This is a genomic window from Pseudomonas sp. SC3(2021) (genome assembly GCF_019856535.1).
Lineage (GTDB): Bacteria > Pseudomonadota > Gammaproteobacteria > Pseudomonadales > Pseudomonadaceae > Aquipseudomonas > Aquipseudomonas monsensis.
Window position 1 is genome coordinate 3,007,844 of record NZ_CP082236.1, and the last position, 56,112, is coordinate 3,063,955.

Annotated in this window: 57 protein-coding genes (2 of these 57 only partly in view); 14 read left to right on the forward strand and 43 right to left on the reverse strand. The window is 60.4% G+C overall.

The window, feature by feature from the left end; all coding sequences use genetic code 11:
• Both metR and K5Y35_RS13420 read right to left on the reverse strand, forming a co-directional pair.
• Positions 1–532, reverse strand: the 5' portion of a protein-coding gene (gene metR / locus K5Y35_RS13415) for a transcriptional regulator MetR (RefSeq protein WP_128615900.1). Its footprint begins 386 nt before the window's first position; 532 of the gene's 918 nt are visible here — the first part of the coding sequence; the start codon lies at positions 530–532; its stop codon lies beyond the left edge, outside the window.
• A gap of 136 nt (positions 533–668) precedes the next feature.
• Positions 669–827 (reverse strand): hypothetical protein, encoded by a 159-nt coding sequence (locus tag K5Y35_RS13420; RefSeq protein ID WP_222834382.1) that lies wholly within the window; start codon positions 825–827, stop codon positions 669–671.
• Positions 828–957: 130 nt separating this feature from the next.
• On the opposite strand from K5Y35_RS13420, the gene K5Y35_RS13425 reads away from it, so the two are divergent.
• Both K5Y35_RS13425 and K5Y35_RS13430 read left to right on the forward strand, forming a co-directional pair.
• A complete protein-coding gene (locus tag K5Y35_RS13425) occupies positions 958–1,992 on the forward strand; it encodes an alpha/beta fold hydrolase (protein ID WP_123466166.1) in 1,035 nt (344 codons plus the stop codon).
• A gap of 155 nt (positions 1,993–2,147) precedes the next feature.
• Entirely contained in the window at positions 2,148–2,813 is a 666-nt protein-coding gene (locus tag K5Y35_RS13430) for a DsbA family oxidoreductase (RefSeq protein WP_128615901.1), read from the forward strand.
• 11 nt (positions 2,814–2,824) lie between these two features.
• On the opposite strand, the gene K5Y35_RS13435 is transcribed toward K5Y35_RS13430, so the two are convergent.
• Genes K5Y35_RS13435 through K5Y35_RS13460 form a run of 6 tightly spaced genes read right to left on the reverse strand, consistent with a single transcriptional unit; the run spans position 2,825 to position 10,125 of the window.
• The gene (locus K5Y35_RS13435) at positions 2,825–4,216 is read right to left on the reverse strand and encodes a sigma-54-dependent transcriptional regulator (RefSeq protein ID WP_123466170.1); all 1,392 of its coding nucleotides are present in this window, start codon (positions 4,214–4,216) and stop codon (positions 2,825–2,827) included.
• On the reverse strand, positions 4,206–5,978 hold the full coding sequence (locus tag K5Y35_RS13440; protein ID WP_123466172.1) for a sensor histidine kinase: 1,773 nt from the start codon (positions 5,976–5,978) through the stop codon (positions 4,206–4,208). The genes K5Y35_RS13435 and K5Y35_RS13440 overlap by 11 nt, the downstream gene beginning before the upstream one ends.
• Positions 5,975–7,102 carry a GNAT family N-acetyltransferase gene (locus K5Y35_RS13445; protein WP_222834383.1) on the reverse strand — a complete coding sequence of 376 codons (1,128 nt, stop codon included), beginning with the start codon at positions 7,100–7,102 and terminating at the stop codon, positions 5,975–5,977. The genes K5Y35_RS13440 and K5Y35_RS13445 overlap by 4 nt, the downstream gene beginning before the upstream one ends.
• 50 nt (positions 7,103–7,152) lie before the next feature.
• On the reverse strand, positions 7,153–8,031 hold the full coding sequence (locus K5Y35_RS13450; RefSeq protein ID WP_123466176.1) for an alpha/beta hydrolase: 879 nt from the start codon (positions 8,029–8,031) through the stop codon (positions 7,153–7,155).
• Complete coding sequence (locus K5Y35_RS13455; protein ID WP_186748552.1) at positions 8,028–9,422, reverse strand: aspartate aminotransferase family protein; 1,395 nt, start codon at positions 9,420–9,422, stop codon at positions 8,028–8,030. Before K5Y35_RS13455 ends, K5Y35_RS13450 begins: the two co-directional genes overlap by 4 nt.
• Complete coding sequence (locus tag K5Y35_RS13460) at positions 9,415–10,125, reverse strand: HAD-IB family phosphatase (protein ID WP_222834384.1); 711 nt, start codon at positions 10,123–10,125, stop codon at positions 9,415–9,417. Before K5Y35_RS13460 ends, K5Y35_RS13455 begins: the two co-directional genes overlap by 8 nt.
• A gap of 230 nt (positions 10,126–10,355) precedes the next feature.
• On the opposite strand from K5Y35_RS13460, the gene K5Y35_RS13465 reads away from it, so the two are divergent.
• Positions 10,356–11,117, forward strand: coding sequence for a MipA/OmpV family protein (locus tag K5Y35_RS13465; RefSeq protein ID WP_222834385.1), 762 nt, complete (start codon positions 10,356–10,358; stop codon positions 11,115–11,117).
• A 72-nt stretch (positions 11,118–11,189) separates the two neighbouring features.
• Positions 11,190–12,062, forward strand: a complete 873-nt coding sequence (locus tag K5Y35_RS13470; protein WP_222834386.1) for a fatty acid desaturase family protein — start codon at positions 11,190–11,192, stop codon at positions 12,060–12,062.
• 64 nt (positions 12,063–12,126) lie between these two features.
• On the opposite strand, the gene K5Y35_RS13475 is transcribed toward K5Y35_RS13470, so the two are convergent.
• The 18 genes from K5Y35_RS13475 to K5Y35_RS13560 all read right to left on the reverse strand — a co-directional run bounded on the left by K5Y35_RS13475 (position 12,127) and on the right by K5Y35_RS13560 (position 30,234).
• Positions 12,127–12,510 (reverse strand): EamA family transporter, encoded by a 384-nt coding sequence (locus K5Y35_RS13475; RefSeq protein WP_222834387.1) that lies wholly within the window; start codon positions 12,508–12,510, stop codon positions 12,127–12,129.
• Between the two features lie 31 nt (positions 12,511–12,541).
• Entirely contained in the window at positions 12,542–12,916 is a 375-nt protein-coding gene (locus K5Y35_RS13480) for a transporter (RefSeq protein ID WP_123466188.1), read from the reverse strand.
• On the reverse strand, positions 12,913–13,833 hold the full coding sequence (locus K5Y35_RS13485) for an arginase (protein ID WP_222834388.1): 921 nt from the start codon (positions 13,831–13,833) through the stop codon (positions 12,913–12,915). The genes K5Y35_RS13480 and K5Y35_RS13485 overlap by 4 nt, the downstream gene beginning before the upstream one ends.
• Positions 13,834–13,942: 109 nt before the next feature.
• Positions 13,943–14,272, reverse strand: coding sequence for a GlpM family protein (locus K5Y35_RS13490; RefSeq protein WP_185015804.1), 330 nt, complete (start codon positions 14,270–14,272; stop codon positions 13,943–13,945).
• An 8-nt stretch (positions 14,273–14,280) separates the two neighbouring features.
• On the reverse strand, positions 14,281–15,561 hold the full coding sequence (locus K5Y35_RS13495) for a sigma-54-dependent transcriptional regulator (protein ID WP_261991841.1): 1,281 nt from the start codon (positions 15,559–15,561) through the stop codon (positions 14,281–14,283).
• Positions 15,562–15,605: 44 nt separating this feature from the next.
• Positions 15,606–17,507, reverse strand: a complete 1,902-nt coding sequence (locus K5Y35_RS13500) for a sensor histidine kinase (protein ID WP_123466196.1) — start codon at positions 17,505–17,507, stop codon at positions 15,606–15,608.
• 216 nt (positions 17,508–17,723) lie between these two features.
• The gene (locus tag K5Y35_RS13505; protein WP_042560754.1) at positions 17,724–18,458 is read right to left on the reverse strand and encodes an amino acid ABC transporter ATP-binding protein; all 735 of its coding nucleotides are present in this window, start codon (positions 18,456–18,458) and stop codon (positions 17,724–17,726) included.
• A complete protein-coding gene (locus K5Y35_RS13510; RefSeq protein WP_003227756.1) occupies positions 18,455–19,126 on the reverse strand; it encodes an amino acid ABC transporter permease in 672 nt (223 codons plus the stop codon). The genes K5Y35_RS13505 and K5Y35_RS13510 overlap by 4 nt, the downstream gene beginning before the upstream one ends.
• Positions 19,126–19,872 (reverse strand): amino acid ABC transporter permease, encoded by a 747-nt coding sequence (locus K5Y35_RS13515; protein WP_016986630.1) that lies wholly within the window; start codon positions 19,870–19,872, stop codon positions 19,126–19,128. Before K5Y35_RS13515 ends, K5Y35_RS13510 begins: the two co-directional genes overlap by 1 nt.
• Before the next feature lie 193 nt (positions 19,873–20,065).
• A complete protein-coding gene (locus tag K5Y35_RS13520) occupies positions 20,066–20,992 on the reverse strand; it encodes a glutamate/aspartate ABC transporter substrate-binding protein (protein ID WP_122606850.1) in 927 nt (308 codons plus the stop codon).
• Between the two features lie 261 nt (positions 20,993–21,253).
• Positions 21,254–22,513, reverse strand: coding sequence for a tryptophan permease (gene mtr, locus K5Y35_RS13525; RefSeq protein WP_123466200.1), 1,260 nt, complete (start codon positions 22,511–22,513; stop codon positions 21,254–21,256).
• Positions 22,514–22,675: 162 nt separating this feature from the next.
• On the reverse strand, positions 22,676–24,004 hold the full coding sequence (locus K5Y35_RS13530; RefSeq protein WP_222834390.1) for an amidase family protein: 1,329 nt from the start codon (positions 24,002–24,004) through the stop codon (positions 22,676–22,678).
• Between the two features lie 29 nt (positions 24,005–24,033).
• The gene (locus K5Y35_RS13535; RefSeq protein WP_222834391.1) at positions 24,034–25,743 is read right to left on the reverse strand and encodes an NAD(P)/FAD-dependent oxidoreductase; all 1,710 of its coding nucleotides are present in this window, start codon (positions 25,741–25,743) and stop codon (positions 24,034–24,036) included.
• A 19-nt stretch (positions 25,744–25,762) separates the two neighbouring features.
• The gene (locus K5Y35_RS13540) at positions 25,763–26,248 is read right to left on the reverse strand and encodes an aromatic-ring-hydroxylating dioxygenase subunit beta (protein WP_123466355.1); all 486 of its coding nucleotides are present in this window, start codon (positions 26,246–26,248) and stop codon (positions 25,763–25,765) included.
• Positions 26,229–27,500 carry a Rieske 2Fe-2S domain-containing protein gene (locus tag K5Y35_RS13545; RefSeq protein WP_261991741.1) on the reverse strand — a complete coding sequence of 424 codons (1,272 nt, stop codon included), beginning with the start codon at positions 27,498–27,500 and terminating at the stop codon, positions 26,229–26,231. Before K5Y35_RS13545 ends, K5Y35_RS13540 begins: the two co-directional genes overlap by 20 nt.
• Before the next feature lie 40 nt (positions 27,501–27,540).
• Positions 27,541–28,473, reverse strand: coding sequence for a flavin reductase family protein (locus tag K5Y35_RS13550; RefSeq protein ID WP_123466208.1), 933 nt, complete (start codon positions 28,471–28,473; stop codon positions 27,541–27,543).
• Positions 28,470–28,886 (reverse strand): DUF4440 domain-containing protein, encoded by a 417-nt coding sequence (locus K5Y35_RS13555; protein WP_123466210.1) that lies wholly within the window; start codon positions 28,884–28,886, stop codon positions 28,470–28,472. Before K5Y35_RS13555 ends, K5Y35_RS13550 begins: the two co-directional genes overlap by 4 nt.
• Complete coding sequence (locus K5Y35_RS13560; protein ID WP_222834393.1) at positions 28,867–30,234, reverse strand: MFS transporter; 1,368 nt, start codon at positions 30,232–30,234, stop codon at positions 28,867–28,869. Before K5Y35_RS13560 ends, K5Y35_RS13555 begins: the two co-directional genes overlap by 20 nt.
• Positions 30,235–30,339: 105 nt before the next feature.
• Between K5Y35_RS13560 and K5Y35_RS13565 the strand changes: the two genes are divergently transcribed.
• Positions 30,340–31,227, forward strand: coding sequence for a LysR family transcriptional regulator (locus K5Y35_RS13565; RefSeq protein WP_123466214.1), 888 nt, complete (start codon positions 30,340–30,342; stop codon positions 31,225–31,227).
• A gap of 114 nt (positions 31,228–31,341) precedes the next feature.
• Here K5Y35_RS13565 and glpD read toward each other — a convergent pair whose 3' ends face one another.
• The 4 genes from glpD to K5Y35_RS13585 form a co-directional block, all read right to left on the reverse strand.
• Entirely contained in the window at positions 31,342–32,877 is a 1,536-nt protein-coding gene (gene glpD / locus K5Y35_RS13570) for a glycerol-3-phosphate dehydrogenase (RefSeq protein ID WP_222834394.1), read from the reverse strand.
• 313 nt (positions 32,878–33,190) lie between these two features.
• Positions 33,191–33,946, reverse strand: coding sequence for a DeoR/GlpR family transcriptional regulator (locus K5Y35_RS13575; protein WP_222834395.1), 756 nt, complete (start codon positions 33,944–33,946; stop codon positions 33,191–33,193).
• 95 nt (positions 33,947–34,041) lie between these two features.
• Positions 34,042–35,544 (reverse strand): glycerol kinase GlpK, encoded by a 1,503-nt coding sequence (gene glpK / locus K5Y35_RS13580; protein WP_128616319.1) that lies wholly within the window; start codon positions 35,542–35,544, stop codon positions 34,042–34,044.
• A 78-nt stretch (positions 35,545–35,622) separates the two neighbouring features.
• On the reverse strand, positions 35,623–36,474 hold the full coding sequence (locus K5Y35_RS13585; RefSeq protein ID WP_222834396.1) for an MIP/aquaporin family protein: 852 nt from the start codon (positions 36,472–36,474) through the stop codon (positions 35,623–35,625).
• A 361-nt stretch (positions 36,475–36,835) separates the two neighbouring features.
• On the opposite strand from K5Y35_RS13585, the gene ybaK reads away from it, so the two are divergent.
• On the forward strand, positions 36,836–37,306 hold the full coding sequence (ybaK, locus tag K5Y35_RS13590) for a Cys-tRNA(Pro) deacylase (protein WP_186746726.1): 471 nt from the start codon (positions 36,836–36,838) through the stop codon (positions 37,304–37,306).
• 96 nt (positions 37,307–37,402) lie between these two features.
• Positions 37,403–38,185: a PhzF family phenazine biosynthesis protein gene (locus tag K5Y35_RS13595; RefSeq protein ID WP_123466224.1), complete on the forward strand. Its 783-nt coding sequence runs from the start codon at positions 37,403–37,405 to the stop codon at positions 38,183–38,185.
• Between the two features lie 85 nt (positions 38,186–38,270).
• Here K5Y35_RS13595 and K5Y35_RS13600 read toward each other — a convergent pair whose 3' ends face one another.
• Both K5Y35_RS13600 and argF read right to left on the reverse strand, forming a co-directional pair.
• The gene (locus tag K5Y35_RS13600) at positions 38,271–39,380 is read right to left on the reverse strand and encodes an ABC transporter ATP-binding protein (protein WP_222834397.1); all 1,110 of its coding nucleotides are present in this window, start codon (positions 39,378–39,380) and stop codon (positions 38,271–38,273) included.
• Positions 39,377–40,297, reverse strand: coding sequence for an ornithine carbamoyltransferase (gene argF, locus K5Y35_RS13605; protein ID WP_042704963.1), 921 nt, complete (start codon positions 40,295–40,297; stop codon positions 39,377–39,379). Before argF ends, K5Y35_RS13600 begins: the two co-directional genes overlap by 4 nt.
• A 404-nt stretch (positions 40,298–40,701) precedes the next feature.
• Here argF and K5Y35_RS13610 point away from each other — a divergent pair, with 404 nt between their 5' ends.
• From K5Y35_RS13610 to grxD, 3 genes are all read left to right on the forward strand, one after another.
• Positions 40,702–40,992, forward strand: a complete 291-nt coding sequence (locus tag K5Y35_RS13610) for a hypothetical protein (RefSeq protein ID WP_042607370.1) — start codon at positions 40,702–40,704, stop codon at positions 40,990–40,992.
• Between the two features lie 132 nt (positions 40,993–41,124).
• On the forward strand, positions 41,125–43,230 hold the full coding sequence (locus K5Y35_RS13615) for a molybdopterin oxidoreductase family protein (protein ID WP_222834398.1): 2,106 nt from the start codon (positions 41,125–41,127) through the stop codon (positions 43,228–43,230).
• Between the two features lie 97 nt (positions 43,231–43,327).
• Positions 43,328–43,669 carry a Grx4 family monothiol glutaredoxin gene (grxD, locus tag K5Y35_RS13620; RefSeq protein ID WP_016773402.1) on the forward strand — a complete coding sequence of 114 codons (342 nt, stop codon included), beginning with the start codon at positions 43,328–43,330 and terminating at the stop codon, positions 43,667–43,669.
• Between the two features lie 200 nt (positions 43,670–43,869).
• Here the strand turns inward: grxD and bfr are convergent, their stop codons facing one another.
• Both bfr and K5Y35_RS13630 read right to left on the reverse strand, forming a co-directional pair.
• Positions 43,870–44,343 carry a bacterioferritin gene (gene bfr, locus K5Y35_RS13625; protein ID WP_123466230.1) on the reverse strand — a complete coding sequence of 158 codons (474 nt, stop codon included), beginning with the start codon at positions 44,341–44,343 and terminating at the stop codon, positions 43,870–43,872.
• Positions 44,344–44,545: 202 nt separating this feature from the next.
• Positions 44,546–44,764, reverse strand: a complete 219-nt coding sequence (locus K5Y35_RS13630) for a bacterioferritin-associated ferredoxin (RefSeq protein WP_093430580.1) — start codon at positions 44,762–44,764, stop codon at positions 44,546–44,548.
• Between the two features lie 313 nt (positions 44,765–45,077).
• Here K5Y35_RS13630 and K5Y35_RS13635 point away from each other — a divergent pair, with 313 nt between their 5' ends.
• On the forward strand, positions 45,078–45,680 hold the full coding sequence (locus K5Y35_RS13635; protein ID WP_007953195.1) for a peroxiredoxin: 603 nt from the start codon (positions 45,078–45,080) through the stop codon (positions 45,678–45,680).
• Positions 45,681–45,754: 74 nt separating this feature from the next.
• Here the strand turns inward: K5Y35_RS13635 and rnt are convergent, their stop codons facing one another.
• Together rnt and pyrC are read right to left on the reverse strand one after the other, a co-directional pair.
• Positions 45,755–46,429, reverse strand: a complete 675-nt coding sequence (gene rnt / locus K5Y35_RS13640; RefSeq protein WP_095136951.1) for a ribonuclease T — start codon at positions 46,427–46,429, stop codon at positions 45,755–45,757.
• Positions 46,426–47,472 carry a dihydroorotase gene (gene pyrC / locus K5Y35_RS13645; protein ID WP_123466234.1) on the reverse strand — a complete coding sequence of 349 codons (1,047 nt, stop codon included), beginning with the start codon at positions 47,470–47,472 and terminating at the stop codon, positions 46,426–46,428. The genes rnt and pyrC overlap by 4 nt, the downstream gene beginning before the upstream one ends.
• A 160-nt stretch (positions 47,473–47,632) precedes the next feature.
• Between pyrC and K5Y35_RS13650 the strand changes: the two genes are divergently transcribed.
• Both K5Y35_RS13650 and K5Y35_RS13655 read left to right on the forward strand, forming a co-directional pair.
• Entirely contained in the window at positions 47,633–48,541 is a 909-nt protein-coding gene (locus K5Y35_RS13650) for a flagellar protein MotY (protein WP_123466236.1), read from the forward strand.
• A gap of 129 nt (positions 48,542–48,670) precedes the next feature.
• Positions 48,671–49,888 (forward strand): argininosuccinate synthase, encoded by a 1,218-nt coding sequence (locus K5Y35_RS13655; protein ID WP_027612065.1) that lies wholly within the window; start codon positions 48,671–48,673, stop codon positions 49,886–49,888.
• A gap of 131 nt (positions 49,889–50,019) precedes the next feature.
• On the opposite strand, the gene K5Y35_RS13660 is transcribed toward K5Y35_RS13655, so the two are convergent.
• Positions 50,020–50,736 carry a hypothetical protein gene (locus tag K5Y35_RS13660; protein ID WP_186746733.1) on the reverse strand — a complete coding sequence of 239 codons (717 nt, stop codon included), beginning with the start codon at positions 50,734–50,736 and terminating at the stop codon, positions 50,020–50,022.
• Between the two features lie 469 nt (positions 50,737–51,205).
• Here K5Y35_RS13660 and K5Y35_RS13665 point away from each other — a divergent pair, with 469 nt between their 5' ends.
• A complete protein-coding gene (locus tag K5Y35_RS13665) occupies positions 51,206–51,832 on the forward strand; it encodes a response regulator transcription factor (RefSeq protein ID WP_123466240.1) in 627 nt (208 codons plus the stop codon).
• Between the two features lie 86 nt (positions 51,833–51,918).
• Here K5Y35_RS13665 and K5Y35_RS13670 read toward each other — a convergent pair whose 3' ends face one another.
• The 6 genes from K5Y35_RS13670 to rsxB form a co-directional block, all read right to left on the reverse strand.
• On the reverse strand, positions 51,919–52,098 hold the full coding sequence (locus K5Y35_RS13670) for a PA3496 family putative envelope integrity protein (RefSeq protein ID WP_123466242.1): 180 nt from the start codon (positions 52,096–52,098) through the stop codon (positions 51,919–51,921).
• Positions 52,099–52,205: 107 nt separating this feature from the next.
• Positions 52,206–52,844 (reverse strand): endonuclease III, encoded by a 639-nt coding sequence (gene nth, locus K5Y35_RS13675; protein WP_123466244.1) that lies wholly within the window; start codon positions 52,842–52,844, stop codon positions 52,206–52,208.
• The gene (locus K5Y35_RS13680; RefSeq protein WP_222834399.1) at positions 52,841–53,422 is read right to left on the reverse strand and encodes an Rnf-Nqr domain containing protein; all 582 of its coding nucleotides are present in this window, start codon (positions 53,420–53,422) and stop codon (positions 52,841–52,843) included. The genes nth and K5Y35_RS13680 overlap by 4 nt, the downstream gene beginning before the upstream one ends.
• A complete protein-coding gene (locus K5Y35_RS13685; protein WP_222834400.1) occupies positions 53,419–54,024 on the reverse strand; it encodes an RnfABCDGE type electron transport complex subunit G in 606 nt (201 codons plus the stop codon). The genes K5Y35_RS13680 and K5Y35_RS13685 overlap by 4 nt, the downstream gene beginning before the upstream one ends.
• A complete protein-coding gene (locus K5Y35_RS13690) occupies positions 54,024–55,004 on the reverse strand; it encodes an RnfABCDGE type electron transport complex subunit D (RefSeq protein ID WP_123466250.1) in 981 nt (326 codons plus the stop codon). Before K5Y35_RS13690 ends, K5Y35_RS13685 begins: the two co-directional genes overlap by 1 nt.
• Positions 54,991–56,112, reverse strand: partial view of an electron transport complex subunit RsxB gene (gene rsxB, locus K5Y35_RS13695; RefSeq protein WP_222834401.1) — the 3' portion only. It continues 93 nt past the right edge of the window; the window shows 1,122 of its 1,215 coding nt (coding positions 94–1,215); the start codon falls outside the window, past its right edge — the gene reads right to left on this strand; it ends in the stop codon at positions 54,991–54,993. Before rsxB ends, K5Y35_RS13690 begins: the two co-directional genes overlap by 14 nt.

Consider the following 56,112-nt stretch of genomic DNA (forward strand, 5'->3'; position numbering starts at 1 on the left):
TCGCCAGTGGATGCTGGTTGGCAACCGCGAGCATGGCTTCGTACGTGAACAGCGGCACGTACGTGATGCCGGCAATGTCCAGCGGGTCGGAAGTCACCACCAGATCCAGATCACCACGGGCCAGCGCCGGCAGGGGGGCGAACGAGAAACCCGAGGCCAGGTCGAGTTCGACCTCCGGCCACGCATCGCGGAACTGGTCGATGGTCGGCATCAGCCACTGGAAGCAGCTGTGGCATTCGATGGCCATGTGCAGGCGTCCGGCGGTGCCGCCGGCGAGGCGGCCGATGTCACGCTCGGCGGCACGCAGCAGCGGCAGTGTGGCGTCGGCCAGTTGCAACAGGCGCAGACCGGCGCTGGTGAACCGCACCGGTTTGGTCTTGCGCACGAACAGCGCCATGCCCATGCGCTCTTCCAGTTCCTTGAACTGGTGAGACAACGCCGATTGGGTCAGGTGCAGGCGATCGGCGGCATCCACCAGGCTGTCGGCTTCGCGCAGGGCGTGCAGGGTTTTCAGGTGGCGAATTTCAAGCACCGGCTGGCTCCATGAGGAAAACTTGTGACAATTGCGAAAGCGTTGAGTTTGTCTCATGTTGGCCGAGCTGTCGATATTCGTAGCGTTTTTTACCCAGGCCCGCGTCGATGAAGACGCGGGCTTTTGCGGATTCAGCTCACCTGCTCGAAATGCACCAGCACGACCGACCGCCCGCCAATGTTCGCGTACGCAGATCGGCGTAGTCGGCGAGGGTGAGGAAACGCTGCTCGGGCAGTTTCAGATAGGTTTTCTCGAAGGCGCGGAACGCCGGCTGCGCCAGCTCGTGGCGGTACACAGTTATCGCCGCAGGCGCGGCGCCGACCGCTCGGCACTCTTCATCAAACTGTCATCGAACTGTGGCAGCGCGCTTGAACAAACTTCATCAGACTCGCGCTCTACTGGGGTTCTGCGTTTCGGTGTTTTTCATGTTCAAGGGATTTTTATCAATCGCGGCCGTATTGGCTGCGCTGTTGTTCGGCCTGCCGGCTGCGGCGGCCTCGCGATGCGACGTCAACGTGCCCACCGAACGGGTCGATCTGCCACAGGTCAGCCTTGCTTACCAAAGCATCGGCCGTGCTCAGGATCCGGCCCTGTTGCTGGTCATGGGCCTGGGCGGGCAGTTGATCCACTGGCCCGACGAAGTGGTGGTGGCGCTGTGTCAGCAAGGCTTTCGGGTGATTCGCTATGACAACCGCGATGTCGGCCTGTCGACCTGGCGCCAGGCACCGGCCGAGGCCAACCTGACGTTCGAGGTGTTGCGCTACAAGCTCGGCTTGCCCGTGTCGGCGCCTTACTCGCTGACCGACATGGCCGACGATGCACTGGGCCTGATGGACGCGCTGCACATTGACCAGTTTCACGTACTGGGCGCGAGCATGGGCGGGATGATCGCCCAGCATCTGGCGGCAATGGCGCCGCAACGGGTGGAAAGCCTGACCTTGATCATGACCAGTTCCGGTGCCGAGGGCTTGCCGGCGCCGAGCGCGGCACTGGTGCAATTGCTGGCACGTCGCGGCGCGCCGAATCGCGAGGTAGCACTGGAGCAGCAGGCCGATTTACTGGCGGCGCTGGGCAGTCCGTCGGTCACGGATGATCGGCAGATGTTGCTGCATCAAGCCGCGGTGGCTTATGACCGGGCATTCAATCCGGAAGGCGTGAAACGCCAGATCATGGCCATTCTTGCGGAGCCGAGCCGGGTGGCATTGCTCAATCAATTGCGCGTGCCAACGCTGGTGGTGCACGGCACGGCCGATCCGTTGCTGCCGGTGATGCACGGCGTGCATCTGGCGGCGCATATTCGCGGCAGTCAGTTGAAGCTGATTCCAGGGCTGGCCCATCGTTTCCAGGAGGCGTTCAAGGCGCCGTTGCTGGCGGCGGTGTTGCCCTATTTGCAGCAGCATCGAGAAGATACCTCGCATTGGGCGCAGATCGAGCCGGTGGCGGCGGGGAATCTGCTTTGACTCAAGGGCCCCATCGCGGCAAGCCCGCGCCCACACCTATTGCGTGAATCCTGTGGCAGCCGGCTTGCCGGCGAGGGGGCCATCACTGTCACCGCAGCGCCGGGCAGGTGTATCGTGCAAACTTTTCCGCACGATTTCCGCCTGCGAGGTGTGTGATGAGTTCCGCTTTGAAAATCGATTTTGTCAGCGACGTCTCCTGCCCGTGGTGCGTTGTCGGCCTTTACGGCTTGCTGCAGGCGCTGCAAATCCTGCGCGACGAAGTGCAGGCCGAGATTCATTTTCAGCCGTTCGAACTGAACCCGAAGATGGGCCCCGAGGGGCAGAACATCACCGAGCACATCGGTGAAAAATACGGCTCGACCCCGGAGCAGTCGCAGAAGAACCGCGAAGCGATTCGGGCCCGTGGTGCCGACGTCGGATTCGCCTTTCGCACCGATGGCAACAGCCGCATCTATAACACCTTCGATGCCCACCGGTTGCTGCACTGGGCGGGACTGGAGGGTAAGCAATTGTCGCTGAAGGAGGCGTTGTTCAAGGCGTACTTCACCGATGGCGGCAACCCGTCCGATCACGCGCAATTGACGCACATTGCCGAAGACGCGGGGCTCGACCGGCGGCGGGCAGCGGCGATTCTGGCGTCCGACGAATTTGCCGACGAGGTGCGCGCAGAAGAGCAACTCTGGCTGCAACGCGGCGTGAACTCAGTACCGACCGTGGTCTTCAACGGTCAGTACGCCGTCACGGGCGGGCAGCCGGTGGACACCTTCGTCGGGGCTATCCGGCAGATCATGAGTGAAGCTCGGGGCGGCACGGTCAACTGAGCGCGGCGGGGTCACCGCACGATCTTGTCGACGTGGATCCCGAGTTTCTTCAGGCGATACCAGAAGCTGCGTTCGGAGATGCCGATCAACTGCGCAGCCGCAGCCTGTACCCCGTTGCTCTGGTGCAGGGCGGCGAGGATGCAGGTTTTCTCGACCTCGGCCAGCGCCGCGTCGAGATCCGCCGGCACACCGTTGATTTCGTTCAGCGGGCCGCTGCTGTCCGAGGCTTGCGCGGCGAACAGATACGCCGGCAGATCCTGTTCCTCGATGATGTTGGCCGATGCGACGATGGTCGCGCGCTCGACGCAGTTCTGCAGTTCGCGAATGTTGCCTGGCCACGAGTAGCGCGTCATCGCCTGCAAGGCCGGCGCGCTGAAGCCGCTGATGCGTTTACCGGCCTCGGCGCCCAGCGTATGGGCGAAATGTCGGGCGAGCGGAGCGATGTCTTCGACCCGTTCACGCAAGGCCGGCAGTGGAATCGGGAATACGTTGAGGCGGTAGTAAAGATCCTCGCGAAACTCTTTGTTGGCCACCGCTGCGAGCAGGTCCTTGTTGGTGGCGGCGATCACCCGCACATCGACTTTGCGCTCCTTGGTATCGCCCACCGGTTCGATCACCCGTTCTTGCAGGGCGCGGAGGATTTTTGCCTGCAACGCCAGCGGCATTTCGCCGATTTCATCAAGAAACAACGTGCCTTTGTCGGCTTGCTGAAAGCGCCCGATGCGGTCGGCCACGGCGCCCGTGAACGCGCCTTTGCGATGGCCGAACATTTCACTTTCCAGCAGTCCTTCGGGGATCGCCGCGCAGTTCACCGCGACAAACGGTTTGTCGGCGCGATTGCCATGCTTGTGGATGGCCCGGGCGACCATCTCCTTGCCGGTACCACTTTCACCGCTGAGCAGCACGGTCGCCGCGCTTTCGCGCAGCGACTCCACGGCTTGCAACACGCGGCGAAAACTCGGGCTGTCGCCGATCAGGCTGTCGATCTGCTGATGCTCGTCGAGTTCGGCACGCATGCGCTGGTTGTCTTTGAGGATGTCGCGAAATTGCAGGGCCTTGCTGACGGTGATGTCCAGTTCGTCGATGTCGAACGGCTTGGCGATGTAATCGAACGCGCCGTTGCGCATCGACTCCACGGCATTTTTCACCGTGCTGTAGGCGGTCATGACAATCACCGGCAGCTGTGGAAAGCGGCTTTTCACTTCCGCCAGCAACTGCGCGCCGCCCATGCCGGGCATGCGCCAGTCGCTGATCAGCAGGTCGATGTCTTCGTTCTCCAGCACCTTGAGCGCGTGCAAGCCATTGCCGGCGGTGAACACCGTGACGCCGTTCTGACCGAGGGCCGAGGCCAGCAGGTCACAGAGTTTCGGTTCGTCGTCCACCACCAGAATGTTATGCGTCATCGTCTGTCTCGTCGAAGTCGTCGCCATTGGCCGGAATGTACAGGCTGAACGTGGCGCCGGCATCTTTTTCGCTGACGCACTCCACGCGCCCGTTGTGGTTCTCCATCACCGAAAACACTTTCGCCAGGCCCAGGCCGGTGCCGGAAGCCTTGGTGGTCACGAACGGGGTGAAGATACGTTCCAGCATGTCGGCCTCAATCCCTTGCCCGGTGTCCGCCACGCTGATCACGGTGCAGGTGCCGGCACTGGCGATGCCCAGGGTCAGGCGGCCGCCGTCGGGCATGGCGTCGATGGCATTGACGATCAGGTTCAGGCCGGCCTGTTTGAGTTGCTTGATATCGGCATAGATCGTTGCGCCCGGCGCCTGATCGTGGATGTGCAGGTCGATCTTGTGGCTGGCCAGTTCCGGCTCGCAGAACCCGGCCAGTTCATCCACCAGTGCGCGGGCGGACTGGGTGGCGCGGATTGGCGCGCTGGGTTTGGCGAAGTCGAGAAACTCGGTGATCAGGTCATTGATCCGGCTGACTTCCTTGACCACGTATTCCAGGTGACGCTTGTCGGTTTCCGGCAGGTCGGCGCGCCGATGCAGCAGTTGCGTGGCGGTCTTGATGATGCCCAGCGGATTACGGATCTCATGGGCCAGGCCCATGGCGACTTCGCCCAGTGCGTGCAGGCGATCACGGCGGCGCAGTTGCGATTCCAGATGCTGTAATTCCTCCAGACGCTCGCTCATGTGGTTGAACGTGCTGCTCAGTTCTGCCAGTTCATCACCGCCATTCACGTTCAGGCGTTGATGGTAATCACCGGCGATCACCGCTTGTACGCCTCGGGCCAACCCGCGCAACGGCTTGGTCAGGCGTTGCGAGACCAGCCAGCCGACTGCCAGCGACGCCGCCGAACTGAGCAGGAAAATCAAGATGAACAGGTTGCTCTGATTGACCAGGCCGACGAGGCTGGTGTGGCGCAACAGACCACTGAATATGACGCCCTGCAACTGGCCGTTCTCGTTGAAGATCGGGCGATAGATGCCGCTGTAGCGATTGGTGAACTGTTCGAACGGGCCTTTGGTTTCGCGCAGGATCTGCTCGATTTTTTCCGGCACTTGCGCGGGATGATCCTGGAAACGCTGGGTGGAGAAAATCTCCGAAAAGTCATCGCCCTTGGCCAGGTACAGGCGCAAGTCCAGCGAATGCACGTCGGCAACACTGGTCAGGAAGCTGTTGTCCAGGTAAGTGCCGACGATCATTTTGTAGTCGACGCCGTCCTGATCGGTTTCGAAAGTCGAAATCACCGTGCCGGTGGCGACGCCGGCGACTTGCAGGGTTTGCAGCACCGCTTTGGGGGCCGTGCTGATCTGGCTGACGATGTTGTCGTCGGCGGTACTGAATACCACTTTGTGATCGCTGTTGCGGATCAGCGCCACGACATCAATGCCCATCGAGTCGGCGATATCGGCGATCAGTTTGTCGTGTCTGGCGGAATGGCGGTCGACCGGCGGGCGAGTGTGGCGCATGAACAGCTGCGCAGCCCGGGCGTTGTCACGGAGGATTTCGGTGATTTCGTCCTCGACGATCTTCGAGGATTCCTGCAGCCAGATGCGCACGTTGCTGTCGAAAATCTGCGACAGCGTGGTGGCCGCCAGTTCGGCCGCGATCATGGTCGGGATCACGCTCACCAGCCAGATCGCCAGCACCAGTTTGCGTTGCAGGCTCCAGCCGGAAAGGGCGAAAGGTCGGGCGACAGTGCGTCGGTCTTTGTTCATTCTATTTCGCTTAATGCAGCAGCCATGGCAGGGTCGGAGCGATCCGGTCGGACAAACATTTTTACCAGTCCCAGCAGTCGGTTGAGTAATGGATTGCGATGACGGAAAAACACCGTATGCCCGACAAACGAGCACCCCAGGCGCAGCTTGGTGGCATAGCCGGCTTGCCCGCAAGCATAGGTCGCCAGTTTGTGCTCAATACAATAGTCGACATTGACCAGCCAGCTTTGGGTGTAAAGATTGTACTGGCGGGTGCGGGCCAGATCGTGGGCGAAAAACTTGTCGATCATGCGGCGCCCGTCGAGCAGCACCAGATTGAACGCCACCAGTTCGTCGCCAACCCAATAGAGCACGCAGGCCGCGCGTTCGTCGAGGTGGGCGAGCACTTCGCAAAAGTACGCCGCCGGCAGGCATTCGAAGGCCAGATCACTGCGGGCGAGGGTGGCTTCGTAGAGCGCCATCATGCGCGGCAGCAAGTCGTGCACCGAACGTCGCCATTCGGTGCGCGGGCCGTGGTTGCGCAAGGTGCGGCGCAGGTCCTTGCGCGTGGATTTGCCGAGGCTGCCCAGGTAGGCATCCACCGAGGCGAAACGGATCGGCAATTCGGCGCCGGGCAGGCCGGGCATGCTTTGCATTCCGGCCTGGCGGCAGACGTCCAGCCATTGCGGGTCGCGATGCGAAGCGTCCTTGACCGCCAGCAGGCCAATCCCGAGCTGGTCGGCGTCCTGTTTTGCCAGGTGCAGCAATTGCGCGAGCAGTGCCGGGCGCTGCGCAGGGGCAATGTGCGAAGCCGTGCCGACATGGCACTGCTCCGCCACCGGTGAACCGAGGGCGTACAGACGGATGACGAACAGCCCGGGCAGGCGCCGGCGCAGCCATTGGCTGACACGCTTGCCCGCGCCCTGCAGAGTGGTGTCCAGCGAATAGGCGGTGCTGAACGCCACCGCGCCTGCGATCAGACGGCCGTCTTCATGCAGGGTCAGATAGCGCCAGTGAAAACCGTCAATTCCCGCCCGTTCCACCGCGCGGTAGTAATCCCAGTCTTCCAGTTCATCGGCAAAGCAGTCATTCCAGGCACAGCGATCAATCGCCTCGATGGTTGAAAAGGCTTGCGCGGTGATCACGTCGGTTCCTTATGTCGGCGAGTCGCATGGAGGCGGACGGCGGCCACTGCTCAAGCCAGTTGCCGGGTGTCCAGTGGCGCTGTCCCGGGGTGAATGATCGCTGGCATGATGCCGCGCTGGATGAAGTCGGCGCTCAATTCCACGACACGCCGGTACTGCAAGTCCACGGTGATCATGTGATAGCAGTCGTCGAGTAGCACCTTGGTCACCGGTCCGCCGAGTTTGCGTTCCACATAATCGGCGTTCCAGCGGCTGGTGATGTCGTCCTCGATGGAGTGCAGCACCAGTGCCGGCGTGGTGATCGACGGCATGCTTTTCTTCACCACGGCATTGAGCCGGTGCAGTTCCCGCACGGTGATGCCTTCCATGGTCAGCAACCCGGCCTGACTGCTCTGGCCCTCTTTCATCTGCCGTTCGACGATCGCCCGCAGGCGCTCGTTCTTGATGCCGTAGGGCGGCTTTTCTTCGAAACTGCACAGGTGCACGCCGAACGGGATTTTCATCAGCAGCGGGGTGAGGAACGCCAGTTTGTTGATGCTCCAGCCGTCGTAGCGCAGCGTGGTCGAATACAGCAGCAAACCTTCGATCTGTCCCGGGTGTTCGGCAGCCAGGTACATCGACAGCACCGCGCCCATGGACAAGCCACCGACGTACACCTTGCGGTGCTTGCGGCGCACGCCGACGAAGGTGTTGCGCGCGCTTTCGTACCAGTCGCGCCAGCCGGTGGCCTGCAGGTCGGCATTACCGCCGCAGTGCCCGGCCAGGGTCGGCACATAGACCGTGTGCCCGGCTTTCGCCAGGCCCACGGCCACCCGACGCAGTTCCGTCGGGGTGCCGGTGAGGCCGTGGATCAACACCACCGCGACCTCGCCGTTGCCGAGAACGAAACCGGCGTTGCCTTCGCCCATGTCGATCTCTGGTTCGATCATCGTTTCATTGCCCGATGCAGGAGGCGGTCGAGCAGGGCCAGGCCCAGATCGATTTCCGCATAGCTGATTTCCAGCGACGGTGCCAGGGTGATGACGTTCTTGTAGTAGCCGCCCACGTCAAGGATCAGGCCCAGACGACGGCCGTCGATTTCAATGTCGCCCTTCATGCCTTCTTCGACCATGAAGTCGAGGGTGGCCTTGTCCGGGGTGAAACCGTCAGCGGTACAGATCTCGCAGCGCAGCGCCAGACCGAGGCCGTCGACATCGCCGATGATCGGGTAGCGCTTTTGCAGATCCTGCAGGCCTTCGAGGAAGTATTTGCCCTTGGCCATGACCCTTGCGCCGTAATCGACTTCGCTGGTCATCTTGAACATTTCCAGACCTACCGCAGTACCCAGCGGGTTGGAGGCGAAGGTCGAGTGGGTCGAGCCTGGCGGGAAGACTTTCGGGTTGATCAGTTCTTCACGGGCCCAGATGCCGCCCAGCGGGTTGAGGCCATTGGTCAGTGCCTTGCCGAAGACGATCACGTCAGGTTTGACGTCAAAGTGTTCGATCGACCACAGCTTGCCGGTGCGGTAGAAACCCATCTGGATTTCGTCGACCACCATCAGGATGCCGTGCTGATCCAGCACGTGCTTGAGTTCGCTGTAGAAGTTCATCGGCGGGATCACGTAACCGCCAGTGCCCTGGATCGGCTCGACGTAGAACGCGGCGTATTCGCTCTGGCCGACTTTCGGGTCCCAGACGCCGTTGTATTCAGTCTCGAACAACCGCGCGAATTGCTGCACGCAGTGGCTGCCGTACTCTTCCTTGGTCATGCCTTTCGGGCCACGGAAGTGGTACGGGAACGGGATGAACTGCGCACGCTCACCGAAGTGCCCGTAGCGGCGGCGATAACGGTAGCTGGAGGTGATCGACGATGCACCGAGGGTGCGGCCGTGATAACCGCCCTCGAAGGCGAACATCAGGCTCTTGCCGTTGGTGGCGTTGCGCACCACTTTCAGCGAGTCCTCGATCGACTGCGAACCGCCGACGTTGAAGTGCACCCGGCCGTCGAGGCCGAATTTTTTCTTGGCGTCGACCGCGATCATTTCCGACAGCTCGATCTTGCCCTTGTGCAGGTACTGGCTGGCGATTTGCGGCAGGGTGTCGATCTGTTGTTTCAGTGCATTGTTCAGGCGCGGGTTGGCGTAACCGAAGTTGACCGCCGAGTACCACATCTGCAGGTCGAGATAGGCCTGATCTTCGGTGTCCCAGACGTAGGAGCCTTCGCAGCGGCTGAAGATGCGCGGCGGTTCGATGTAGTGAACGGTGTCGCCGTAGGAGCAGTATTTGGCTTCTTTTTCCAGAAGGACCTGGTCTTCGGCTGTCGCGATGCGGATATCAGACATGGTGTAGGGTTTCCTGTGCTTCAGAAGGGGTTTCGGTGCTGAAAGTGACGGCGTTGGCGGACGGGGCCAGAGGCAGGCGGGCCAGCAGGTGTGGCAGTTCGGCGAAGCTGTCGAAGCGCGCGTAGGCGATGCCGTTGCGCTCGCAGTGCTCGGCCAGGCGATCCCTGGCGAAAACGAAGTCGGCGGTGGACGCCACGCACATGTCGGACTGGCCGTCGCCGATCACCAGCACGCGTTTGCTGTTCGGCGTGGACTTGCATTTGCAGTTGCCGGACGCGGCGCGGCAGGCGTCGCTGGCGTAGGGGAAATCAATGCGCCACTTGTCGTGGTCGATCTGGCGCAGGCGATTGGCGAGGATCGGCAGGAGCGTCACGTAGTTGCGCGCAAGAATTCGCGCGATGCCTTGTTCGATACCGTCGCTGACCACTTCCAGCGAAGCGCCGAGGCCGATCACGTGGTCGACGAAGTCGGGGAAGTCGGGATCAATGTCGATGCTGTCGAAGAACTCGAGCAGTTGCGCAGGCGTGGCCTTGATCAGCGCCAGCTGACGGCTGAGGCATTCGCGGGAACCGATCTTGCCCTCCAGCCATTCGTTTTCGATGGCTTCCCAGCTCGGGTCGGCGAAGCGTTCAAGGATGCTGTCGATCACGTCGGTACGGGTGATGGTCCCGTCGAAATCACACACGATGTGCCAGTCAATCATCTGCAGTACCTGTTGGGTCGAGGCAGTTGTCAGGGTGCGCGGTCTGCGCCTGGCAAGGGAGAGAGCAGGGACTGTGCCAAATGGCCCAGGCCCCGTAGTGGCGGGGGTGATACGGTTTTGTCGCCATGCGCGGCTACAATTTTTGTAGCTTGCTACAAACAACATGAGTGCTTGCGCCAGGGACGGTATCCGGGGATTGATGCGCGCAAGTTCAGAAAAGGAATGACCTCATGCAGAGGAAGACACTGGCGTTATTGGCCGCACTGGCCAGCTTTTCCGGGGCCGCGCTGGCGGATGGCATTACAGGCGAAGCAGGACTCGGGGTGGGGTATCAACCGCATGATCCGACCGGCAGCCGTTACGAAACCCGACCGATCCCGTATCTGGATCTGGACTGGGGCGATGTCAGCCTCGGTACCGACGACGGTTTGACCTGGAGCGCCTTGAAAACCAACGGTTTCAGCGCCGGGCCGTACATCAACTACCTCTCCGGGCGCACCGCCAACGGCGAGTTGCGTGGCCTGCGTGATGTGCCCGACATGGCCGAGGCTGGCGGCTTCGTGCAGTACGCTCCGGCCGATTTCTGGCGCGTGTTCGCCTTCGTTGGCCAGGCCGCCGGCGGTGGCAGCGGGCAGGGCGGCGTGTTTGGCAAAGTGGGCGGTGAAATCGGCTATCCACTGGGCGGCGGGGTGATTGGCAGCAGCAACCTGACCGCGCATTTTACCGATGCGCAGGGCACCCAGACCTTCTTCGGTGTCAGTGATCGCGAAGCGCAGGCCTCGGGCATCCGCGCGTACAACGCCGGCGGTGGTTTGCAGAACGTGGCGCTGACCCAGAGCTTCGAGTTTGCGCTGGCGTCGCACTGGTCGCTGGTCACCAGCGCGAGCTGGATTCACCTGACCCGCTCGGCGGCCGACAGCAGCATCGTCAAAGCGGTGGGGGATACCAATCAGGGTGAAGTGCAGGCGGCCATCGCCTACAAATTCGACTGATTGCGCACGCGGGCGAATTGGTCTGCGGTTTGCAGACAGCCATGTCGAATCCATTCCTTCAGGATGTTCTTCATGGCTCGCCCTGCTTATCGTCTGTTGGCCCATTCGTTGTGGGACCTGATCCCCATCGCATTGGGCATTGCCCACTTCGCCTGTGTCCTGTGGCTGGTCTCAGCCTTTCATCAGCTGTCCTGGTGGGCCTTTGTGCCGCTGGCGCTGGGCTATGCGATCAGCCTGTCGTGGAGCATCAACAGCATTTCCCACAACCAGATCCACAACGCCTACTTCACCCCGGCGTGGCTGAACCGGGCGTTCGATCTGCTGTTGTCGGTGACCATCGGTTTTTCACAAACCCTCTATCGTGATATCCACAACCGGCATCACCGTGGCAACTCGGACCGGCCGGGAGCGGACGGCAAGACGATTGATCCGCTGTCGATTTATCTGCGCGGCAAAAACGGTCAGCCAGAAAATCCCTGGGCCTACACGTTTCTGAGTTTTTTTCGCGACGATCCCACGCCGATCTACGAAGAAATGCGCCGCAAACGGCCGAAGGACGCGCGTTGGGTCAAGGTGGAAATCTATGTGACGCTGGCGTTCTATCTGCTGCTGGCGGTGTACGACTGGCAAGCGGTGCTGGTGCTGCTGCCGTTCTGGTACCTGGGGCAGGCGTTGTCTTCGCTCAACGGTTATTACGAGCATTTTGGCGGCAACCCGGACTTGCCCATCGCGTGGGGCGTGAGTGCCTACAGCCCGCTGTACAACCTGTTGTGGATGAACAACGGCTATCACGCCGAGCACCACTATCGGCCGAAAATGCACTGGACTCAGGTCAAGGCCTATCACCGGCAGATCGCCCGGCAGCAGCAGGAAGCGGGGGTGAAGGAGATCGCGTTGGCGCATGGTCTGGGGTTCTTGCAGAACCACCAAAAGCCTGACGCCTGAGCGCTTTGTGCAGGCTGCGATCTTGGTTTTTCAAGATCAGAAAACGCAGCCTGCACGGTCGATTTCAGTGTTCTTCGCCCTCGGCAAGCAGGGCAATCCCGCCCATGATCACCGCCACGCCGACCCAGTGCAGCACGCTGATCTGCTCGCCCAGCCCCAGCCACGATCCCAGCAGCACGCCGACAAACACCAGCGAACTCAGGGGAAACGCCAGTGACAGGCTGCTGCGGCGCAGGATCAGCATCCAGACAAAAAACGCGCCGATGTAGCAGGCAATCGCCACCCACACCCCGGACGTCATGACGATGCCTTGCAGCCATTGCAGGCTGAAGTCCATCTGCCCCAACTGATCGCCGCCGACCTTGCTCGCGATCTGTCCGCCACTTTCCAGAATGATCAACAGCGCCCACAGCACGATGGTGCCCAGGCGCCCGTGGAGCCAATGCATTGCATCGTTCCTTTGCAGTTCCAGGCGCGCTTCAGACATGGCCGGCACACACGAGCATCACGCCCGCCGTAATCACCAGCGTACCCAGCCAGCGGCGCCGGCTGACGGTTTCGCCGAGCACCACTTTGCCCGCCAGCACCACGCCGCAATAAGCCAGCGCCGCCGCCGGAAACAGCAGGCTCAGTGGCGCCCGCGACAGGGCTCCGAGCCAGACGAAGAACTCGATCGCATAAGCCCCGATCCCGGCCCACAGCAGCGGCGCGTTGAACACCTGGCCCCAGAACACCTGCAGGCGAAAACCACCCTCCAGCGCCGGCAGGCGGTCCAGGCCCAGTTTGAAACAGAGCTGGCCGATCACATCCAGAACAATCGACAAGGCCACTAGCACAATCACGGTAAATGTCATGGAAACAACTCCTCGAACAGCTCGATCAAGGCTTGATTGGTCGCCGAATTGCGCAGGATATCGGCGTCGCTCCAGCGCTCGGCCGGGGGCTGGTCGGTCTTCGCTTCCCAGCGTTTGAGCAGGTTACTGAAGGCCGGGCGTGCGTATTCGCCGCAGATGTCGATGCCGAGGACCCGCTTGCTCGCCGCCAGAGCGCGCAGGGCCTGGAGCATGTGGCTCAGGCGCATGCCGCCCTGATCCCAGTTGGTGGCGGCGTCTTCGCTGGCAAGCACGTCCTTGTCGATGGTGATCCACACTGCCTCGGTCGGCAGGCTGGCGATCATCTTGTCGAGGAACTGGCGCCAGTCGAGTTCCGACAAGTTGTGCCAGTGCAGCATGTTTTCCTGTTGTGCATGCCCGGCGCCGTCGCCGACCCGTCCCCAGACTCTGGAGGGCGCGTGCTGCCACGGAAACAGCTGCAGCACCCCGCGTCGGAGGGCCGCGAGATTGCCGCCCTTCAATTGCGGGTTTTGCAGGTCATCGCTGCACGGGCCGAGCGTGACGATGCGGCGGATGTTCGGCAGTTTCAGCGCCTGATTGACCCACGAACCACAATGCCGACGCGGCGCAAAACGCACCCAGTCGGGGTGATTGTCGAAGTGGATCAGGCTGACCGGCTCGGGCAGGTCGGTGAGAAACGCCGGGGTCAGGTGGTGATAATCACCGGAACCGACGAAGAAGATTTCCGGCGCCGGGCCGCTGTGGCGCGGCCTTTGCTGCAAGCGTTCGGCGAAGCGCCGCCAGGTGCGTTCGCTGGACCAGAGCCGGAGTTTCGGGCCGAGGTCGAGCAGGTCCAGGCGTCTGGCGCGGCCACTGTCGAGCAGTCGCGCAATCGGTGCCTGGGCCGTCAGGCTGTGGTCGAGATCTAAAATGTTCAAGGTTGCTATTCACCCTTGGCAGACCCTGCCAGACACCGGCCTCATCCATCATGAGCACCAGCCGGGCGGGGCTTTGGGGGTAAATGCAAGGGGCGGGCCAGCGTTTGGCTCAGGCGTGCAGGCGCACCCAGACTGTGACCAGCACCGTCGCCGCGATCAGCCACGCCACAACCGCCACCGCGAGCGACGCTTCCAGGCGCATGCGGTCAACCATCACGTACAGCGTCGCCAGATAAATGAAGTACGGAATGATCGACCACATGCCGAACACGATGGTCGCCTTCAGATCGTCGATTGAACGGCCTTTGCCGACGATGTAGTGGGCGATCAGGGCAAAGGTCGGAAACAGCGGCACCAGCCCGGCGATGTAGTAGTTTCTGGTTTTCGACAGGGCGGCGAGGATCACCACCACTGCCGCGCCGAGCGCTGCTTTGAGAATCAGATCCATCAGTGGCTCAACCCGTACTTTTTCACTTTGTCGAACAGCGTGGTCTTGGCCATGCCCAGTTCCAGGCTGGCCTGGGTCAGGTTACCGCCGCTGCGTTGCAAGGCATCGCTGAGCAGGTTGCGCTCGAACGCTTCCACCGCTTCGGCAAACGCCAGGCCCTGGCCCGCGCTGCCGGCGCCGGACTTCTTGAACGCCGGCAGGCCGAGGGCGAAGCGTTCGGCGACGTTGCGCAGCTCCCGCACGTTGCCCGGCCAGTCGTGGCTCATCAGGTTCGACAGGGTCTGGTTGTCCAGCTCCGGCAGGGCGCGGTCAAAGCGCAGCGCCGATTGCTGGGTGAAGTGTTCGAACAGTTGCAGGATGTCTTCGCGACGCTCGCGCAGGGGCGGCAATTCGAGGGTCACGACGTTGAGGCGGTAGTACAGGTCGCTACGGAATTCGCCAGCCTTGCTCGCTTCATCGAGGTCGGACTTGGTCGCGGCAATCACCCGGCAATCCACCGCCACGCTCTGGTTTGAACCGAGGCGTTCGAGGGTGCGTTCCTGCAAGACGCGCAGCAGTTTGATCTGCAACGGCAGCGGCATGCTTTCCACTTCGTCGAGGAACAGCGTGCCGCCGTCGGCGTGTTCGATCTTGCCGATGCGCCGTTTGCCGGCGCCGGTAAAGGCGTTGGCCTCGTGGCCGAAGATCTCGCTTTCGAAGAGGTTCTCCGGCAGGCCGCCGCAGTTCAGTGCGACGAACTGCTTGCTGTGGCGGCGGCTGAAGTCGTGCAGGCAGCGAGCGACCAGTTCCTTGCCGGTACCGGTTTCGCCTTCGATCAAGACGTTGGCCGATGTGTCGGCGACGTTGGCGATCAGTTCGCGCAGGTTCTGCATCGCCGGCGAGCGGCCGATGATCCGGCCTTCGAGCGAATCGCGTTCGGCCAGTTGCCGACGCAGCGACGACACTTCCCGCGCCAGGCTGCGTTGCTCCAAGGCGCGCCGCGCCACATCGACCAGGCGCTCTGGCGAGAACGGCTTCTCCATGAAGTCATAGGCGCCTTTCTGCATCGCACCGACCGCCATGGAGATGTCGCCGTGACCGGTGATCAGCACCACTGGCAGGCTGCGATCACGTTGTTTCAGGCGGGTCAGCAACTCCAGACCGTCGATACCCGGCAAGCGGATATCGCTGATGACGATGCCGGCAAAATTCTCGCCGACCTGCTCCAGTGCCTCTTCGGCGCTGCCCACACCAATGCAGGGAATGTCTTCGAGGGTCAGCGCCTGTTGGCAACCGAGCAGGACATGGGGGTCGTCTTCGACGATCAGCACACTAAGGTCGTGGTTCATATTGGCTCGGCAGGAGTAGGGCTTACCAACGGTAAACTGAGGACGAAGGTGGTGCCACCGCTGGCCGGGTGTTCGACACCCAGATGCCCGCCGGTGGCGGCCGCGAGGCTGGCGGACAGGGTCAGGCCGAGGCCCAGGCCTTGTTCACCGGGTTTGGTGGTGAAGAACGGTTCGAACAGATGCTTGCGTGCTTCGGCGTCGATGCCATGACCGTTGTCGCGCACGCGCAGGCGATATTTACCGTTGAATTCTTCACCTTCCAGCCACAGCTGCGGCAGCGGTTGCGCCTGCATGGCATCGAGGGCGTTGCCGATCAGGTTGACCAGAATCTGTTCGAGGCGAGTCTGGTCGATCAGCAATTGCACGTCGGCGAATTGCCGGTGCAGCACCAGCGCCGAGTGTTCCACCCGCGCGCCGAGCAATTGCAACGCCGCCTCCACCGCTTTGCCGAGGCTGGCCTGACCGTGGCTGTCGCCGCGACGGGCGAACGAGCGCAGGCTTGCGGTGATGCGGCCCATGCGGTCGATCAGGTCGTTGATGGTCTTGAGGTTGGTGCTGGCGACATCGAGCTGACCGCGCTCGAGAAACCGTACGGTATTGCCCGAGAGGGTGCGCATCGCCGCCAGCGGCTGATTCAGTTCGTGGGCGATGCTGGTGGACATCTGGCCGATGGCCGCAAGTTTGCCGGCCTGCACCAGTTCATCCTGGGCACGGCGCAAGGTTTCTTCTGCCTGACGGCGTTCGCGGATCTGGCTCTTGAGGCGCTCGTTGCTGGCGCGCAGGTCCGAGGTGCGTTCGGTAATCCGACGCTCCAGCTGATTGTTGGCCTCCTGCAAGGCTTCGCGGGCGGCGAGCCGGGTGGCGATGACTTTGCGCCGCTCGTTCCAGGCAATCAGCAGGAACGCCACCAAGGCAAAGGCGACCGCGACCAGAATGCCTTGGTTGATCGCTTCGCGACGCAAATCCTGCAAAGGCGTGAGCAAGGTGAAATTCCAGGGCGTGTCACTCAACGGGCGGGTCTGCGCCAGATAGCTGATGTCATCCTCGCCAGACGGCACTTCGCTGTTGGCGGGGAAGGTGAGTTTTTCCACGCCTTCGGACAGGGTTTCGCGAGCCAAAGGTTGCAGTTCGTTGAGCGGGTACCAGTAGTACTGCAGGCTTCGGGCAAGTTTTTCCTTGGTGTCTTCACTTAAGGGAATGACGGCTTTCAGACGTCGGGCCGGATCACTGGAAAGAATGATGATGCCGTTTTCATCGCTGACGAAGGCTTCCAGACGCGCGCGCTGCCAACGTTCTTCCATGGCCTCCAGCCGCACTTTGACCACGGCGACGCCGATGATCTTGCCATGCTCTTCGAGACCGTGAGCGAGGTAATAACCGGGCTCGCCATTGGTGCTGCCGATGCCGTAGAAGCGGCCAGGTTCGCCGCGTACGGCTTTCTGGAAATAGGCGCGGAAGGACAGGTCTTCACCCAGATAGCTGTCGACATCGCGCCAGTTGCTGGTGGCCATCACGCGGCCGGTGGTGTCCATGACGTAGATGGCCCGACTGCGGCTGCGCCGGTTCAGACCTTCAAGGTAAGCATTGACCGTTTGCCGGTGTTCCGGGGTCGGGTCGGCCAGCAGTTGCGGGACACTGGTTTCCAGTTCCAGCAGGCTGGGCAGGTACGTGTATTTGCTGATCTCGCTTTCGACTGCGCGGGCGTGCAGTTCCAGCTGACGCTGGCCGTTCTCGCCAAGGCTGCGGATGCCGAAATGTTCGCTGGTCCAGAAGCCGGCAAAACCCAATCCGATCATCAGGGCGATGATCAGCGGCGGCAGGAACAAATGACGGATCAGGCGAGGTTTCACGGCAAGTGATGGCGGCGCGGCGCGATAGAGAGTGGGGTCGCATTTCATCACAGATGCCTTGGGTCAACCAGCATGGCTAACAGCATGCTGGTTTGTTCGAGCGCGGAACCTGTGGCGAGGGGATTTATCCCCGATCGGCTGCGAAGCAGTCGTCAAACCGGCAGATGCGGTTTGATTTTGAAATGCTGGGGGCGCTTCGCGGCCCATCGGGGATAAATCCCCTCGCCACAAAGCTCCCTCGCCACAGAGTTCGGTGTGTTGCTTTTAGTGCTGCAGGATTTTCTCGAGGAAATGCTGCGCGCGTTCGGAGCGGGCGCTGATGTCGCCGAAGAATTCCTCTTTCGGGCAGTCTTCGATGATCTTGCCGGCGTCCATGAAAATCACCCGGTCGGCGACTTTACGGGCGAAGCCCATTTCGTGGGTCACGCACATCATGGTCATGCCTTCCTGGGCCAGTTGCACCATCACGTCGAGTACTTCGTTGACCATTTCCGGGTCGAGCGCCGAGGTCGGTTCGTCGAACAGCATGACGATCGGGTCCATCGCCAGCGCACGGGCAATCGCCACGCGCTGTTGCTGACCGCCGGACAGTTGCCCCGGATGCTTGTGGGCGTGGGCCGACAGACCGACGCGCTCAAGCAGTTGCAGACCTTTCTTGGTCGCCTCTTCCTTGCTGCGGCCCAACACCTTGATCTGCGCGATGGTCAGGTTTTCGGTGATGGTCAGGTGCGGGAACAGTTCGAAATGCTGGAACACCATGCCCACGCGTGAGCGCAGTTTCGGCAGGTTGGTCTTCGGGTCGGCAATCGAGGTGCCGTCGACGACGATGTCGCCTTTCTGGAACGGCTCCAGGGCGTTGACGCATTTGATCAGGGTCGATTTGCCGGAACCCGACGGGCCGCAGACCACGATCACTTCGCCTTTTTTGACCTCGGTGCTGCAATCAGTCAGCACCTGGAAGTCGCCATACCACTTGTTGATGTTTTTGATAGAGATCATACGGCGAACCTTTTTTGCAGACGCTTGACCAGCAGCGAGGCGGAAAAGCTGATGATGAAGTAGACGACACCGGCGAAGATCAGGAACTCGTTGGAACGACCGATGATGTCGCCGCTGGAGCGGGCGGAGTTGAGGAAGTCCACCAGACCCACGGTGTACACCAGCGAGGTGTCCTGGAACAGGATGATCGACTGTTGCAGCAGCAACGGGGTCATCTTGCGGAACGCCTGGGGCAGGATGATCAGACGCATGGTCTGGCCATAGGTCATGCCCATCGCCTGGGCGGCGGCCATCTGGCCTTTGGGGATCGACTGCACGCCGGCCCGGACGATTTCGCAGAAGTACGCGGCTTCGAACATCATGAAGGCCACGACGCAGGAGGTGAACGCGCCGATCGGGGTGTCTTCGCCGGTGATCCAGCGCAGCACGAACGGCACCGCCAGGTAGAACCAGGTGATCACCAGCAGCAGCGGGATCGAACGGAAGTAGTTCACATAAGCGCCGGCCACCCGCGACAGCAGTTTGCTGGACGACAGGCGCATCAGGGCGAGGATGGTCCCCAGCACGATGCCGCCGACCACGCCCATGACCATCAACTGCAAGGTCATGACCATGCCGTTCCACAGGCCCGGGATCGCGGGGATGATGCCGCTGAAATCGAAGTCCATTATTTACCCCCCACGGAGATCAGGCCAGGCACCGCGACTTTCTTCTCGACCATGCGCATCAGCAACATCAGGCTCATGTTCAGGGTGAAGTAGATCAGCGTGGCCAGGGTGAAGGCTTCAAACAGGTTGGCCGAGAATTCGGCGGTCTGTTTGGTTTGCGCCAGCAATTCCATCAGGCCGATCAAGGACGCCACGGAGGAGTTCTTGAACACGTTGAGGAATTCCGAGGTGAGCGGCGGAATGATGATCCGGTAGGCCTGGGGCAGCAGCACGTTCCAGTAGATCTGCGGCAGCTTGAAACCCATGGCGCGGGCGGCGGATTCCTGGCCGCGTGGCAGCGCCTGGATGCCGGTACGCACTTGCTCGCAGACACGGGCTGCAGTGAACAGGCCCAGGCACACGACAACACTCAGGTAGGCCGAGGTGGTCGGGTTCAAGTCTTGTTTGTACCAGTCCTGCAGGTTCTGCGGCAGCAGGTCAGGTACCAGGAAGTACCAGATGAACAGCTGAACCAGCAGCGGCACGTTGCGAAACAGTTCGACGTAGCAGGTCGCGATGCCCGATACGATGCGGTTCGGCACCGTGCGCATGACCCCCAGAATGGAGCCCAGCAGCAAGGCGATGATCCATGCCACGATGGCGATGGCAATGGTCCAGCCCAAACCGGTGACGTACCAGTCGAGATACGTCTCGCTGCCAACGCCGGTGGACTTGAAGAACACGCCCCAGTCCCAGTTGTAATTCATTAGGGTCTCCCCTCGAGATCGATCGATGTACAAGCACCCGCTTGGGGAAGGTCCTTTCCCGTCCGACGGTGAACGTCGGACACACGCGATCGGCTCGGAAACCGCCAGGTCGAGTGTTCCACAGTAAAGCCAGCAGGTAGTAACAGACGCCTGAGGGAGGGTGGCTCCCTCAGGCGATAAGGTTAGTCAGTAATCAGATTTTTACGTCAGGCGCCGGCTTGTCGCTCGGGTTGGCGATCAGATCTTTTACCTTGTCGCTCATCGGGAAGTTCAGGTTCAGGCCTTTTGGAGGAATCGGGCTCTCGAACCACTTGCTGTAGATCTTGTTGATCTCGCCCGACTTGTACAGGCCAACGATGGCGGCATCGACAGCCTTCTTGAAGGCCGGGTCGTCTTTGCGAACCATGCACGCGTAGGCTTCGAAGGACTGTGGCGTACCGGTGATGATCCAGTCGGCCGGCTTCTTGGCCTTGGCTTCTTCGCCGGCCAGCAGGGCGTCGTCCATCATGAAGGCTACGGCGCGGCCGCTTTCCAGCATGTTGAAGGACTCGCCGTGGTCTTTGGCGGAGATGATGTTCATGCCCATCTGCTTGTCGGCGTTCATCGCTTTGATGATGCGCTCGGACGTGGTGCCGGCGGTGGTCACGACGTTTTTGCCTTTCAGGTCGGCAAAGTCAGCGTAGGACGGCTTGCCATCCTTGTCTTTCTTGACCAGCAGACGGGTGCCGATTTCGAAGATGTTGACGGTGAAGTCGACTTGCTGGGCGCGTTCGGCGTTGTTGGTGGTGGAGCCGCACTCGATATCCGCGGTGCCGTTCTGGATCAGCGGGATACGGGTTTGCGAGGTCACCAGGTTGTACTTGACCTGCAGGTCTGGCTTGTTCAGGTCTTTTTTCAGGGCTTCAACGATGGCCACTTGAATGTCGTGGGAGTAGCCCACGGGTTTGCCGGAAGCGTCCGCGATGTAGGAAAACGGAATGGAGCTGTCACGGTGAGCGAGCGTGATGGTGCCCGAATCGTTGATTTTCTTCAGGGTGCCGGTGAGTTCGGCGGCGAAAACTGGTGTGCTGATCAGAGCGGCAGCAATGGCTGCGCCCAGGATATGGGGAACGATGCGCATCAAATTTTCCTCGAATTGTTTTTTTTATGGAGCCAGTTCGTCGGCCCTTTTGTGCTTCGAATGCCTGACGGCTCCTGAAGTGTTGGCACTGCAGGCATTCGTCGAGAGAGTGTAGAGCATGAGTCGTGCCAGACCAGTCGTAGATGGTTAACTGGTTGTTTTATAACGTTATTAAACTTTTGTGGCGGTGTTTTTCAGCGTATCTGATCCGGTTTACCGAATCGACCGTAAAGTCGTGTTCGGAAAACCGAACGCTTTGCCTCAGCGCCAGACCGGGAGCCAGCCAAACACGAACAACAGGTGCGAGACCGCGCAGAGGGCCCCGAACAACAGCACCAGGCCAATCATCGGTGTACCGCCCCACACCCGATAGCGCGGGCTGCCGAAGCGTTTGCGCGAAGCCCGCGCCAACAGGGCAGGGGTGATCACCGCCCATAACGTCGCCGCCAGCCCGGCGAAACCGATGGCATGGATAAAACCTTCCGGCCAGAGCACTCCGCAGAGCATCGGTGGCGCAAAGGTCACGGTGGCGGTCTTGAAGCGCCCGGCGGGGCTGTCGTCGAAGCCGAGCACATCGGCCAGGTAATCGAACAACCCCAGGGTCACCCCGAGAAACGAACAGGCCACGGCGAAGTTGGAGAAAAACGTCAGCAACAGGTCGATGTTGGCGCTGTTGAGCCGCGAACCCAAGGCGCCAATCAATACATCAATGTTGCCGCCGCGCTGGGCGATGTCCTTGAACGCGTCCCGGGGAATATTGCCCATGCTGCACAACATCCACACCAGATACAGACCCAGTGCGAGCAAGGTGCCGCTGACCAGACAGGCGCGGATCCGCTGTGGGTCCTTGCCGTAATGTTTCATCAGGCTGGGCACGTTGCCGTGAAAGCCGAACGAGGTCAGGCAGAAGGGCAGGGTCACCAGCAAGTAGGGCCAATAGTGGTTGTCGCCGTGGTCGAGGTTGAGCAGCGTGGCGCTTTGCACATGCCCGAGCAAACCACCGAACGTCAGGAAGAACGCGAGGATTTTGGCGCCGAACACCAGCGTGGTCATCCGGCTCACCGCCGTGGTACTGAGCCAGACGATAAACGCCACCAGCAGGGTGAACCCCAGGCCGCCGGCCCGTGACGACAGCGTCCAGCCCAGCGATTGCGCGGTGTGATGAATCACCGAACCGCTGGCGGAAATATAGGCGTAGGTCAGGGTGTAGAGCACAAACACGATGCTCAAGCCGTTCAAACGGCTCCAGCCACGCCCGAGCAGATCGCGAGTGATGGTGGAAAAGCTCGCGCCTTCGCGGTAGTTGAGATTGGCCTCGAGGATCATCAGGCCCGAGTGCAAGGTGCAGAACCAGGCCAGCAACAGCACGGCGACCGAGCCGTAGAACCACAGCCCGGACATGACCACCGGCAAGGAGAACATGCCCGCACCGACGATGGTGCCGCCAATGATCATGGCGCCGCCGATGATCGACGGCGAGCGTTCGACAGCAGGAACGGAAGAGATTGAGGTGACGCGCATGGCAAGGCCCGCAATTTGAATTGTTATATGGCAGTGGTTGACACGGTTGCTGTGGGAGCGGGCTTGCCCGCGATGGCGCTCGGTCTGTCAACAGTGATGTTGAAGCCGCTGGCCTCTTCGCGGGCAAGCCCGCTCCCACAGGGTTCTGTGCAGGATGGTTATTCAGCGGATGTCGAGCAGGTGCGTCAGATGCCGCACATTCGCCAACAAAAAGCTGTCCTGCCCCGGCAATGCATCGAACGACAACCCCACCGGCAACCCCCCCGCAGCCGCGACCGGAATGCTGATGCTAGGTGCTGCCAGGTTGCTCGCCGGATCGGTATTGCGCACGAAGGCTTCGAAGTTGTTTTCGTCCGAGCAATCGCTGAGCAGCGGCGCGCTGCACGTGACGGTCGGGTAAGCGATCAGATCCAGTCGGTGGTTGCCCAGCAGCGCACGGTATTCCTGCTCCAGACGCAGTTTGCTCATCAACGCCTGCACGTAATCGGTGTAGGAAATCGCCGGACTTTCCAGTTGGGCATTGAGGATTTTCTTGATCGCCGGATCGCGGATCTGCGCAAGAATATTGAGGAACTGCGCACCACGTCCTTGTCCCATCAGGAACCGCGGGAAGTCGATGAAAAACTCGTAGATCGGCAACGGAAACTGGATGCTTTCGTTGATCTCGCCGATCACGGCGTCGTCGACCGGCACGATGATCACGCCGCGATCGGCCAGGGTGTCGATCGCCGCACGGCAATCGCGCTGCACATTGTCAGCGAGGTCGGCCCAGAGAAAGCGCTCGGGGATGCCAATGCGCAAGGGGCGGTCTGTGGCCTGTTGTGCGCTGCCGGTCAGGTGCCCGTGAACGAACTGGCAGTCTTCCACGGTGCGGGTCAGCAGGCCCGGAGTGTCCTTGGTCTGCGACACCGGAACGATGCCATCGGCGGGGTAGAGGCCCGTGGTCGGACGCATGCCGACGATGCCGCAGAACGCCGCCGGAATGCGCACCGAACCGCCGGTGTCCGTGCCGACTGCGCACGGTACCAGGCCGGCGGCGACGGCGGCGGCACAACCGCCGCTGCTGCCGCCGGCACTGTGCCGTTGATTGGTCGGGTTGAGCACGGCGCCATAGGTGTGATTGGCCGACGTCACGCCGAACGACAGTTCGTGCATGTTGTTCTTGCCCACCACCCGCGCACCGAGGTGTTTGAAGCGCTGGACAATACCGGCGTCCACCTGTGGTACATAGTCGGCCAGGCCGGGTGTGCCGGCGGTGGTCGGCATGCCGCTGACGTTGATGTTGTCTTTGAACGACACGGGCAAACCGTACAGCGCGCTGTCGCGTGCGATACCGTCGGTCTTGAGCGCTGCCGGGTCGAACGTGATGAAACTGTTGAGGTGTTGCACCTGGGCATGACGCTCGCGCAGGGCCTGCTGCCAGGTGTCCGGGCAGTGCTGGCCGCTGCGAAATCCGTTGACGAGCTGTTCAATGGAAAGCTGGCTGTACATGGAAAATTCTCGGGTTGAAAGGGCCGGGATCAGCAGTAGCGGTACTGCGAGTGCAAGTCGTCGAGCGGGTTACCGGCAATCAGGTCGCCGCCCAGACTGCTGATCACCGCACAGGCGCCGTTGAGTGCGGTTTGAATCGCGCCTTCGGCCCAGCCACCGGTGAACGAGGCGCCGCAACCGGCCAGGTACAGGCCGGTGTCCTGGTTCGGATCGAGCGCAGTGCGGAACTGATAGAACAGGCGTTCGGAGTAAATGTCGTCGCCAGGGAAATTCAGTTTGAAGGCGCCCAGCGCGTGTTTGTCGGTCAGCCAGTCGTATTCCAGAACGTAGCGCTGGTAGTCGCCGTCCAGCGGCAGCAGGTGGCTGGCAAACTCCGGCGCGCTCATCGCCAGTTCGTCGACCAGACGCAGGCAGCGCTGCACCTTGTCGGTCATCGACACCATCTTGTGCGAGTCGTCTTCCCAGGTGTAACTGATCAGCACCACGCCCCACGAGTCCGGGTCGTGCGGCGCGTAGTCGAGGCAATAGACGCCCTTGACCAGGGTGTCGGTCTGGATGTTTTGCGCCAGGCCGTGTTTGAGCCAGAACTTGTCCTTGGTCAGGATGAACAGTTTGGACGAGCCCACCATGTGGGTTTCGTTGATCGCCCGCGCCACGTCGCGATTGACGAAGGCCTGGTTCTGCGTGAGCTTGAGGTTCACTTGCAGGGCACGGGTCGTGGTGGTGGTGATCACCCGGTCGCAGGCGTAGGTTTCGCCGTTGCTGCCGGCCAGCAGGATTTCGCCGTTGGCGCCCTTGTTGATCGACTCGATGCGCGTGCGGCAGATCATGTCGCGCAGCTCAATGCCATTGAACGCGGTGTCGGCAATCCGCTCGGCCAGCGAGGAAATGCCGTTGGGCACCAGCCGCTGATTGACCTCCAGGGCATTGACCACCAGCCGCAGGATCTCGGTGAACGAGGCGCGGTACACCGACTGGAAACCGCCGGAGCCAATCCCCAGCGAACCGAACAGGTGGAAGTCCTCGGGCTTGCGCCATGCCTTGCCACCCGGAGGGTTGTTGCCGGTGAAGATGCGCACCATCGCCGAGTAAAACGAGCTGTCGCCGAAGCAGTCCAGGTAGCGTTGCCACTCGGGCTGCACTTCGCAGTAGTTGTGCCGTTTGAGCAGTTCGGTCAGCAGCAGTGGCGGTGCCAGGCACGTGCCGTCATCGAGGGTCACGCCTTCGCGAAGAAACGCCACCCAGCCCTGGTGCACGGTGCTGAACAGCGCCGGCGGTGGCTGCAGCGCCGCCCAGTGATGGGCCTCGCCACGGTAGTGGATTTCGGTGTCGACGACGCCCGGGTCGGGAAACGCTTCGGTGGTCTGGATGCCGAAACGATTGAGGTAATGAAACAACCCGACTTCACTGGGCGGAAAGCGCATTGCGCCCATTTCGGCGATGAATTGTGGCTGTTCTTCGTCAAAGCACTGGGTCAGCAAGCGCCCGCCGACGTGTTCCGGCTCGGCTTCGAACAGGGTGACGCGGCGCGCACCGGCGCGCAGCAATTCGTAGGCCGCGACCAGCCCGCTGAGGCCGGCACCGACGATGCCGATGTGCTTTTCGGCGGATTCGGCCGGCAGGTAACCGATCGCTTCATCGGCATTGCGCAGGAACTGGCCATAGTCATAGAGCAGATCGACGTAGGGAAAAGACAGGCACGCGGACGCCTGGTTGGAGCCGTTGGGAATAGGGTTCACAGGGGAAATTCTCGGTCGATCAGATAATGAGTTGCAGGCTTTCAAGGGCGCGTGCGGGGTTGAGCAAGAGAATCTTCTTGCCATGGATTTTCCACGTGCCGTCGATATTGATCAGTCGGTGCTCGACGGTGACCGGGTAGTGCCATTCACTGTCGCTGCGGGCCTCGCAATAGAGCATGTTGGAACTGGCGAAGGCGCTGAACGAGGCCTCATCAACCGTGATCCGCGGACGCTGCGCGATGTGCAGGCAGCGGCTCTTGGGCTGCTGGGAAAAGTTGCGCGCATTGGCCAGCCGGTTGATGCGCAGCGTAGTCAGGAAGCGGTCCTCATACACCAGCGAGGACTCGTGCAACGGGCTGCGCTGTTCGCGGGTCATTGGAATCCAGTAGGTGTAATCGTCGCTGAGCAGTTGTTGCCAGGCGTCGAAATCCTGTTGGTCGAGCAAGTGCAGTTCGGTGTCGATCAGTTGCTCGATGGCGTGCTGATTAGATTGATCGTGTTGCATGGTCATCCCGCATCAAGTGTTGCCAGCTGTTATAGAAATTGCGCATCGCCATTTCGCTGGTGCCGGACACCACCTGGGTTTGCGCATAGGCTTCGTGCGGGGTGAACAGCCGGGCGACGTTGACCCATTCGTTGGCGTCGCTGCCCAGCCCTTCCATTGCCCGCTCGTACATTTCCACGTCATCGTGGGCGACCATCGAACACGGTGAGTTGATCAGGTTGTTGTACTGCACGGTTCTTTCCAGCAACTGCACCGGGGCGCCTTGCAGCTCGAAGATCCACGACTCGACGATGGTTTCCCGGGCACTGACCGGTTTGATCACGCGCAGCGTCTGGATCGGTCCCTTGACCATCAGGTTGGGGAAATACACGGTGTTGTGGCGGGTGTCGTCGAGGATCGCCCGGGCCTGGTCTTCGCCGTAGCTTTCCACCATCAGTTCCCAGTACCCAGGGATATCGGTGTAGGCCTTGTGGATCGAGTTGCTGACCCCGGTGTGCCCGTGGCCGTTGGGCCAGACCCGAATGCCCATGCCGGCGAAAAACTCGTAGGACGCCATGAACGGCGAGAACAGTTCGACCGCCATCGGCGGCTTGCCTTGGTCGCCGGTGTCTTTCCACAAGCGAATCGCTTCGCCGGCCGAGGACTCGTGGGCGATCATCGGGTGGCAGGTGTCGGTCTGGTTGTCGACGACCATCTTCCAGTTGCAGCGATGGCGGTGCAGCAACGGCTGGCCGATGACCTTCAACTGGCCCTGGGGCGAGCGCATGACCATGTTGTCCAGGGTCGACAGTGACTCACCGAAGAACTCGTCGAAACCGACGCCTTCTTCCGTCAGGCGCACGAACACGAAGCCGCGATAGTTGCGCACCGCCGTCACCGCACGCATGCCTTTGTGCGCCGAACAACTGCTCAGGTCGCAGTCGTCGTATTCCTTTTTCACCGGAATGCTCAGCAATTCGCCGTCGGTCTTGAACGTCCAGGCGTGGTACGGGCAACGCATGAAGCGCCCGACATTGCCGCGTGCTTCGGCCAGCACCTTCACGCCTTTGTGCGGGCAGCGGTTGTGCAGGACTTTGATCTCGCCACTCTTCTGTCGAATCATCGCCAGCGGCTGTTGGGCCAGGGTGGTGGTGAAGTAGTCACCGGTCTCGGGGATCAGGCTGTCGTGGCCCAGGTAACACCAGCTCGCGGCGAAAACCCGCTGCTGTTCCTGTTCGAATAGAGACTGATCAAGGAACAGAGATTTATGCACTTCTCTGCCATTGAAATAGTTGTCCAACGGGGTGTCCTCTTCAGATCGCCAGCTTCAGGCGGGGGCTTTTCGCGCGAGATACGCAGGGATAGATCCGCGCACTGCAGGCCGCTTCCTGTTCGCTCATGATGAAGTCGCGGTGATCGACTTCGCCTTCCAGTACATCCAGTGCGCAGACGCCGCATTCGCCGCGACGGCAGTCGTAAAGCGGATCGAGCCCGGCAGCTTCCAGGGCTTCGAGCAACGACTGCTGCGGGCCGACCTCGACGCTGACGCCGGAGTCCGCCGCGTCGATGACGCAACCTTGCGCGGCGCTGTCGCGGGCGACGTTGAACACCTCCAGATGGATCTGGTCGCGGGCCAGACCCGCACGTTCGGCATGGCTGAGCACCTCGCCGAGCATTGCCGCCGGGCCGCAGACATACAGACGGTCGTCGGCGCGCAGGTCGGCGAGCACGTCAGCGATTGCCGGACGATGGCCCGACAGGTGCAGTTGCATGCGTTCCTGAAGGTGTTCTTGCAGGTGGCTGGCGTAGACCGCGTCGTCAACGCTCTTGGCGAAGTAATGCAGGTGCGCTGGACGCTGCAGCGCAGCCAGGTGACGCAGGATGCCGGTCAACGGCGTGATGCCGATGCCGCCGGCAATCGCGATGTCGCGACCGCTGGTGACGCTCAGCGGGTAGTTGAAGGTGTTTAACGGGCCTTCCAGTTCCACGCTGTCATCGACGGCCAGGGCGCGGATGTACTGGCTGCTGACGGAGTCCGGCGAGAGGCGGATGGCGAAGGTGAACCGGCCGTCCCCGGCCTCGTCCAGATGCACGGTCGAATAATGCCGAGGATCATTCAGCCCCGGGATCAGCCATTTGAAATGCGCACCGGCGTGGCTCATCGCGATCAGCGAAGCCGGGCCGCTGACGGTGACTTCCTTGATTGACGCCGAGAGCATCCGGCAATGTGTGACGGTGAACTTCATGCAGGCGTTTCCTGGCTCAGCGGTGTTTCGTGCAGGTACAGCCACTGAACGTCGTGGTGCTGGACCCGCAGGATCGCGACCGAAATGCGCGAGGTTTCGCGCTGGTTCAGGCGATGGGTTTCCTTGTAGCGCAGCGCCACGGTCGCGCCTTCGTGCCAGACCGTGTGCAGATCGCTGATCAGGATTTCCAGGCCTTTGCGGGCACCGACCGCGCCGGTGAACAGTTGCTCGACCTGCGCGCGGCCGACGATGGCGGCCGCGGTGGTGACCATGCTGAAGTGCTCGGCGAACACCGCCATCAGCGGCGCGACGGTGGCGGCTCCGGTGCCGTCGGCATCGGTGAAGACGCGGTGAATCAGGTCATGCACGTGGTGAATACTGTGTTGCGCTCGTTCAACCAGGTTGTTGTTCATGGCATTCCTTTGGAGGGTTCAATTGACTCATCTGAAACAGCGGGAACAGCCCGACCAGCGCCGCAATCGCGAACGTCGCGTGGTAGGCCGCCGTGGTATCGAACTGCTTGAGCAGCACATTGAAGATCATCAGAAACAGCGCGGCACCGAGGCTGAAGGACATCTGTCGGTTGATGTTCCAGATCACGCTGGCCTTGTGCGTGTCGCCGCCGGCAAAGTCCATCAGCGAGGTGGTCTGCGCGGTGTTGGCGCCGATGCCGCCGCCGATGCCCATCAGGCTGTAGGCGATCACGATGACCCACAGGTCCGTCGGCGCATTGACCAGCAGCAGCGTGGCGATGCCGGCGCTGTGTAACAGCATGCCGAGGGTGAACAGGCGTTTGGCGCCGACCCGGTTGTAGACCCGACCGCAAATCGTCATCGCGATGAAGGCGCCGATGGCATAGAGGATCATGAACATCCCCGTCAGCCGGGCGCTGAAGTGCAGGGTGTTCTGCAGAAAGAAAATGCTCATCAGGTTGACCCCGGTGAACACGCCGGGAATCGCGTAATAGATGAAGATCGAGGTGCTGAGCTTTTTGCTTTTCAGCAGGTTCAGTTCGATGATCGCGTTGTTGCAGCGCCGGTAGTGCAGCAGGTACAGGGCGATGAACAGCAGGCCCGCCGCCACGCAGATCAGTGCGGCCAGCGCCGGGTAATCGCCGCCGTACAGCGACATGCCCATCAATAGACTGGCCAGCGCGGCGCTGACCAGCAACAACCCTCGGATGTCCGGACGCGGCAGGCTGGCGGGCTTGGCTTCCTTGATCCAGAACCACGACAGCCCGGCGGCGATCAGCGAGAACGGGATGTTGCTGTAGAACACCCAGCGCCACGAACTGCTGTCGACGATGATGCCGCCGACAGTCGGCGAAATGGCCGGTGCAATCAGCGCGACCGCCATCACCAGCGTGGAAATCTTCGCCCGTTGCTCACCCTGGAACAGGTTGAAGGTCAGCGCCTGGCCCACCGGAATCAGCAGACCACCACCAATGCCCTGGAGGAAACGCCAGATCACCAGTTCATGGAAACTGTCGGCCATCCCGCACATCCACACTGCACCGCTGAAGACCAGCATCGACAGCGTGAGAATTTCGCGGCTGCCAAAGCGCCCCGCCAGCCAGGTGCTCACCGGAATAATCAGGGTCAGGCCGAGAATATAAGCATTGGCGACCCACGCCACCGACGAAGTACTGACTTGCAAAGTTGCCGATATACTCGGCAATGCCACAGCCGACATAAAGATGTTTATACAGTCAATAAAAAAGCCGATCAGAAAGATCAGCGCGATCTTATAGCGATAGTTCATGTTGTATCCCCTTTGCCGCGCAGCATAGGGGCGATGGACTTGAAGTGTCGATACGACTATGCTTAAAACAATGTTTGACAGGATTTAACAGTGAGCCATAGCGCGATGCACTCTCATCTTAATCGGGTCCAGACGTTTCTTGCGGTGGTGGATTTTGGTTCTTACACCAAAGCCGCGAATTACCTGAGTATCAGCAAAGCCATGGCCAGCCTGCATGTCAAGGCGCTGGAAGAAGTCTTGTCGGCCACGCTATTGATCCGCAATACCCGCAATATATCGCTGACCGAAATAGGGCAGGAGTTTTATGAGGAGTTCAAGGGCATTGTCGCGGATATTGATAATGCCTTTGATAATGTCCTGAAAGGTAATAACCGGGTCTCCGGAAAGTTGCGGATAAGTTCAACCAGCGAGTACGGTGAAAAATATATCCTGCCGTTGATTCCGCTGTTCTCCGAGCGTTATCCGGAAATTCGCCTGTGCTATAACTTCAACTCTTCGTTGAACGATCTGGTCGCGGAAAAGCTCGATCTGGTAATTCGCCTGGGCAACTTGGCGGACTCCGCGTTCAAAAGCCGCAAGCTCGCGGATTATGAAATCGTGCTGGTGGCCACCGAGGCATTTCTCGCCCGTCATCCGGTAAACGAACCGCAGGATCTGAACAACGTGTCGTGGATTGCCAACAGCAATTTGCAGGCGCCGACCCAATGGACGTTGCGCGATAGCCAGGGGCAGGGGGTCGAGGTCAGCGGCACCAGCCACTTCGAATCGAACTCCTCGACGGCGATTCGTTCGATGACCCTGTCGTCACTCGGCGTTTCAGTGCTGCCGGCCTGGGTGGTCGCCGACGACATTGCCAGCGGGCGTTTGCGGCGCTTGCTGCCTTCGTATTCGCTGCCGTCGCAATCGATCAACGTGGTGTTCCCCAACAGCCCGCATCTGCCGCACAAGTCGCGGGCGTTCATTGATTTTCTGCTGTTGCATCTGGCCCAGTGACTCAGTCATGCATGGTGGCGAGGGGATAAATCCCCACGCCACGGCTCTGCAGATGTGAAAAAGCCCCTGAATCTCACGATTCAGGGGCTTGTCATGCAAGCGATGTCTTGGGAATCAGGCCGCTTCGATCTTGCGATTCAGCTCGACCTTGCCCAGATACGCCGCCAGTTTTTCCTGTTCGGCCGGGGTGGTGAACAGCCCCAGCTTGCTGCGACGCCACAGGATGTCATGGGCCGTGGTCGCCCACTCTTCGCTGCACAGATAATCGACTTCACGGGTGTAGAGCCCGCCGCCCAGGTGTTCGCCCATGTCGGCGAGGCTGTCCACGCCTTCAAGCATGCGCCAGGTGCGGCTGCCGTAGGTGGTGGACCAGCGGCGGGCGATCTCGGTCGGAACGAAGTCGAACTTGTCGCGAATCTGCGCGCACAAGGCCTGCGGGGTGCTCATGTCTTCGCCGCCGGGCAGGGTCGCCGTGGCGGTCCAGCTCGGGCGCATCTGGGTGAAGAACGGCAGCAGTTGCGCCATCGCCGATTCAGCCAGTTTGCGGTAAGTGGTCAGCTTGCCGCCGAACACCGACAGCAGTGGCGCCTCTTCGCCGCCACCGGACAACGCCAGGGTGTAATCGCGGGTCACGGCCGACGGGTTGTCGGATTCGTCGTTGCACAGCGGACGGACGCCCGAGTAGCTGTGCTGGATGTCGTCGCGGCTGAGCTGCTTTTTGAAGTGGGCGTTGACCACTTTCAGCAGGTAGTCGGTTTCACCGTCGGTGATCGCCACTTTCGCCGGGTCGCCGGTGTATTCACGGTCGGTGGTGCCGATCAGGGTGAAGTGGTTCAGGTACGGAATGGTGAAGACGATGCGCTGATCTTCGTTTTGCAGAATGTGCGCGTGCTCACCTTCGTACAGCTTCGGCACGATGATGTGGCTGCCCTGAATCAGACGGATGCCGTACGGCGATTCCATTTTCAGGTCGTCACGGATGAACTTGGCAACCCACGGACCGGCCGCGTTCACCAGCGCTTTGGCGGTGATCGAAAACAGGCTGCCGTCGGCACGTTCCAGGTTCAGGTGCCACAGGCCCTTGGCGCGACGGGCGCTGACGCAACGGGTCTGGGTATGAACGTGGGCGCCTTTTTCCCGGGCGGCCATCGCATTGAGTACGACGAGGCGGGCGTCATCGACCCAGCAGTCGGAGTATTCGAAGCCTTTTTTGATTTCGCTTTTCAGCGCACTGTCGGCGCCGAACTTCAGGCTTTTCGAGCCTGGCAGTTTTTCGCGCTTGCCGAGGTTGTCATACAGGAACAGGCCCGCGCGAATCATCCACGCCGGACGCAGGTGCGGACGGTGCGGCAGTACAAAGCGCATCGGCTTGACGATATGCGGCGCCTTGGCCAGCAGCACTTCGCGCTCGGCCAGTGCTTCACGCACCAGACGGAATTCGTAATGTTCGAGGTAACGCAAGCCACCGTGGATCAGCTTGCTGCTGGCCGACGAGGTGTGGCTGGCGAGGTCGTCCTTTTCGCAAAGGAACACCGAGAGACCGCGACCGGCGGCATCCGCTGCGATCCCCACGCCATTGATCCCGCCGCCGATCACGGCAATGTCGTAGATCTCGGAGAGAGGGGGCGTACGCAAGGTAGATGTGGACATCGGCTGGCCTCGGGCTCTTTTGATTTTCTGTTTGGAAATCGAACATTAATGTTCATTTGCGAAAATGGTAGCCGATAAACACGCGCACAGCCAGTCGACTTCGATTGAAAAAACTCATCGAAGGGCGGTTAAAAGAAAATTTTCGAACATTAACAGGCGGAGAAAAACCAGTGTGGCGAGGGGATTTATCCCCGAAGGACTGCGAAGCAGTCCCAGAACCATGCAATGAGGTTCGACTTTGACAGGGGGAGGGGGGCCGCTTCGCAGCCCAACGGGGATAAATCCCCTCACCACAGGGGAATGCTGAGGGGGGTTAAACCACTTCCAGACGAATCTTGTGCTGACTCAACAACTGCGCCAGAGCCGGCACCGGCTGCTGATCGGTAACCAGGCAATCGATCAGGCTGATCGGCCCGAGACGAATCATCGCGTTGCGTCCGAACTTGCTCGAGTCCGCCGCGAGAATCACCTGCCGTGCATTGGCGATGATCGCCTGGGAAACCCGCACTTCCTGATAGTCGAAGTCGAGCAGGCTGCCGTCTTCGTCGATCCCGCTGATGCCGACCAGGGCGAAATCGACCTTGAACTGATTGATGAAATCCACGCTCGCCTGACCCACCACACCGCCGTCACGGCGCACGTTGCCGCCGGTCAGCAGCACATCAAAATCATCCTTGGCACTGAGCATCGACGCCACGTGCAGGTTGTTGGTGATGATTTTCAGATGGTTGTGATTGAGCAGGGCGCGGGCAATCGATTCGGTCGTTGTGCCGATATTGATGAACAGCGAGGCGTGATCGGGAATCTGTGCGGCGATGGCTTCACCGATGCGTTGTTTTTCATCGCGCATCTGATCGGCGCGCATCGCGTAGGCGGTGTTTTCGACGCTGGAATCGTAGGCTGCACCGCCATGGTAGCGACGCAACAGATTGCCTTCCGCGAGCTGATTGATGTCGCGGCGGATGGTTTGCGGGGTAACAACGAACAGCGTGGCCATTTCCTCGATGCTCACATAGCCGCGTTCGCGGACCAGCTCGAGGATTTGCTGCTGACGGGGAGGCAGATTCATGGGGCTTCCTTTGGGCTGCCGTGCAAAATTTGCCCATGATGCCGCAGGAATCTCCTCCCGACCAGTTACATACAGATACGAGTACTCAGGTTGGCTTATTCAGCGTCTTCACGCGCCCAGTCACGGGTACGGCTGACGGCTTTTTTCCAGCCTTTGTAGAGTTTCTCTTTCTCGACTTCGTCCAGGCTTGGCTCGAACTCGCGCTCGATCACCGCTTTGCCACGCAGTTCGTCCAGGCTGCCCCAGAAACCGCACGCCAGACCGGCCAGATACGCGGCGCCGAGTGCCGTGGTTTCGCGCATTTGCGGGCGCTCGACCTGGGTGCCGAGGATGTCGGCCTGGAACTGCATGAGGAAGTTGTTCGCCACCGCGCCGCCGTCCACACGCAGGGCCTTGAGGCGTTCGCCGGAGTCCTGTTGCATGGCGTCGAGCACGTCGCGGGTCTGGTAGGCGATCGACTCCAGCGCGGCGCGGATGATGTGATCCACACGTACGCCACGGGTCAGGCCGAACAGCGCGCCACGGGCATACGGGTCCCAGTACGGCGCGCCCAGACCGGTAAAGGCCGGCACCAGGTACACGCCGTTGCTGTCCTTGACCTTGTTGGCGAAGTATTCGGTGTCGTGGGCGTCGTTGATGATCTTCAGTTCATCACGCAGCCACTGCACGGTCGAACCGCCGTTGAACACCGCGCCTTCCAGTGCGTAAGCAACTTCGCCACGCGGGCCGCAAGCGATGGTGGTGAGCATGCCGTGCCGGGATTTCACCGCTTTGTCGCCGGTGTTCATCAGCAGGAAGCAGCCGGTGCCGTAGGTGTTTTTCGCCTGGCCAGGTTCGACGCACATCTGGCCGAACAGTGCCGCTTGCTGGTCACCGGCGATACCGCCGATGGCGATGCCGCTCTTGGTGCGACCGTAGATTTCCGAAGACGCCTTCACTTCCGGAAGCATCTCGCGCGGGATGTCGAGGATTTCCAGCATCTTCGAATCCCACTCCAGCGAGTGAATGTTGAAGAGCATGGTGCGCGAGGCGTTGGTGTAGTCGGTGACGTGTACCTTGCCGCCAGTGAATTTCCAGATCAGCCAGCTATCGACGGTGCCGAACAGCAGTTCGCCGTTGCGCGCACGCTCGCGGCTGCCTTCGACGTTGTCGAGGATCCACTTCAGTTTGGTGCCGGAGAAGTACGGGTCGGTAACCAGACCGGTGTTGTCACGGATGTAGTCTTCGTGACCGTCGCGCTTGAGCTGCTGGCAGATCTCGGTGCTGCGGCGGCACTGCCAGACGATGGCGTTGTACACCGGGCGGCCGGTGGTCTTGTCCCAGACCACGGTGGTTTCGCGCTGGTTGGTGATGCCGATGGCAGCCACCTGATCGTGATGCAGACCGGCCTGGGCCAGCGCTTCAACCATCACCGCACTCTGGGTGGCGAAGATTTCCATCGGGTCGTGTTCGACCCAGCCGGCTTGCGGGTAATGCTGGGCGAATTCGCGCTGCGCGGTGCAGACCACGTTCGCGTCGCGGTCGAAAATGATCGCGCGGGAGCTGGTCGTACCCTGATCGAGGGCAATGATGTAGTTCTTATTCTGAATGTCGGTCATGTCGATTGCCTTGGACGAAATAAGGGAGAGTGGGCCGTGGCGCGGGCTCTAAATGGGCAGGAACCCGCGCCGACTGTTTCAAGAAGTTCTTGGTTTGCCGTCAATGGCCGGTTCTGCATCCTTTGTAGCAGGTGTGGCGCCGGTCAGGTGACGGGCAATGAGCCCGCGGTACCCGGCAGCGCCGAGGCAGGCACCGACAATCGGTGCAAAAATCGGAATCAGGAAGTACGGAATATCGCGGCCGCCCGTGAAGGAAATTTCACCCCAGCCAGCGAAGAAAGTCATCAGTTTAGGACCGAAGTCACGGGCCGGGTTCATCGCGAAGCCGGTCAGCGGGCCCATCGAGCTGCCGATCACCGCGATCAGCAAACCGATCAGCAGCGGCGCCAGCGGGCCTTTCGGCAGGCCGTTGTTGTCATCAGTCAGGGACATGATCACGCCCATCAGGATCGCGGTGATGATCACCTCGACCAGAAATGCCTGGGCGGTGGACAGCACAGGATTAGGGAAAGTCGAGAATACCGAGGCCAGCTCCAGGCTCGCCGCCGAGCCGCGAATCATGTGGTGGGTTTGTTCGTAATCGAAAAACAGGTTGCTGTACAGCGTGTAGACCAACAGCGCGCCGCAGAAGGCGCCGGCAATTTGCGCGAGGATATAGAACGGCAGTTTGCGCTTTTCGAAGTCAGCGAAAATGCTCAGGGCGATGCTCACGGCGGGGTTCAGGTGCGCGCCGGAAACGCCGGCGGTCAAGTAGATCGCCATGCTCACGCCGACGCCCCAGATGATGCTGATTTCCCACAGACCGAAGCTGGCACCTGCGACTTTGAGCGCGGCGACACAACCGGTGCCGAAAAAGATCAGCAGTGCAGTCCCCAGAAACTCGGCCATGCATTGGCTTGAAAGCGATGGTTGCTGTAAAGCAGTTGTCATTGAAAACCTCGTTTTTTGTTGTTGTCTGGCGCGTTTGCCGTCAGGGCAGAGCGCGATTTTCCCCGGGGCAGGATCCCCATCCTGTTCCCGGTTTACTGCTGGGTGCTGCGGAGATGATAATTCTTACATTATTCAGATTCGAAAAAATATAGACAAGAAACAAACCTGTCAAAGGTCGAAAGTGAACCGTCGGTCACAATTAAACTATTGGCGGTGTGAATGATTCTTCGCCGGCAGTCCTCAACCCGCCCCCAGAAAAGCTGGAGGCCACGGGAAACGTGGCTTGGAATAGAGCCTTTTGTGAGCCGATCGCCTAGAATCCGGCGCAGGATTTTCTCTGTCTGCCAAGCCTGGAGCTGCCATGACCCCTGCGTTGGACTTGTTGAAAAAAGTTCGTGCCGAACATCGCGTGCACAGTTACGAACATGACCCGAAGGCCGCGTCCTATGGGCTGGAGGCCGCGGAAAAACTGGCGCTGGCGCCGGCGCAGGTGTTCAAGACGCTGCTGGCAGCCAGTGAAAAGGGGGAATTGCTGGTGGCGGTGGTGCCGGTCGTCGGAAGCCTCGACCTCAAGGGCCTGGCCCACGCTGCCGGGGTAAAAAAAGTCGAGATGGCTGACCCTGCTGCCGCACAGCGTTCCACCGGTTATCTGTTGGGCGGTATCAGTCCGCTGGGGCAGAAGAAACGCCTGCGCACCTTTATCGATAACTCGGCTCAAGGCTTTTCGACTATCTATGTCAGCGCTGGCCGGCGTGGGTTGGAAGTCGAACTGGCGCCTGCCGTTCTCGCTGAGCACACCCGGGCCACCTTCGCCGATATCGGCCGCGCCTAGTCTTGACCGCTGTATGAAGAAAATTCGCCGGTTCTGTGACTGGCGCTGATCCGGCCGGGACTGCATGCTCTGCCGACGAACTTCAGGGAGTAGGTTATGCAGCTCGAGTTTCATCAGGTCGACGCATTCAGCGATCGGCCATTCAGTGGCAACCCGGCCATGGTTTATCGGCTCGATACCTGGCTGGCGGACGAGTTGATGCAAAAAATCGCCGCCGAGCACAACCTGGCGGAAACGGCATTCGTGGTGCGCGAAGGCGCTGCGTGGCACATCCGCTGGTTTACCCCGACCACCGAAGTACCCTTGTGCGGGCATGCGACGCTGGCCAGCGCCTATGTGTTGTTCGAGATCTACCAGGAAAACGCCGAACGTCTGGACTTCATCTGCAAGTCCGGACCGTTGAGTGTGACCCGCGAAGGCGATCGCCTGTGGCTGGATTTCCCCTCCATCGTGCCGTCAGAGATTGGCGTGACACTGGATGTCGAACGCGCGCTGGGCGTCGAGGCGGTGGACGTGCTCGGTTCCAACGAGCTGTTCGTGGTGCTGGAGTCGGAGCAAGCGGTGCTCGACTGCACACCGGACATGGTTGCACTGGCAAAACTGCCGTGGCTCGGCGCGATCGTCACCGCGCGGGGCAATCAGCATGATTTCGTCTCGCGCTACTTCGCCCCGGCGATCGGCATCAACGAAGACCCGGTGACCGGTTCGACCCATTGCAGCCTGATTCCCTACTGGTCTGCACGTCTGGGCAAGTCGAGCCTGACGGCGTGCCAGCGCTCGGCGCGGGGCGGGGAACTGTTTTGTCGGCTGGAAGGGGAGCGGGTGAAGATTGGCGGCAATGCGACGCTCGTTGCGAGCGGCACCTTGATGCTGGGCTAACCCAAAACACCTGTAGGAGTGAGCCTGCTCGCGATAGCGGTCGCTATCGCGAGCAGGCTCACTCCTACAGGGCGATGGTGCTGGATCAGAGGGCGGTGCTGTAGCGGCGCACGCCGTTTTCCACGGTTGGCATTTGTGCGGCAGTGCTGCCCGAAGCCTGGAACAACACCAGATGTTCGGCGGATACGCGAATCCCCACCTCAGCACCCACCTGATGGTCGGCATGGCTCGGGAAGATCGACTCCAGCTGCGCGCCGGTCGGCAGTTGCAGGCGATACAGGGTCGACGCGCCGAGGAACGTCTTGCCGACGATGCGCGCTTTCAGCGCACTGTCCGGCGCATAAACGATGTCATCCGGACGCAACAGCACATCCACCGCGCCGCCCACCGGCCAGGTGTAGGCCCGGTTGCCACGCAGTTCGCCGAGCTCGGTGTGCACCGACTCCGGACTGCCGAGCTGGCCGCGAATGAAGTAACCCTGGCCAATGAAACTGGCCACAAACGGCGTCGCCGGTTCGTGATACAGGTTGTAGGGCGTGTCCCACTGTTCCAGCCGACCTTCCTTGAAGACGCCGACGTGATCGCTCACGGCGAAGGCTTCTTCCTGGTCGTGGGTCACCAGAATCGCACTGGTACCACGGGCCTTGAGGATGTCGCGGACTTCGTGGCTGAGCTTGCGCCGCAGCTCGCCGTCGAGGTTGGAGAACGGCTCGTCGAGCAACAGCAGTTGCGGCTCCGGCGCGAGGGCGCGGGCCAGGGCGACGCGCTGTTGCTGACCACCGGACAACTCGTGGGGGAAGCGTTTGCCGAGGTTCTTCAGGTTGACCAGTTCCAGCAACTCTTCGGTGACACGCTCCTTGTTCGGGTGCTTGCGAATGCCGAAGGCGATGTTGTCGGCGACACTCAGGTGCGGGAACAGCGCGTAATCCTGGAACACCATGCCGATCCGGCGTTTCTCCGGAGCCAGGGTGTACCCGGCACTGGAGATGGTTTCGCCACCGAGGGTGATTTCCCCTTCGTGCACCGGTTCGAATCCGGCGATGGCGCGCAGGGTGGTGGTCTTGCCGCAGCCGGACGAGCCGAGCAGGCAGCCGATATCACCGGCGTTGAGGTGCAGATTGAGGTTCTGCACCACACGTTGATCTTGATAGCCGCAAGCGAGGTTGCGCAGGTTCAGCAGTAATTCATGGCTCATGCGTGGTGGTATGCCGGTTCGACGAGGAACTCGAGCAGGGCCTTCTGTGCGTGGAGACGGTTTTCTGCCTGATCCCAGGCGACGGAGCGCGGGTCATCAAGCAGGTCGAGGCTGATTTCTTCGCCACGGTGCGCAGGCAAGCAGTGCATGAACAGCACGTCCTCGGCAGCGAGGTCGAGCAAGGCACGGTTGACCTGGAACGGCGCGAACAGCTTGAGGCGCTTGGCAGTTTCCTCTTCCTGGCCCATCGAAGTCCAGACGTCGGTGCTCACTAGATGCGCGCCGCGCACGGCGTCGGCTGGATCGCGAACGATAGTCACGCGATCGCCGGCCTTGGCCACGAATTCAGGGTTCGGCTCATAACCTTCCGGGCAGGCAACGCGCAACTGGAAGTCGAACTGGATCGCCGCTTCTATATAGCTGTTGCACATGTTGTTGCCGTCGCCGATCCAGGCCACGGTCTTGCCCTGGATCGAGCCACGGTGTTCGAGGAAGGTCTGCATGTCGGCCAGCAACTGGCACGGGTGCAGGTCATCGGACAGGCCGTTGATCACCGGCACGCGCGAGTTGGCGGCGAATTCGGTCAGGGTGCTGTGGGCAAAGGTACGGATCATCACGGCATCGAGCATGCTCGACATGACGATGGCGCAGTCGCCGATCGGCTCGCCGCGGCCCAGTTGGGTGTCACGCGGGGACAGGAAGATCGCCTGGCCGCCGAGCTGGATCATGCCGGCCTCGAACGAGATGCGGGTGCGGGTCGAGGACTTCTCGAAGATCATCCCCAGTACGCGGTTTTTCAGAGGCTCGAACAGTACGCCGCGGTTACGCAGGTCCTTGAGCTCAACGCCTCGACGGATCACGCTGACCAGCTCTTCGGGCGTGCAATCCATCAGGGAGAGAAAGTGCCTTGCGCTCATCATTGACTACCTTTTGCTACTAACCGCAGATGCTCAAAGCCTTGTTTAACGGAACAACGGGCGAGACCTGCGGCGTAAGCCGCACGGGGGCGACGAAATAGGGGAAGGCGCGATATTGACACTAAATGTCGCGTTATGCCAATAGGCTACGGTTTTTGCGGGATTCGGAGAGCGGGCCGCCGTGGGCGGTCGCGCATTTGAAGCCGGGTTCAGTACTGCAGCGAGCCACTTTGTACACTGACCTCGCGGGGCTTGGCAATGCGCCGTGGCGGGGAGAGTGCCGTTCGGGTCGGTTCGGGACCGGGTGGTTGCGGATCCGCTTGGTCGGATGATCGGGCTGAAACATTTGCTAAAGCAAAGTGCTGGGTTATAAATAAGTTTCGAGCGACGCAGGAAGCCTCCGCATGGAATCGAAAGAACAACTGTTAATGGAATTGCTGGGCCACACGGCTCGCTCACTGACCCATCTCACCGCCTCTGTCACTTCAATGTCCTTCGAACTGCTGCGCAGCGAAGACGAAGTGGTCAAGTCTGCGGGGCGCCACATGATTGATCGCATGGCGACCATCAGCGCCGGGCTCGATGAACACTGGCGCCTGATCGGCGAACTCACTGGCGTGCACGTCGCCCACGAGCAGATCGAAACCATTCAGGAAATCCAGCTCGCAGCACCGCCCCAATTGCCGTCGAACTGACGCGGCGGGCTATCGGCGCCCCTGATAAGCGTCAATTCACAAGACGAACGTCGCTGGCGCGGGGGCTGCGCACGGGCCATAGTTTTGTTCCCGCAGGCCTGTTGCCCGCCCAGAACAAGACAGAGACTGGCCATGACCAAGACTCTCCATCACCGTGCCTGCCACCTGTGCGAAGCCATTTGCGGCCTGACCATCGAAACCACCGAAACCGATGGCAGCGTCGCGATCACCTCGATCAAGGGCGATGCCCTCGACACGTTCAGCCGCGGCCATATCTGCCCCAAGGCTGTGGCCCTGCAAGATATTCAGAATGACCCCGACCGTTTGCGCCAGCCGATGCGCCGGGTCGGCAGCGAATGGCTGCCGATCGAGTGGGACGAGGCTTTTGCGCTGGTGGCCGAGCGCCTGGCGGCGATTCAGGCGCGTCACGGGCAAAACGCCGTGGCGGTCTATCAGGGCAACCCGAGCGTGCACAACTATGGGCTGATGACCCACAGCAATTACTTTCTCGGCCTGCTGAAGACGCGCAATCGCTTCTCCGCGACGTCGGTCGATCAGTTGCCCCATCACCTGAGCAGTTACCTGATGTACGGCCACGGCTTGTTGCTGCCGATTCCGGACATCGACCACACCGATTTCATGCTGATCCTGGGCGGCAATCCGCTGGCGTCCAACGGCAGCATCATGACCGTGCCGGATGTCGAGAAGCGCCTGAAAGCGATTCAGGCGCGTGGCGGCAAGGTGGTGGTGGTCGATCCACGGCGCAGCGAGACGGCGGCGATCGCGGATCAGCATTTGTTCGTGCGCCCGGGGGGCGATGCGGCGTTGTTGTTCGGGGTGCTCAACACGCTGTTCAGCGAAGGCCTGACTCGCGACAGCCATTTGCCGGTTGACGGGCTGGACGACGTGCGCGCGGCAGTGGCGACCTTCACGGCTGAGGCCATGAGCCCGTTGTGCGCGGTGCCTGCCGATCAGATCCGGCAACTGGCCCGCGACTTTGCCGCTGCACCGAGTGCGGTGTGCTACGGGCGGATGGGCGTCTCGACCCAGGCCTTTGGCACCTTGTGTCACTGGGTGGTGCAATTGATCAATCTGGTCACCGGCAATCTCGATCGTGTTGGCGGCGCGTTGTGCACCGAACCGGCAGTGGATCTGGTGGCTTCGACTTCGGGTGGGCATTTCAACAAATGGCAAAGTCGTGTGTCCGGGCGCCCGGAATACGGCGGCGAATTGCCGGTGTCGGCGCTGGCCGAAGAGATGCTCACCGAAGGCGACGGGCAAATTCGCGCATTGATCACCGTGGCGGGCAATCCGGTGCTGTCGACGCCCAACGGCCGACAACTGGAACAGGCACTCGACGGCCTGGAGTTCATGGTCAGTATCGACCTGTACATCAACGAAACCACGCGTTACGCCGACCTGATCCTGCCGTCGACCTCGGCGCTGGAGAACGATCACTACGACACCACGTTCAATCTGTTCGCGGTGCGCAACGTGACCCGCTTCAATCGGGCGATTCTCGCCAAGCCCGAGGGCGCACTGCATGACTGGGAAATATTTGTCGGCCTGGCCAAGGCCTTTGCCGAGAAGACCGGCAAGGAGCTCAAACCAACGATGCCGCCGGCGAAGATGATCGACATGGGCTTGCGCATGGGCCTGTACGGTGATGCGTCCGAGCAAAAACTCTCGTTGGCGACGCTGTTCGATCATCCGCATGGCATTGATCTGGGCGCGTTGAAACCGAATCTGGCATCGCGCCTGAAAACGCCGAATCAGCGGGTGCAGGCTGCTCCGCCGGAGATCCTCGCCGACCTCGTGCGCTTCGCTGCGTTGCGAGCACCGGCCGCTGATGAGTTGCTGATGATTGGCCGTCGGCATGTGCGCAGCAACAATTCGTGGATGCACAACTACCATCGGCTGGTGAAGGGCAAGCCGCGTCATCAGTTGCTGATGCACCCGGAGGATCTGGCCAGTCGCGGGCTCAGTGATGGGCAGCGAGTACGTGTCAGTTCGCGGGTCGGGCAGATCGAGGTCGAAGTGCTCGGCAGCCTCGACATGATGAAGGGCGTGGTGAGCCTGCCGCATGGCTGGGGCCATGCGCGTCCGGGCGTGCAGATGACGATTGCCAGCGGTCAGCCGGGGTCGAGTGCCAACGACCTGACCGATGAGTGCCAACTGGATGAGCTGTCGGGCAATGCGGCGCTCAATGGTGTGCCGGTGACGGTGGCAGCAGCCTGAGCATGTCTGTCGGGGAGACCGAGCATGGCGCTCGGGATTCCGTTACAATGCGCCACCGTGCCGACCCATGAGTCGGAAAGTTCAGCCGAGGTGCTCCATGGATATCATCGAAACGATTAAAGAGCAGATTGCCAACAACACCATTCTGCTTTACATGAAAGGCTCGCCGAATGCCCCGCAGTGCGGCTTCTCCGCAAAAGCTGCGCAGGCTGTGATGGCGTGTGGCGAAAAGTTTGCGTACGTGGACATCCTGCAGAACCCGGAAATCCGCGCCAATCTGCCGAAGTACGCCAACTGGCCGACTTTCCCGCAACTGTGGGTCGGCGGTGAACTGGTCGGCGGTAGCGACATCATGACCGAGATGGCTGCAGACGGTTCGCTGCAAAGCACCATCAAGGCAGCTGTTGAAGCAGCCGCTGCGAACAAGTCCGAAGCCTGATTCGCTTTTGTGTAGGAGTGAGCCTGCTCGCGATAGCGTTCTGTCAGTTATTGAAGTATCGGCTGACACACCGCCATCGCGAGCAGGCTCACTCCTACATGTGATTCGTGGTGATGCCTGCATCGCATCAGGCAAAAAAAAGCCCCGCGCCTCGAAAGAGGGCGGGGCTTTTTAGTGTCGCGAGTTCAGCGGACGCTGATTTACTCTTCGCCCATCTGCGATTGCAGATAGTTCTCAAGACCGACTTTATCAATCAGGCCCAGTTGGGTTTCCAGCCAGTCGATATGTTCTTCCTCGGACTCAAGAATGTCCTCGAGCAGTTCACGGCTGCCGAAGTCGCCCACGGTTTCGCAATGCGCGATGGCGGCTTTCAGATCGGCGTGGCCGGTCTTTTCGATACGCAGATCGCATTCCAGCATTTCCTTGGTGTGCTCGCCGATATGCAGCTTGCCCAGGTCCTGCACGTTCGGCAGGCCTTCCAGGAACAGAATGCGCTTGATCAGCTTGTCCGCGTGTTTCATCTCGTCGATGGACTCGTGGTACTCGTGTTTGCCCAGCTTGTTCAGGCCCCAATCTTCATACATGCGCGCATGCAGGAAGTACTGATTGATCGCGACCAGTTCATTGGCAAGGATCTTGTTGAGATGCTGGATGACTGTAATGTCGCCTTTCATGATGGGAGTCCTGCCCTGTAATAGCTGTATATAAGGCGGAGTTTGAGCTTGGTATTTATAAGTGTCAAACCTAAGTTATTGAATAATAAATGAAATTAAATCTGAATAAGAATGTTTGTGTTCCGCGTCTAGCGCCTAACCGATTGATTTACAGGCATAAAAAAACCGGACATATGTCCGGTTTTTCGAAATAGGGGAGTAATTATGCCGCGGTAAATTCAACAGGGTAGGGGATCGCAGCCTGGGCTGTTTGCAGCTTGGTCAGGGTTTCGCGAACGACTTCCTTGGCAAGGCACGCACATTTGCCGCATTGGCTGGCGACGCCAGTGGCCTGGCGGACTTCTTTGTAGCTGCAGCAACCTTCATAGATCGCATCGCGGATCTGTCCGTCGGTGACGCCAGTGCAGAGGCAAACATACATAAGTGAGAACCGTCGCTGGTTGTGACTCAATTGCGATGGATCTTAATGTTAACGAGAATGATTGTCAAAGTGCTTTCTGAATGGTTTTCACTGGAAATGCGGATGACTGACGAACGGTGATTAATGGCGATTTGCCTGGCCCCGGAAATGCAGCGCCACTATCCGCTTTCGCTAAAAACCGTTGAGGACAGGCCAAAAACGCAGTGTATGATGGTCGGCCCTTGCGAAGGGGGTTCGTGTCACAGGGCTGTCGCCTGAGGGTGGCAGGCTGGCCCGGACCCTGAACTTCAAGTCTTTACACCAGGAGATATCAATGAGCGTACTCGTAGGCAAACAAGCCCCTGACTTTACCGTCCCGGCCGTACTCGGCAATGGCGAGATCGTTGACAGCTTCACCCTGTCCTCGGCCATCAAAGGCAAATACGGCCTGGTGTTCTTCTACCCACTGGACTTCACCTTCGTCTGCCCGTCCGAGCTGATCGCTCTGGACAACCGCATGGCTGACTTCAAGGCACGCAACGTTGAAGTGATCGCCGTGTCGATCGACTCGCACTTCACCCACAACGCCTGGCGTAACACCCCGGTCAACAATGGCGGCATCGGCCAGGTGAAATACACCATGGCTGCCGACATGAAGCACGACATCGCTAAAGCCTACGACGTTGAATCCGAAGGCGGCGTGGCTTTCCGTGGCGCGTTCCTGATCGACGACAAGGGCGTTGTCCGCTCGCAGATCGTCAACGACCTGCCGCTGGGCCGTAACATGGAAGAGCTGATCCGTCTGGTTGACGCTCTGCAATTCCACGAAGAGCACGGCGAAGTCTGCCCTGCCAACTGGAAGAAAGGCGACAAAGGCATGAACGCTTCGCCAGAAGGCGTTGCGGCTTACCTGACCGAGAACGCTGCTGCCCTGTAAGGCACAACGTCGAGGTACAAAAAAACCGGCCTGCGTGGCCGGTTTTTTTATGTGCGGGATTTGCCCGACGAGGATCAGTCGTCGAAGTCTTCCCAGCCGCCCATCTGTTTCCAGCGGTTGACGATCCCGCAGAACAGTTCAGCGGTTTTCTCGGTGTCGTAACGCGCCGAGTGCGCTTCACGACCGTCGAAGTCGATATCGGCCGCCTGACAGGCCTTGGCCAATACGGTCTGACCGTAAGCCAGACCGGCCAGTGTTGCCGTGTCGAAACTGGAGAACGGATGAAACGGGTTGCGCTTCATGTCCAGGCGCGCAACGGCCGCATTCAGGAAGCCAAGGTCGAAGCTGCTGTTGTGGCCGACCAGGATCGCCCGCTTGCAGCCATTGGCCTTCAATGCCTTGCGAATGCCACGGAAGATGTCGGTCAACGCAGTTTCTTCGCTGACGGCCATGCGCAACGGGTGATCGAGCTTGATCCCGGTGAACTCCAGCGCCGCCGCTTCGATGTTGGCGCCTTCGAATGGCTCGACACGGAAGAAGTAGGTGTGATCCGGATAAACGAAACCCTTTTCATCCATGGCGATGGTGGTCGCGGCAATCTCCAGCAACGCATCGGTGGCCGAGTTGAAGCCACCGGTTTCTACGTCGACGACAACCGGCAGGTAACCGCGAAAGCGTGCTGCCATCGGGTGACGGGAACCGCCGCCACCTTGACCGTCCAGTTCATCGTCGAAATGGTCTTCACTCACGCGTGTTCCTCCAGCAGGCGCCAGCGCAGTTTTTCACCGGCGCGCAGCGGGATAACGTTCAGCTCGCCAAACGGCAGGCTGGTCGGGGCGGTCCATTCTTCGCGAACCAGGGTGATGCGGTCGGTGTTCGCCGGCAGGCCATAGAAGCGCGGGCCGTTGAGGCTGGCAAAGGCTTCGAGCTTGTCCAGCGCATTGCGCTGTTCGAAGGCTTCAGCATACAACTCGATGGCGGCGTACGCGGTGTAGCAGCCAGCGCAGCCGCAGGCGGCTTCCTTGGCGTGCTGGGCGTGCGGCGCCGAGTCGGTGCCGAGGAAGAACTTTGCGCTGCCGCTGGTGGCGGCGTCGAGCAGGGCTTCCTGGTGCGTATTGCGCTTGAGGATCGGCAGGCAATAGAAGTGCGGCCGAATTCCGCCTACCAGCATGTGGTTGCGGTTGTACAGCAGGTGATGCGCGGTGATGGTCGCGCCGACGTTGGCCGAAGCCTCGTTGACGAACTGCACGGCGTCGCCGGTGGTGATGTGTTCGAACACCACTTTGAGCGTCGGGAAACGCTCGACCACACGGCGCATGTGCTCATCAATGAAAATCTTTTCGCGGTCGAAGACGTCGACATCGCCACGCGTGACTTCACCGTGGATCAGCAACGGCATGCCGACTTCAGCCATCGCTTCCAGCACTGGGAAGATCTTGTCGATGCTGGTTACGCCGGAATCGGAGTTGGTGGTGGCGCCGGCCGGGTACAGTTTGGCGGCATGCACGAAACCGCTGGCCTTGGCTTCACGAATTTCTTCGGGCTGGGTGCGGTCGGTGAGGTACAGCACCATCAGCGGTTCGAAGCGACTGCCGGCCGGGCGGGCGGCGAGAATCCGCTGGCGATAGCCGTCGGCTTCAGCGGCGTTGCGCACCGGTGGTACCAGGTTGGGCATGATGATTGCGCGGCCAAAGGTGCGCGCAACATCGGCAACGGTATTGGTCAACACGGCACCATCGCGAAGATGAATGTGCCAGTCGTCGGGACGCAGCAGGGTCAGGCGGTCGGACATGAGGGAATTCCAGGCGGGTCAAACTGAGGGGAATGCTACCGGAAAAGACTCTTGCAGGCACTCGCTATCAAGTTTTGCCGGAACCTTCCGATATCCCGAAGGTATGCCGTAAACATAGTGTGAATCGGTCTTTGTGTTACAGAAGCCAATGGAGCCTCCCGTGCGCCAGCGATATTTAGCCTTGCTCAGTGTGTTTGCCAGCCTCCCCGCGATGGCGCTCACCTACCAGACGCGTCTGGAGAACATTGAGTGGACGGTCGAGGGTGACAAGTTCGAGTGCCGTCTGACCCAGCCGATCACCGATTTCGGCTCGGGCCAGTTCGTGCGCAAGGCCGGCGAGCAGGCGATTTTTCGTCTGAATGCCTACAACGCCATGCTCGGCGGTGGTTCGGCGACCTTGCTCGCGGCGGCCGCGCCGTGGCAGCCGGGGCGTAACGACATCTATCTGGGCAGCGTCCGGATCGGAACTGGCAACGTGCTGTTCAACAGTTCGCAGTCTCAGGCCGGCGGGCTGATCAACGGTTTGCTCGACGGTCGCAGCCCGGTGGTGCGCCGTGCGTCCGGCGATGGCCGGGTGTCTGAAGTACGCCTGCTGCCCGTCAAGTTCAGCAAGGCGTTCAACGACTACCAGACCTGTGTGGCGAAGTTGCTGCCGCAGAATTTCGATCAGATCAAGCAGTCGCAGATCGGCTTCCCCGGCGAAGGCACGGATCTGGACGCTGCTGCCAAGGCCAAGCTGCAAGTGATGCTGGAGTACATGAAGGCTGATCCGACGGTCAATCACATCGAGCTCGATGGCCATTCGGACAACAGCGGCAACCGCCTGACCAATCGCGAGTTGTCGCGTCGTCGCGCATTGGCGGTGGTCGATTTCTTCAAGGCCAACGGCATCGCCGAATCGCAGATCACTGTGCGGTTCCACGGTGAGCAATACCCGCTGGTGCCCAACACCAATGCGGCCAACCGGGCGAAGAATCGTCGGGTAGCGGTGAAACTGGCCCGGGTGGCAACGCCCTCCGTACCGGCGCCCCAGGCCAGCACGCCAGCCAGCACTGCAGCAACTTCCTGACCCGCCGGTCATCGTCGCGCTCTCGACAGAATCTGTCGCTTTGTCGTCTTAAGCTGTCGCGCCTCTGTAAATTATCGCGTTTGAGCGGTAGACTCCTCGGCTTTCCGTAGAACCCCGTGGAGTGATGGCATGGCGGACGTAAACAAGGTCGTTCTGGCGTATTCCGGCGGCCTGGACACTTCGGTGATCCTCAAGTGGCTGCAGGATACTTATAACTGTGAAGTGGTGACCTTCACCGCTGATCTCGGTCAAGGCGAAGAGGTCGAGCCGGCCCGCGCCAAGGCTCAGGCCATGGGCGTCAAAGAAATCTACATCGACGATCTGCGCGAAGAGTTCGTGCGTGATTTCGTGTTCCCGATGTTCCGCGCCAATACCGTTTACGAAGGCGAGTACCTGCTGGGTACTTCCATCGCACGCCCGCTGATCGCCAAACGTCTGATCGAAATCGCCAACGAAACCGGCGCCGACGCCATTTCCCATGGCGCTACCGGCAAGGGCAACGACCAGGTGCGTTTCGAACTGGGTGCCTACGCACTCAAGCCAGGCGTGAAAGTGATTGCTCCTTGGCGTGAGTGGGACCTGTTGTCCCGCGAGAAACTGATGGACTACGCCGAGAAGCATGCGATCCCGATCGAGCGTCACGGCAAGAAAAAATCCCCGTACTCGATGGATGCCAACCTGTTGCACATCTCCTATGAAGGCGGCGTGCTGGAAGACACCTGGACCGAGCACGAAGAAGACATGTGGCGCTGGACCGTCTCCCCGGAGAAGGCTCCCGACACCCCGCAATACCTGGAACTGACCTACCGTAACGGCGACATCGTTGCGCTGGACGGCGTCGAAATGACCCCGGCCACCGTATTGGCAACGCTGAACAAGATCGGTGGCGCTCACGGTATCGGTCGTCTCGACATCGTCGAGAACCGTTATGTCGGCATGAAGTCCCGTGGTTGCTACGAAACCCCGGGCGGCACCATCATGCTGCGCGCTCACCGCGCCATCGAGTCGATCACCCTGGACCGCGAAGTCGCTCACCTCAAAGACGAGCTGATGCCGAAATACGCCAGCCTGATCTACACCGGCTACTGGTGGAGCCCTGAGCGTCTGATGCTGCAACAGATGATCGACGCTTCGCAGGTCAACGTGAACGGTGTGGTTCGTCTGAAGCTGTACAAGGGCAACGTCATCGTGACTGGCCGCAAGTCCGACGATTCGCTGTTCGATGCCAACATCGCGACCTTCGAAGAAGACGGCGGTGCTTACAACCAGGCCGACGCGGCGGGCTTCATCAAGCTCAACGCGCTGCGCATGCGCATTGCGGCCAACAAGGGTCGCAAGTTGTTCTGATTCTTTCAGAACGCTGTGCAATGAAAAGGCGGGCTTGTCGTTAAGACAGGCCCGCCTTTTTTATTGAATGCTGTGTCTTGCGCGTATCGGGCGATCTCTGGCGCACTGTCGCGGTGGACGTGCTCCATCCTTCAAACCCGTCCCAACAGCGTGATCGCTTGTGAGCACACGTTGTAAACAATATAGGGCGTCGCGCCCGTGTCCTTCTTCGCCGGTTTGATCGGCAGTAACGCGTTTTGTGTCAGGAAAACATCCGACACATGATTGCTGATAAGGACGATGACCCGGTCGGTTTTTTTGTCGGTGTGGTGGATTTTTTCCAGAATCGCCGTGATTTCTTTCGTCGTGTCGAGATTCCGTATGTCGATCATGTGCAGGCTGCGCAGGGCCGTGGTCAACTGAATGATGTGCTGAACAACAGGTCCCGAGGATACGCTGTCACCTGACGGCGGATCGGCCACGTTGTGGGCCCTGCACTTGTCCTTGCATGGGCTGGTTTGAGGGGGACCGGACAGTATGCAACTTGAAAACCCTGAAATACCTTGGGCACGCAGTTCTCGCGAAGATGGATTTCGTCTGGAGTTGCGCTCGCTGTTTTCTATGGCTTTTAAAAAGCTTTCATCTTTATTGAAGTCGGATGGGGAATACAGTGAGCGGTGGTTGAAGTTTAAAGTCAGAAAGAAAAGAAATAACAAGTAGAACGGGAATATGACGAGAAACCACACGTAAAACTCACGATCTTCATTGCCAAGAAATGGCAGGGACACGGCGGCCGATGTTTCCGAAATGGCTGCGAATATAGCGATGACCGTCATCGGGTTGGTAATTCTGCTCTTGATTTTTAACATGATCGTGCTCTTGTGGTTGTAGGCTTTCATTGTTTTGTGAGTTGTTGGCGGCTTTTTTGTTGCAAGGGCTTGCTCTTGGTTATAACAAAATTATTTTCCGAAGTATAAATACCCGCGCTCTGAATGTTTGTAAGTTATTGACGATGTGCGGCTGTTTTAAGTGGCGGTCGCCATAACTTTTTATTTCTATATGCTGCGATACGGCGTGTGATGCCTGCCACGACAGACGCTCGCGTTGCCAGCGCAGCGCTGGCTGGCAAACAGCGCACGCCGTTACAGATTCAAGCCGAGAGTGTCCGTTGAGGCGTCGGATTTTTAGATGAGGAAAGGATTTTTGTGGGATTTATCCTCATTGGCTGTAGGGAATGTCTCTGGATGCAAGTGCGTGTGAAACTTGGCATGCCACGGGACAAGTGGCTGGGATATTGTGCGTGTTCAAAAAATTCGAACAGCGAAACTGGACTTGCCCATGAATAAAGTGCTGATCGTGGATGATCACCCCGTCATTCGTCTTGCGGTACGTATGCTGATGGAACGTCATGGCTATGAAGTCATCGCGGAAACTGATAACGGTGTGGATGCATTGCAACTTGCTCGCGACCAGATGCCGGATATTGTCATTCTGGATATTGGTATTCCGAAACTTGATGGCCTGGAAGTTATCGCGCGCCTGACTTCAACGGCCATGCCTGTCAAGGTTCTCGTATTGACGTCACAGGCACCCGGACACTTTTCAATGCGCTGCATGCAATCGGGGGCGGCGGGTTATGTGTGTAAACAGCAGGACCTCACCGAGTTGCTCAGTGCAATCAAGGCAGTGTTGTCGGGCTACAGTTATTTCCCCAATCAGGCGCTGCACACCGTGCGTACCAGTCTGGGCAACGCCAGTGAAGCCGATATGGTGGATCGCCTGTCCGGTCGGGAAATGATGGTCTTGCAACAGTTGGCGCGGGGAAAGACCAACAAGGAAATTGCCGATGGCATGTTTTTAAGCAACAAGACGGTGAGCACTTACAAGACCCGCCTGTTGCTCAAGCTCAATGCCCGCTCACTGGTCGATCTGATCGAGTTGGCGCAGCGTAACGGACTTGTCTGAGTGGCGTCACTGACGTGATCATGGGCCGATCAAATTCAGCGAGTCGCAGAAAATGAAAAGCCTCCGTATCGGGAGGCTCTCAAATGTCAGAGATCAAAATCGTAATCAGCCAATTGCTTTTGCAGTCGGCGCTCCTCAAGCAGGTTGTCGATAGTGCGGCGTTTGCTCAGATTGGTTTTGGCGACCTCGACCACCGGTTCGGTGTCGTCGGTTTCCGCAGCAGTAAATTCGTCATCTACATCCAGTTGTTCTTTACTGTCAGTCATAAGGTTAACTCCAGGCTAAGACTGCCTTTGGCGCTCCTTATATCGACATTCCTGCTGTGGGTAAAAAAGATTTTTTCAATCGGTGAATCAGTAAAACCAATAGCCACTCAATCGTCCGAGGTTTTGTGTTTGTACTCGCACAGATCTTCGATCCGGCAACTGCCACAGCGCGGCTTGCGGGCGAGACACACGTAGCGACCGTGCAAAATCAGCCAGTGGTGAGAATCCAGCAGGTAGTCTTTGGGTACAAACTTCATCAGCTTCTTTTCCACCTCAACCACATTTTTCCCCGGAGCGATGCCGGTGCGATTGCTGACACGAAAAATGTGCGTGTCGACCGCCATGGTCAATTGTCGAAAAGCGGTATTGAGCACCACGTTGGCGGTCTTGCGGCCCACGCCGGGCAGGGCTTCCAGTTCTTCACGGGTTTGCGGGACTTCACCATTGTGCAGTTCGACCAGCATGCGGCAGGTCTCGATCACGTTCTTGGCTTTGCTGTTGTAGAGGCCGATGGTCTTGATGTATTCGGACAGCCCTTCGACACCCAGGGCGTGGATCGCTGCCGGGGTATTGGCAACGGGGAAGAGCCTGGCCGTGGCCTTGTTCACGCCAACGTCCGTCGACTGCGCCGACAGAATCACCGCAATCAGCAATTCGAAGGGCGAGGAGTAGGCCAGTTCGGTTTTCGGCTCGGGATTGTCTTCATGCAGTCGACGAAAAATCTCAAGGCGTTTTGCGGCATTCATGGGTGATGTGTTTCCTTGGAGAGAGCGTTCCAGCGAGTCAAAGCCTGGCGGGCAGCCAACAGCAGCCCCAGTAATATGAAAGCGCCGGGAACCAGGGTGAACAGGTGCAGCCCTTCGTTGAACAGGACCAGGCCTTGCCAGCGTTCTGAGAGACCACGACCGAGATGGCCCTGACCGAGCAGCTCACGCAGTACCGCCAGCGTCAGTAGCAGCCCGCTCGAGAGGCCAAAAAACTTCAGGCGTTCGGTGCGCGCCTGACGAAAGAAACCATTGTATTCCAGCACCACGCATTGCAAGGCGATCAGCCCGCTATAGAACCCGAGTGCCTGGTGCCACTGCAACGCCCAGCGCTGCCCAAGGATATTGGCGCAACTGGTCAGGGTGGCGGCCAGCAGCAGGCTGGCCAGCAACAGGCCGCTGTCAGACAGTCGAGCGCGCAATGGAGCAATGCACACCGCGTAAGCCGTCGTGACAACGCTCGACAGCAACAACATGCCCAGCGCGCCGGCCAGTGTGGCGCTGGTACCCAGCAGCAGCGCCAGCAGCAAGGCGTTGCTCAGATTCGTCGGCCGGTTCATGGTGCGCCCCCCAGCAAGGTTGCCCGGTGTTCATCAAAGTAGCGCAGGGCGTCATGGATGGCATGGACGGTGGCGCGGGAGGTGATAGTCGCGCCCGCCAGTTGATCGAACTGCCCCTGATCCTTTTTCAAGGCCCAGCCTGTGTCATCGGGGGCGCTGCGTGATTTCCCGGAAAACCCAGCCAGCCAGGTGTTCGGCCAGTCGCCGACATGCCCGCCCAACGCCGGCGTTTCATGTTGCCGCAGGGTTTTAACACCCAGCAGTCTGCCATTGGCATCAATCGCGATGAGCAATTCGATGGCGCCGGCATAGCCCTCGGTTTGCGTGCGCAACAGCACCGCCACCGGCTGCCCGGCTTTGCTTGCCCGGTAACCCGTCAACAGCGTGCTGTGGCTTAACGTCTTATCCGCCAACGCCAGTGGCTGTTCCAGAGGCTGATTGTCGTAGGCATCCGCGGCGAGCAGATCCAACAGTTTGCGACTGTCGAGCAGACGTTGTTCGATGGCAATCTGTGGTGCACTGCTGCGTTGCACCTCATAAGTCAGGCCGAGACCAACACTGGCGATCAGCACCAGTGTGATGACAGAGGCCGCGCGGTTCATTAATGCACCTGCGCCTGGCGAGTGGCGGCAAAACGCTCCAGCGCCGGCACACAGAGATTCATCAGCAACACCGCAAACGCGACGCCATCCGGGTAGCCGCCCCAAGTGCGGATCAGGTAGGTCAGCAGCCCGACACCGACGCCGAACAACAGCCGGGCCAGCGGACTTTTTGGCCCGGACACCGGTTCGGTGATGATGAAAAATGCACCGAGCATGGTCGCGCCGCTCAGCAGATGAAACAGCGGCGAGCCGTGGGAGTCGGAGCCCGAACCGTTCCAGCACAGCAGGCTGATGACAAACAGGCTGACCAGCATGCCGACCGGTGCTTGCCAGCCGATCACCCGACGTTGCAACAGCAGCAGCCCGCCGGCGAGAAACGCCAGATTGACCCACTCCACGCCGCGCCCGCCGAAATGGCCGAACGCCGGGTTGGCGGCGAATAGCTCATCCATGGTCAGGCTTTTGTTGATACGCAGACTGTCCAGCGCGGTGGCCTGAACCCAGGCGTCCGGCGCCTGACCCGTGTTGAAGACCTGTTCAAACGTTGCCAGCAGATTCATCCCGTGCGCGGGCCAGTGGGTCATCGGCTGCGGGAACAGCACCATCGCCAGCGCAAAGCCGAGCATGGCCGGATTGAACGGATTCTTGCCGATGCCACCGTACAGGTGCTTGCCGAACAGCAAGCCGCCAGCAATCGCCGTCACCGTCAACCACCACGGGCAATAAGGCGGCAGGGCCAGCGCCAGCAACGTCGCGCTGACCCATGCGCTACCGTCGCTCAGCGTCGGGTGCAGCGGTTGTCGGCGCAGGCGGCTGACGCTTGCCTCGACCAGCAATGCGGTGGCTACCGCCAGCAGCAGATTGATCAGCACGCCCCAGCCGTACAGCCAGAACAATGCCAGCAGCCCCGGCAGCGTGGCGAGCAGCACCAGCTTCATCGCCTGTTGCAGGCGATCATCCGGTGCTTCACGGGGCGACATGATCGTGTACCTGACGCTCGGCGTCCTGCAGACGGGCGCGGGCCTTGTCGAGGGCGTCGCTGGGCGTGTCGGCGCGGCGTTCGAGCTTGCTCAGGTCGGCGCGGGCGTAGGCCAGTTCGGTTTTCAACTGGCGTAACTGGCTGTCGATCGGACGTTTTTCCACGCGCACGAGGTCAGGCAGCGGTTGCTCGCTGGCGGCTTCGGCAGCGTGAAGCGCCTGCTCGGCGTCACGCAAGGCCTGTTCCAGCGTGGCGAGTCGCTCCGGCGGCGCTTCGGCAGTCTGGGCCTTTTTCAGTTCGGCGCGGTGCATGGCCAACTGGATTTTCGCCCGTTTCAGGTCTGCGTCTTTCGCCGGGGCCGGGGCCACCGCTGTTGGAGCGCCGGGAGCGTTGCTTTCGAGTTTCGCCAGCGCCTGCTCGGCGGCTTCGAACTGCTGTTGCAACACGATCAGTTGTGACTGCTGCTCGAACGTCGGTGGATGGCCGAAGGCTTTCAGCGATTTGTGCAATTGCGCGCGGCTCATGGCGACGTCGATCTTGGCTTTTTTCAGCGCAGCGTCGGCGGTCGCGGCTTTCTGCGCTCGCACCCGTTCCAGAGCCGCCTGCACCGGATCGAGGGTAGCCACCGCCGGTTGCGTCGTCCGTTGCGCACGGGCCTCGCGCTCAGCCTGTTTTTGTTGTTCTTCGCGTTGCAGGCGGGCGTTGCGTCGTTCGAAACGCTGGCGCGCATGATCGCGTTTGGCCGCGCGTGCGCGTTGTTCTTCCAGGTTGAGGGCCAGGCCGCCCACCACCGGCAGCGTGCCTGGCGGCAGCGGATGCATTTCGATGCAATCCACCGGGCACGGCGCCACGCACAGGTCGCAACCGGTGCATTCGTCGATCAGCACGGTGTGCATCAGTTTCGCGGCGCCGACGATGGCGTCGATCGGGCAGGCCTGAATGCACTTGGTGCAGCCGATGCACTCGGCTTCGCGGATGAACGCCACTTGGGGCGGTGCCGAACCACGGCTGACGTCCAGCTCCAGCACCGGCACCTTCAGCAGTTCGGCCAGCGCCGCGATGGTTTCGTCGCCGCCCGGTGGACACTTGTTGATCGGTTCGCCCTCGAC

Coding starts and splice junctions, on each gene's coding strand:
- K5Y35_RS13425 (WP_123466166.1), top strand. CDS start 958: ATGTTCAAGGGATTTTTATCAATCGCGGCCGTATTGGCTGCGCTGTTG.
- K5Y35_RS13430 (WP_128615901.1), top strand. CDS start 2,148: ATGAGTTCCGCTTTGAAAATCGATTTTGTCAGCGACGTCTCCTGCCCG.
- K5Y35_RS13435 (WP_123466170.1), bottom strand. CDS start 4,216: ATGACGCATAACATTCTGGTGGTGGACGACGAACCGAAACTCTGTGAC.
- K5Y35_RS13440 (WP_123466172.1), bottom strand. CDS start 5,978: ATGAACAAAGACCGACGCACTGTCGCCCGACCTTTCGCCCTTTCCGGC.
- K5Y35_RS13450 (WP_123466176.1), bottom strand. CDS start 8,031: ATGATCGAACCAGAGATCGACATGGGCGAAGGCAACGCCGGTTTCGTT.
- K5Y35_RS13455 (WP_186748552.1), bottom strand. CDS start 9,422: ATGTCTGATATCCGCATCGCGACAGCCGAAGACCAGGTCCTTCTGGAA.
- K5Y35_RS13460 (WP_222834384.1), bottom strand. CDS start 10,125: ATGATTGACTGGCACATCGTGTGTGATTTCGACGGGACCATCACCCGT.
- K5Y35_RS13465 (WP_222834385.1), top strand. CDS start 10,356: ATGCAGAGGAAGACACTGGCGTTATTGGCCGCACTGGCCAGCTTTTCC.
- K5Y35_RS13470 (WP_222834386.1), top strand. CDS start 11,190: ATGGCTCGCCCTGCTTATCGTCTGTTGGCCCATTCGTTGTGGGACCTG.
- K5Y35_RS13475 (WP_222834387.1), bottom strand. CDS start 12,510: ATGCATTGGCTCCACGGGCGCCTGGGCACCATCGTGCTGTGGGCGCTG.
- K5Y35_RS13480 (WP_123466188.1), bottom strand. CDS start 12,916: ATGACATTTACCGTGATTGTGCTAGTGGCCTTGTCGATTGTTCTGGAT.
- K5Y35_RS13500 (WP_123466196.1), bottom strand. CDS start 17,507: ATGAAATGCGACCCCACTCTCTATCGCGCCGCGCCGCCATCACTTGCC.
- K5Y35_RS13505 (WP_042560754.1), bottom strand. CDS start 18,458: ATGATCTCTATCAAAAACATCAACAAGTGGTATGGCGACTTCCAGGTG.
- K5Y35_RS13510 (WP_003227756.1), bottom strand. CDS start 19,126: ATGGACTTCGATTTCAGCGGCATCATCCCCGCGATCCCGGGCCTGTGG.
- K5Y35_RS13515 (WP_016986630.1), bottom strand. CDS start 19,872: ATGAATTACAACTGGGACTGGGGCGTGTTCTTCAAGTCCACCGGCGTT.
- K5Y35_RS13520 (WP_122606850.1), bottom strand. CDS start 20,992: ATGCGCATCGTTCCCCATATCCTGGGCGCAGCCATTGCTGCCGCTCTG.
- mtr (WP_123466200.1), bottom strand. CDS start 22,513: ATGCGCGTCACCTCAATCTCTTCCGTTCCTGCTGTCGAACGCTCGCCG.
- K5Y35_RS13530 (WP_222834390.1), bottom strand. CDS start 24,004: ATGTACAGCCAGCTTTCCATTGAACAGCTCGTCAACGGATTTCGCAGC.
- K5Y35_RS13540 (WP_123466355.1), bottom strand. CDS start 26,248: ATGCAACACGATCAATCTAATCAGCACGCCATCGAGCAACTGATCGAC.
- K5Y35_RS13550 (WP_123466208.1), bottom strand. CDS start 28,473: ATGAAGTTCACCGTCACACATTGCCGGATGCTCTCGGCGTCAATCAAG.
- K5Y35_RS13555 (WP_123466210.1), bottom strand. CDS start 28,886: ATGAACAACAACCTGGTTGAACGAGCGCAACACAGTATTCACCACGTG.
- K5Y35_RS13560 (WP_222834393.1), bottom strand. CDS start 30,234: ATGAACTATCGCTATAAGATCGCGCTGATCTTTCTGATCGGCTTTTTT.
- K5Y35_RS13565 (WP_123466214.1), top strand. CDS start 30,340: ATGCACTCTCATCTTAATCGGGTCCAGACGTTTCTTGCGGTGGTGGAT.
- glpD (WP_222834394.1), bottom strand. CDS start 32,877: ATGTCCACATCTACCTTGCGTACGCCCCCTCTCTCCGAGATCTACGAC.
- K5Y35_RS13575 (WP_222834395.1), bottom strand. CDS start 33,946: ATGAATCTGCCTCCCCGTCAGCAGCAAATCCTCGAGCTGGTCCGCGAA.
- glpK (WP_128616319.1), bottom strand. CDS start 35,544: ATGACCGACATTCAGAATAAGAACTACATCATTGCCCTCGATCAGGGT.
- K5Y35_RS13585 (WP_222834396.1), bottom strand. CDS start 36,474: ATGACAACTGCTTTACAGCAACCATCGCTTTCAAGCCAATGCATGGCC.
- ybaK (WP_186746726.1), top strand. CDS start 36,836: ATGACCCCTGCGTTGGACTTGTTGAAAAAAGTTCGTGCCGAACATCGC.
- K5Y35_RS13595 (WP_123466224.1), top strand. CDS start 37,403: ATGCAGCTCGAGTTTCATCAGGTCGACGCATTCAGCGATCGGCCATTC.
- K5Y35_RS13600 (WP_222834397.1), bottom strand. CDS start 39,380: ATGAGCCATGAATTACTGCTGAACCTGCGCAACCTCGCTTGCGGCTAT.
- argF (WP_042704963.1), bottom strand. CDS start 40,297: ATGAGCGCAAGGCACTTTCTCTCCCTGATGGATTGCACGCCCGAAGAG.
- K5Y35_RS13610 (WP_042607370.1), top strand. CDS start 40,702: ATGGAATCGAAAGAACAACTGTTAATGGAATTGCTGGGCCACACGGCT.
- K5Y35_RS13615 (WP_222834398.1), top strand. CDS start 41,125: ATGACCAAGACTCTCCATCACCGTGCCTGCCACCTGTGCGAAGCCATT.
- grxD (WP_016773402.1), top strand. CDS start 43,328: ATGGATATCATCGAAACGATTAAAGAGCAGATTGCCAACAACACCATT.
- bfr (WP_123466230.1), bottom strand. CDS start 44,343: ATGAAAGGCGACATTACAGTCATCCAGCATCTCAACAAGATCCTTGCC.
- K5Y35_RS13630 (WP_093430580.1), bottom strand. CDS start 44,764: ATGTATGTTTGCCTCTGCACTGGCGTCACCGACGGACAGATCCGCGAT.
- K5Y35_RS13635 (WP_007953195.1), top strand. CDS start 45,078: ATGAGCGTACTCGTAGGCAAACAAGCCCCTGACTTTACCGTCCCGGCC.
- pyrC (WP_123466234.1), bottom strand. CDS start 47,472: ATGTCCGACCGCCTGACCCTGCTGCGTCCCGACGACTGGCACATTCAT.
- K5Y35_RS13655 (WP_027612065.1), top strand. CDS start 48,671: ATGGCGGACGTAAACAAGGTCGTTCTGGCGTATTCCGGCGGCCTGGAC.
- K5Y35_RS13660 (WP_186746733.1), bottom strand. CDS start 50,736: ATGTTAAAAATCAAGAGCAGAATTACCAACCCGATGACGGTCATCGCT.
- K5Y35_RS13665 (WP_123466240.1), top strand. CDS start 51,206: ATGAATAAAGTGCTGATCGTGGATGATCACCCCGTCATTCGTCTTGCG.
- K5Y35_RS13670 (WP_123466242.1), bottom strand. CDS start 52,098: ATGACTGACAGTAAAGAACAACTGGATGTAGATGACGAATTTACTGCT.
- nth (WP_123466244.1), bottom strand. CDS start 52,844: ATGAATGCCGCAAAACGCCTTGAGATTTTTCGTCGACTGCATGAAGAC.
- K5Y35_RS13680 (WP_222834399.1), bottom strand. CDS start 53,422: ATGAACCGGCCGACGAATCTGAGCAACGCCTTGCTGCTGGCGCTGCTG.
- K5Y35_RS13685 (WP_222834400.1), bottom strand. CDS start 54,024: ATGAACCGCGCGGCCTCTGTCATCACACTGGTGCTGATCGCCAGTGTT.
- K5Y35_RS13690 (WP_123466250.1), bottom strand. CDS start 55,004: ATGTCGCCCCGTGAAGCACCGGATGATCGCCTGCAACAGGCGATGAAG.